The following is a 55,351-nucleotide window of genomic DNA, read 5'->3' on the forward strand; positions in this document are numbered from 1 at the left end:
TTTAATCGTATGATTCTAATTTTATTAAATAAAGTAAGTTTCTGCATTGGTTTATCAAGAATGGTTGATCATATAAAACCACTACTTAGACCAAAAAGTGATCAGTAGTTTTCACACAGCCTGGGCAAGGAGCGGACTGTCAGAGTAAGTCCGGCCCTAGGCCACACCTCTGTCAGGCCAGATCTGAGCTAATCCTCAACGCGCTTCTGGCCACAATTGATGAATCTGAACTTTCTCCGGAGCAAGTCAAAGCATTAAGGAAATGTGTTGACAGAATTAACCTGGCAAGAGAAAAGGGGGTTCAGGCGTGAGCACGTAAGACACTGATCGCATAACGATTTGAAGGTTTTCTTCCTATTTTTATATTATATTTTTCATTATTTAAATTTTCTAAGCTACAGACTTTATGAGAGGTAATGATGGAAAAGGACTTAAAGCCAGAACAAATCGAAATCGTAAACCGTATTGTCATTGAGCAGATAGACAAGATGCAGGCTAGGGTAGCCGAGATTGTTGCTGAGACGGAGAGAACTGCGCATCAGCAGTTGAAGGATCACGGGATTGATATGACGGAGTTTTATCCGGCGAATAAGGATTTTTTGATGGTGACCCTTGTTCAGCACTTGATTGATCAAGTGCATGGCGGCGATATGTGTCTTGCCCAAAAGGTGATCACGATGGAGGCGAGACGGCTGAACATAAGCATACATGTCGACGCTGATTGAATATCTCAAATAAGGAATGAATAAATGGGGTCATGTTTGAGAGCATTCAAATTTTGTGATTATTGCTGAGGCTATCAGCTGCTCACCGCTAAAGTTCGGCTGGCCGCTGATAGTTTCTTTTATAACCAATTAGAAAAATTATCACATTCTTATGATTACGCCATTTGGGCAGAGCATGAGGCTTTCTAACAGTTTGCAATATCTCCTCAGGAATCGAGCATCAGTTCACTTCATGATTTGCGCAGATTTCAGAGCAAAATTCCATAAAGGCTTCGACAGCAGCGGGGGGCAGTCGACGAGATGGCCGCGTGATATATAGCGGATAGGTTTCGCCTGGCCATTCCGGAAAAAGCTCGACCAGCATTCCGTCAGCGATCAATTGCGTAACGCTGAGTGAAAGTACTTGGGCAATACCAACACCACTTACGCAGGATTGAACCATCAGGTCAACATCGGTTGTCGTCAAATGACCACGAGTATCAATTGTCAGTACTTCTCGACCACGACGGAATTCCCACTCAAACGGTTTTCCGCGGCGAGGATCGATATACTGGATGCACTCATGCGTGACAAGTTCTTCAGGGTGCTCAGGTCGACCATGCCGTTTCAGATATGCCGGTGATGCCACAGTGAGTACGCGCGTCTGAAAGAGCAATTTCGAAGAAATAGTTGAGGGAAGTTGCGGACCGAAACGCACCGCAACATCAATTCCCTCTGTCACAAGATCGCCTACGTCAGGCTGCTGGACTACTGTAAGTTCCAGTTCCGGATGACGTTCGCGCAAAAGAGGCAGTTTCGGTGCCAAAATATAACGGGCAAAGATTGGATTAACGCTGACCCTTAATGATCCTCTCACTGCAATGGCTGCGCCGGATACGTAGCTTGCAGCAACTTCAATACCTTCAAGATGTGGAGAGGCGCGTTCATACAAAGCCCGGCCCTCGTTCGTCAGATTCATCGTACGCGTCGTACGGTTTAGCAAGCGCACTCCGAGCCTCTCTTCAAGACGATCTATCGATCTGCTCACGCCAGAAGCGGACAGTCCCAGCACTTCGCCAGCGCGACTGAAACTACCCGCCTCGACAACTGCGGCCAACACGCTCAATCCTGACAGTAGCCTTCCGTCAAAACTCATAGAGACTCACCTTTGAATTTACTCAAATATAATTTGCATAAAACTACCTTTATCAAAAATGGTGCGCAACCTATTGTGTCAGCCAATTCGTTGCCGGGCGCTATTTTCCCTGTCTCCGCCAGGGAGAACCTCGCAACGAACGGCATCACTTAACCCTGAGGAATACGAAATGACAACGACGCGCACTCTTTTTAAAGGCGGCATCATCCTTACTTTGGATGCCGATATACCCAACCTCTCCGTGGGCGATGTTCTGGTCCATGGCGACCGTATCGCAGCTGTGGGTCCGGAACTGCAGGCGGATGATGCCCTGGTGATTGATGCAGCTCGCCATATCGTTATGCCCGGCCTGGTGGATGCTCACCACCATATGTGGCTTGGCGTAATGCGCCGCATGATGCCAAATGTCGACGATCTGTTTGCTTACATTGATGTGGTCGCAGAGAAGCTGGGCAAACATTATCGTCCACTGGACATGTACCTGAGTACCAGGCTCACGGCACTTGCCTCACTGGATGCCGGTATTACTACCATCATTGATGCCTGCCACAACTCGCGCAGCCCCGAGCACACTGATGCAGCACTAGATGCTCTGAAGGAGAGCGGCATCCGTGCGTTACATATGGTCGGTGCAGCAATGGATAAAGAAGCTTCATCGGCGCATTTGCCTGCCGATTTGGAGCGACTCTCGCGAAGCTGGAATACAAATGACAGCCTGGTGCACGTTGGTCTGTTTGGTCAGCTCAATCTTGACTGGTGGAAGGTCGCTCGCAAACTCGATATGCGCATTCTGACCGAATTCATCGGCGATCTCGCCAATCTCGGCCCTGAGTTTGCCACGCCGGGCGTACTGGGCACACATAACATCTTCAACCACTGTTCAAGGGTTCCTCAGGATACCTGGAAGCTCTTGGCCGATTCAGGAGTAAACATCACGGTCAATCCACGGTCGGATGCGCTATTTGGCTTTGACGATGAAAGTTTTGCCTATCAACAGGCTGTTGATCACGGCTTGACCCCGGCATTGGGCATTGACCTTGATACTGCCTTTGGCAGCGATATGTTCGGGGAAATGCACGCTCTGTTCGGGCAACAGCGATCGGCTATGCGCTACCGTCGCTTCCGTGGTGAAGACAATGTGCCGTCACCCATCACGGCCGAGGACGTCCTGAAAGCGGCAACTGTTAATGGCGCGCGTGCGGCCGGTTTGGAGGACCAGATTGGCACCCTCACTCCAGGTAAGCAGGCAGATATTATCATGGTTCGCACCAGCGGAGCCGCTGTTTTCCCGGTATCCAACGTCATTGGTACCGTCGTGCAGGCGATAGAGCGGTCGGATGTGGATACCGTGATGGTGGCCGGTCAGCTTCGTAAACGTGCGGGCAAGTTGGTGGATATTGATCTGGCGGCGCTCAGTACAGAGATAACCGTTTCACGTGATTACCTGCTCAACGCCAGCGGCTATCACATCGATCTTTTTTAAGCATCCTGATGACAGAACGGCCTGATACATCGGGCCGTTCAACCCTCTTAATCATATTTCATAAAGGATATTTACATGGGAGCCCTCGCCATAAAGCGGCTCGCGGAGGATAACTCCCCGCGCGTCCTGCTTCCCCGCCCGGCAACGGGTGTTATTGCCGCACTTTTCTTTGGTTACCTGGCAGTCGGACTGCCATTGCCGGTGATTCCATTGTTCATCCATGGCCATCTCGGCTTCAGCAACCTCGTGGTGGGACTGGTGATCGGCATCCAGTTTCTGGCCACCGTTCTAACCCGCGGCTATGCCGGACGGGTTACAGACCAGCAGGGAGGTAAACGCTCTGCTCTACAGGGAGCAATCCTTTCAGCGATAGCAGGGGCGTTGTATCTGGTGGCTTCGGTAACGGAGCTATCACCTGCGGCTACCCTTTGCATTGTTATCGCAGGTCGTCTGATGGCTGGTTTTGGCGAAAGTCAGTTCGTGACGGGATGTGTGTCCTGGGCAATTGCCTCAGTTGGCCCTCAGCGCGCCGGTATGTCAATGTCCTGGACCGGCATCGCGATGTTCGCGGCGCTGTCGATTGGTGCTCCTGTTGGCATGGCTTTATATCAGCATTACAGCCTCGCAATGGCGATGATTGCCTGTATTGCTGCACCGATGTTGGCCGCTCTGGTTGCATTTTGTACCACATCATATATATCGCCTGGAGGTCCGCGACTGCCATTCCATCTCGTAGTAGGGCGCATCTGGCGCGAAGGACTGGGATTAATGCTGCAGGGCGTTGGGTTGTCAGGACTAACCGCTTTTGCCTCGCTGTATTTTGCGGCACATCACTGGCAGAACGCCGGCCTGGTAATGACTGCGTTTGGTCTGGGTTTTATTTTCGTGCGCCTCGCCCTGGGGCATCTACCAGACCAAATAGGCGGCTATCGCGTTGCAGTTTGGTCACTGGTGGTTGAAGCGCTGGGCCAGGCAATGTTGTGGTTGGGTTTAAACGAATGGATGGCACTTGCAGGTGCTCTGGTTACCGGACTGGGCTGTGCACTTGTTTTCCCCGCACTGGGCGTCGAAGCCTTAAGACGTGTTCCACAAGCCAACCGCGGCAGCGCAATGGGTGCATTCGTTGCATTTCTGGATGTCGCTTATGGAATCGCCGGGCCAGTAGCTGGCCTGATCGCCGGTCAGTTTAGTTATGCCGCTGTATATCTGTCTGGTGCGGTCTGTGCGCTGCTGGGGGCGCTGATTGCGAGCGCGTCTCGCATGCAGCAATCCTGAATCAACATTCGAGCCGGCAGCGCTTGCTGTCGGTTTAATAATCTGGAGAAATTATATGTCACGCATTTTCATCTCCGGTTCGTCCACAGGCCTTGGTCTGATGGCGGCCGAACTGCTGGTTCAACAAGGACATCAGGTTGTGTTGCACGCGCGTAATGCGAACCGTGCAGAAGATGCGCAACGCGCCTTACCCCAGGCTGAAGCCGTCGTTGTCGGTGACCTGGAGACAATTGAAGGTGCCAGGCAAACGGCGTTACGTGTCAACGCCCTGGGACGCTTCGATGCCGTCATCCACAATGCTGCCGTTGGCTACAATGAAGCGTATCGCGTGACCCGCGACGGGCTGCCGCATGTCTTCGCGATCAACACGCTCTCGGCTTACATACTCACCGCGTTGATTGAACGTCCGCATCGCCTCGTCTACCTGAGCTCTGGAATGCATCATCATGCCCGGGCAAACCTGGATGATATTCTATGGCGCAAACGTCGCTGGAATGGGTCTGACGCCTATGCGGAGAGCAAATTGCACGACGCTATGCTGGCTTTTGCTCTGGCGCGTCGCTGGCGTGATGTATGTAGTAACAGCCTCGAGCCTGGTTGGGGGCCGACAAAAATGGGGGGACCGAATGCCCCGGACGATATGGACCAGGCGCACCTGACACAGGCCTGGCTTGCCGCCAGCCGTGATTCTGAGGCTGATGTAACGGGGAAATATTTCTATCACATGAAGCGCATGAGAGCTAATCCGCAGGCGCACGATGTTGCATTGCAGGATCGCCTTATCGATATTTGTACCGAGATTTCAGGGATTGCGCTGCCGGAGCAATAACTAAGAGTCTCAAGACGAAAGCTAATACGGACATAGTAGTCAAAAGGTCTGCATGCGGCTGTACTCAGCCGCATTATTAACTCTCTTACAATTCATGGAATTGATCTGAGTATTTAGAATCCCTCCTCACCAGTAGTGCAATTCACACCATAATAAATTCACTCTGTAGTTTGTCTGGCGATTTCATCATCTTGGTGATTTGAGAACTGTAAAAGCGTTGCAAAATCCGTGAGATACGTTTGTAAATATACTGTGTATATATGCAGTAATTCATTGCGGAGGGAAAAATGAAAATTGAGTTAACCATTGATCGCATGAAGAAACTTCCTGATGGAGCAATACCTGCGCTCGAGTCTGAACTGCTCAAAAGACTCAGCAAGCAGTTTGATGATTGCCAGCTTACGATTAGGCGTGCCAGCCATGATGGGCTGGCTGTTTTCGGAGGTGACAAGAAAGAGGTAGAACATATCGTGCAGGAGACCTGGGAAAGCGCGAACGAGTGTTTTTATTAATCGCGTAAATTTCATTGGAGCAGTTTCAAAGAGTATCGCTGTTTGCGTTCCCCGGGCTGTTCCCGATTACTGTTTATCGCGTCAATAAGTCGCTCTGGGGGAAATAGTGTGTAATGCGGATGCCTTTAATGCAGATAATCATTGGTACGACGTGGTCAGAAGGGCCGATAAAGCAGCTATCTATAGCTTCCCGGCGGAAGGGAGATATATCGAGTAAATGGAATAGTTTCATTACGACCGTTGCTTGAGGATGAAGAAATATTCACTCTTAACGGGTTTATGCAATTTGCAAAACGACTGGGGTACCGAGTTACACCACCGTCTGATATTATTCTTTCATAGGCCTGAACAACCTATACCTGATGCGCCACGGAGATAACCATGGCGCTAGAATTACAACTTATCAAACACCACTCAGGAATACTGATCCCGGCTACGCCCGAGACTAGGGATATCCTGTAATCCAAAACCCGGCTCGGCGATGTTCTTGTTGCCGAGTTCAGGCGGGTACGAAACCCGGCATTCCATCGGCGCTTTTTCGCGCTTCTTAATCTCGGTTTTGAATACTGGGAACCAACCGGCGGGGCCATCTCAAGTAACGAGCGGAAGCTGATCACCGGCTACGCCAAGTTTCTGGCTTCTTATGGCGGGAATGAGGGGGCTCTGATCGATGCTGCTGAACAGTACCTGGAACAGGTTGCTTACCGGCGCGTCACGAATGGCATTAGCCTGTGCAAATCCTTCGATGCTTATCGCTCTGGATGCCGGGGTTTAGCCACTGGTGATGCATCAGCTAGCCACCTTCGCGTTCGAGGACTATTCCCGAAGCGCCGCAAGCGTGAAGCAGTGCGATGACTGCAATGGGAATGGGTTCATTGACGCTGAGGTATTCAGCATGAAGTCTCACACTCCGGCAAGAGAGAAGAAGTTCGTGAAGATGTCTTTGAAAATGGGCGTCGAGCATATTCGTCCTTCTGAGTATGAGTTGCGCAGACATGTCAGGGAGGTTGCACGGGTTCTCTGCCCTCAGTGTAAGGGGAAGAAGGTTGTCAGTTGCGCCTGTAATGACTGTCATGGACGCGGAAAAGCCGTTAATCAGGCTCTTACAGAACAGCAGGGAGTTCCGGTATTGGCTGATTGCAAGCGCTGCAGCGGGCGGGCGAATTCCTTCCACTGAGGCTTACGCCGCGGTGTGTCAGATAACGGATGCAATCAGCCTCGATACCTGGAAAAAGTCTGTTAAGTCATTTTACGATCAGCTAATCACCAAGTTTGATATCGAAGAAGCTTGGGCTGATGCGCAACTCAAGCAGATAACAAAATAGAGCATGAATTAATCGTTAGCTATTTACTTTTTCCGAAACTGTGGTAATTTTGCTCTAACGATGGGTTATTGCCTTCGTTTAAAGCCCTGCGGTTAACCCCGTGGGGCTTTTTGCTTTATAGCGATTTAAGAATTTCTAAAACCATCAATATTCTTTGCCTCTTTTACTTTCTGTATCGAAGAGGAGGGGGGAATGATGAGAGAAGGCTATTACTGGATTCAGTACAATGGCAGCAGGAAGATCGCTTACTACGTGCACGAAAAAATCGACGATTTAGAGTCGGGTGAAACTATCTACGGTGCATGGTATGTGACTAGAGGAGATGATCTCGCTAACAATGGAGAGGTCGAAGTGATAAGTGGACGTATTGAAGAGCCAAAGCTGTCACGAACGTAAATGCCTATCAAACCTCGCTATCTTGTTATTTTCTCTGGACATAAATGACGATTATCAATCTATAGTGTATAATCGTCCTCTTTTCAATAGGTAACCCCATGAGAAAAGTTGTTTTTGCATCACTATTTTTGGTTTGTTCCGCACATGCTACTAGCCAGCCTACGATGTTAGTTTTCAAATGTACTCCCAATCATTCTAAAACAAGCACCATCGTCACTTGGCAGGACGTTAAAAAAGAAGACGGATGGCATCGATATGCCAGTTGGAAAGACAAGGTGGGGCAGCACTATGGTATCGAACTTTATTTCAATGGTTCCGTACCTAATGCCGATGGTCAGATTGAAAATATTAATGTTTTCGGCAATATGGATAGCCAGAAAAAATTATCTGGCCCTGCTATTTCCATGATATTCAATAAAAAAGCAAAGCTTATAACCTACAAAATCACAAATGATTCAGTCGGATCGGATGTACGCAATCCTCTGGAACATGGTGAATGCGTCCTGAGCGATAAAAGTTAATACTTTCAGCTAACAACAGTGCTGGTAGTTACTTCCATAATGCCGCCATTTGGCGGTTTTTTTCGATTCGCTTAGCGAAACTATAATCGCTATTCCCCCTGCTAAACCCCCTTATGATCATAGCCTTTCAAACACTGCACCCGCCTGAAGCGAGGTGAGAGTATGTATCGCATGGACAAATTAACCACAGGTGTTGCTTACGGCGCCTCAGCTGGCAGCATCCTCAACGGCATTCTAAACGCCTTCAGTCCCGAGCAGTGGAATGCTATCGGTGTGCTGGCGGGTATCGTTATCGCTGTACTGACTTATCTGACGAATCTCTATTTCAAAATCCGCGAAGACAACCGCCGCAGCAGGAGCCGTGATGAACCCTACACTGAGAAATAAGCTGGTGGGCGCCATTGTTGGTGGATCAGGTGCAATCTCTATTGCAGCTGTCATGCTGGGTAATGCGGATGGGCTGGAAGGGCAGCGTTATTACGCCTATCAGGATGTCGTCGGCGTCTGGACTGTTTGCGATGGGCACACCGGTGCCGACGTTCGCCGCGGTCACAGATACACCGATAAGGAATGTGACGCCTTGCTGGAATCAGATCTGCGTAAGGTGGCAAATGCTATCGACCCGCTAATCAAGGTTAGTATTCCTAAGCCTACCCGGGCTGCGCTTTACTCCTTCACTTACAACGTGGGAACTGGCGTATTTAACAGATCAACGCTGCTGAAGAAACTGAACGCCGGAGACGTTCTGGGAGCATGCAAAGAGCTGCAGCGCTGGACGTATGCAGGTGGCAAGCAGTGGAAGGGATTGATTACCCGACGCGAGATTGAGCGCGAAGACTGCGAGTGGGGCCAGAAATGAGCCGATTAACAGCAATCATCTGCGCTGTCATTATCTGCCTGCTGGTTTCTATGGCATGGGCGATTAACCACTACCGTGACAACGCCATTACCTACAAAGACCAGCGCGATAAGGCGACGGTCCGTGCAGAAACATCGGAGGCGATCACCAGCAACGTGATCACCACGATGAACATCATCCGTGACATCTCACTGGCTACCCAGAATGCAAAGAACGAACTGGCCCAAAAAGGCGAAACGCGCATTGTTTACATCAGGCAGGCGCTTGAAAGAGATCCGTGCGCTAACCAGCTTGTTCCTTCCACCGCTGCTGACAGCCTGCGGGAATACGCAGACAGTTTACGCTCCGGCCCCGGTGGTACCGATAAGCGCTGACCTGACAGCAGACACGCCGATCCCCGGAATGGGGGTTCCGTTCACGTGGCAGGCAAGTCTGGAGTTAAACGCTCAGCTCTATACGGCGCTGGGTCAGTGCAATCTTGATAAGGCGGGGATAAGGAAAATAGAAGCTTCACGCGGCTCACAATAGCCAGTTTAAAGCGGATCTGATGGCCGCGCTAGAGGTTGATAATTATTGCTAAACACCTATTTTATCCAGGGCAATAGCCACGCCAACACTTAGGACCTGATTAGTTATGTTTTTAAGGACTTCAATGCTCCCGCTTCTAACAGCATCATTCAGTTGCTTACCAGCTGAAGGCGACAAGCTATCAGGAGTATTCTTTAAGCACTCCAACCCCTTTGCTGTAAGCACGGCGTTATAAAAGGCGTATGGGGTACTGGAGCTTACTGATATAAATCCAGACTCAATGAGCCAGCTTGACAGTACTTGCAACAAAGCGCCTTTGATAATCGCGTGCTATAACTTCCGCAACTGCATCTTCTGAGTTAACAAGTGGTTCCTCATAGTTTTCTGTCTGAATTTCAAAGGGCTCAGGAAAGGAACAGTATAAATCCGCAAATATTCTTCCCGTGACCTCGTCAAATTTATCAATGTTTGTATGTGACATGAAAAACTCTCTGTTGGAAAAAAGTAGGATGGCAGGCTACCCATAAATACCGCGCCTCGTTAGGCAGAAATTGCCAATTTCAGCATTTAGCAAAGACTTCTTGAAGGCCATTGAGAATGGTAGCCAGCAGCCTTATCCCTGCGGGAAGTATTATAGCCATCACCATGGGTAGGCTCATCGTAACGGCAATAACCCCATAAGCGGATAAAGAGGCCCTCAATGTCCGACATCTACCAAATCACGCTAACTACCCAAACAGGCGAAACCTTCACGGGCAAGATGTAACGACGTCAGCCTGAGCGGGTTAACGGTTTTGTGCCGCTGGTGACCGAAACGGGATAGTGGCTGTATTTCGCGCCTGCCGATGTGAAGCGCGTGGAGTTCACGCCAGTACATGCAGAGCAGGCTGAACAGCCGGAAGAACAAGCAACGGAGTAACCCACGTCTAATCTTTAATGGGAGCCCATAGAGACACGATGTGCAAAACCTCCGAGGAAAAATCTGAGTCAATTAGACGATCAAAAATTGTCAGTAAGGTAAATAGAGAATGACACTTTAGTATTCAAAGTGTCACTGTTCTTAATCAACGCTAGTCAAACGCCGAGAAGGGCTATTGCTGCTGGTAGTAGTGTTAACACTGCGCCAATAATTATTTTGGGGCGGGTAGTTATTTTAAGGTTGGACGCTCCAGCCTGCAAAGATGTAATTCCCAGTGTTAAAAGAACAACAGATAACTGAGGTTTACTGTCTGCAGCTATACATGAAAACACTATTGCTACGACATAAATAATGGCGGACACAGCGAACACAAACACCCGAAGCCCATAGTGCTCAGGTAGAAAATCATCTCTAAAATTCATTTTTTCACCATTTTGGATATGAATATGGCACTCACCGACAGGCAAGAAATGTTCTGTCGCGAGTACCTCATCGATTTGATCGCCACGCAGGCGGCTATTCGGGCGGTTACAGCGTAAATACCGCCCGTAAAATTGGCAGTGAAATCCTCACAAAACCAGACGTTCATGATTACATTACTGAACTAAAGTCACAACGCTGTGATTTGGTAGGTCTCGACGCTGCGTATGTATTTCGGCGTCTTACCGAAATTGATCAGATGGATGTTCTAGACATACTCACCTCTACCGGTGAACTCAAGCCAGTGTCGAAGTGACCGAAGGTTTGGACGGAGGACTATGCTTTCCGGGTTGATTGTGATTGAGGTGTTCGTCGAGGGAAACACCTCGGCGCAGCTCAACAAAATTAAGAGTACTTATAAGATGAGGAACCTTGTTCTTCTCTGAAAGCGGCATACAGGGACACTCAGAGAAACAAATGAGGCCTGGAATGTGCATTAGAATGTTAACCATATGCCTGGCGACGATGTTTAGCGCGAGTTGCGGGACAACTTGACCCGTAAAGGTTGAGGTAGTGGACACGGCTTGCGACTGGGTTAAACCCATCTACGGCACAGAGCATGATTGGGATGTGCTGGATAAGCAGACGAAGAAAGACATCCTGGCGCATAACAAAGCTTGGGAAAGGAACTATCAACAGTTTCAGTAACCCTTTATTTAATCTCAATTATTTTATACCTTTATTCTCCACAGATATTCAGGAGAAAAAACATGCCACAAGGTAGTAGATATTCAAAGATCATTCCGGCCGTTGGTAACTGGTATCTTTTCGTTCAAGGTAAGGAAGAGCTGAAAACATCAGACGCAATCTATCCGATAGCTGCGTGGGCTGAAAGTGATGATGGTAAAATCGTCGGCCTATCTACTGTTGGCAAGTACCAACCAGCAGAACTATATAGCCCCCCTCCTGGTTTTACCTGCTACTACTTGCGGGAAGAAGAGTTGACGAAAGAGCAAAGAGATCTCATCGGGCGTTAGGCCAGTACAGTTAGGCATTACAGCAGGCATTCACTGAGTGCCTGTGATAATGCACAATAACTCCTCGTCATTTGGAGGGGTTATGGAAGAGAAAGAGCAGTGGTTTTTTTCATGGAATGCTTACGATGCAACCACATGGGAGCACTTACCGGCGTATTCGTATGGTGAAGTCTACAGTTGCGATGGTGGACAATCCTCAGGTGAAATATTCGAGTCCTTAATGGCTGAAAAACAGAGGCTGCGAGAAAACCTCTGGATACAGTGCGTAGCATTCAACAAAGTTTAACCGCCTCCGGGCGGTTTTTTTATTCCCATATGAATCGTGTCGTTTGGGGGGTGAAAGTTATAGTGGCTTGGTTCCAGTTTTTTCCGGCAAGAATTTTCTCTATGCATTGTGTAGCGTAAAGGGCATCTGGTGGAGTGAAAGATATATAGTCGCTTTCGCTGGTTAACTTGAAGTCATGTATAGCTGCGATTGCTGTACGTCCGTCATAGTCAATGCTCCGAAAACAGGTAATCCTCGCTTCGTAAAACGTGTCGGGTAAACCCTCTAGCATGCATCCAGTGGCCCATTGCAAAAGCTGTTCATCTGAATACTCCGGCTGAATGGTGGGAGCTTCCTGCTGCTTACTTATGAGCCGCTTAAATGTATTGAGAAAGGAAAACATGTCACCTCCGTGGTGTTTATAACAAGCATACTATTGCAATCCACCCGGAGAGGTCCATCGTTAGGGTAAAATCCCTGAAACGGGATGACGACATGGATATCCTAATCGGAGGAGAAGTCCATAAAGCACTGAAGCGGATAGTCCGCCGCCGAAAGGCAGTGCAGCAGTCATGATGCTGCCCCGAGTCGCGTAATAGCGAGCAGGTATAGCATACCGATGTGAGGGTAAATAAGGGAACATGCTCCGGTAAAGCAGCACGAACGCCATACGCGCACCGGTTATAAGCGGCGATGAAGCGACAACAACTCAAGGGCATGAGCGTGGCCACTGCGAGAGTGTGGCTGGCATTACAGCAGGCATTCAATGAGTGCCTGTGATAATGCTCAACATAGGAGGGATTATGGCAAAGCTAACTGTTACGTTGACGCGTCTCGAAGAGTGGAAAGACGGGGTGGTTTACGGGAAGGATGTAACTTTTAAGGCTATTCAATCAGGGGTTGTGCTGATTGAAGACAACGTATCGGGTAAGTGTACTGCTCCTTACTGCCGCAGCTATGATGTTGAAGCTGGGGTGGGTGATATTGTTATTGAGCACAACCGACCAGACCTTCACCATCTGAGTATTACTGCAAGTCTTGAAGGCTAACATTTATTTCATCGCCTGCTTTTAACAGTATGCCTCGGGGTACCCAAAGGAGACATATATGTTTGTTGCAGAAGGATTGAAAGCTGATATTGATAATGACGGCTGGGTTAAAGGCTAGGGGGGAATTCGTAATGCTCCATGGCACCTTGCTGGTGTTTATGCGACGAAAGATGTTGCAGAGACAAAAGCAGGGATGTTGGGTGATGGTTATGAGGCTCGCTACGGCTCCCACAGGCTTGGGAGCGTCTTAGCCCGCATCAGTAAGCATAATACTTTGAGCCACTGGCATCCGCTGGTGGCTTTTTTATTGGAGTAAGCAATGGCAAAACCGGACTGGGGCGAGCTTCAGCAATGGTTCCTGTCCGAACATGCCGCAACGCGATATCCGCTGCAGGGCATTACAGCCGACATGGTGTATGCCGTAGCAATGGCACAACCCTTTCAGGGACAACTGCTGAGTGAGTGGGCGGATAATCTGGAATCGGACAGGCTGGCGCGGATCGTGAATGCCGTACGTCGGTGGTATCTTGCCGGCGACACGGTAGAGACCATCGCACGCAGTGTTCGCGGCCACGCCAATAAAGATTATCGGGACGGCGCGCTGCAGATGAGCAGGGCAAACGCCGCCAGCATCGCAAAAACAGCTGTGAATCATCTGGCTGCCACAGCACGCGACAGCTTCACCAGCGCCAACAGCGATATCGTGAAAGGTAAACAGTGGCTATCGGTGCGTTATTTGGTTTTTCTGGTGGTGGTTTGGTCCCCGGTTTTGATGGAGGCGGCTACACGGGAGATGGGGGTAAGTACCAACCGAAAGGCGTGGTTCACGGTGGTGAGTTTGTGTTTACGAAGGAAGCGACCAGTGCATTGGGTATCGGCAACCTCTATGCACTTATGCGTGGAGCTAAGGGGTATGCAAACGGAGGTTATGTTGGCACTGCTCCGCTGTATGGGATGCAAGGAGATAGTTCCGCTATACATGTAAATGTTGGCGGTGTTGTGATTCAGGGACGTGAGCAACCAACGAAAAGAGCGGCTCCAGCAAATAATGTGGATATCATCAAACAGCTCAAGCCGGCAATAGTTAACGTAGTATCTGAGCAGGCGCAGCGGCCGGGGACGCCTTTATGGAATGCAATAAAAGGAACGCGATGAGCTTAATCAATCCTTCGAAACACCGTTCCCGGGCTCTAACGATTAGCACTACTAACAGCCCACTCAGGTGGGCTATTTGTCGGTGACCAGTTGTAATAACTTACAGTGCTCGTCAATTGCATCCCATATCAAATCCTGTTCATCTCCGTCCCACTCTTCAACCATCGCAAGTTCGGAGCGGAACTGTTTGAGCCTGATGTGAATGGCGGCTCTCTCATTGCGGCCACATTTCTTAGCCATTTTAATCAATGATGCTTCAGGTGTCTTTTCATAGGGAGACAGCCCGGCCCTAGCTTTAATATATAGTGTCGTCAGTCTGTTCATAGGAACTTCAATCGCGAATGATGGGTTGCTCTAACCTAAATCTATGGTGGGGTGTTTTTAACTGCCTGAGATAGGTTTCTTTTCTTAACCCGCATTTAGCTTGATATGTGAAGGTGTAACCGCTTCGACTATTTTTGATTTCCATTATCAAATCACAAAAACACACGGTTCGTCGACAACATTTCAAAAGATTAATGTTAAACGAATCCCACTGTTGTTCTTTGTGATAACTAGCCCTTCAATTGGAGGTATTTAGCATTCTTTCTATGCGATAATAGTGTTTATGCAATTAATGGATGAATGGCGATGGGATTTTCATATTGGTTTACCGTATGTGCTTGTTTTTTGTTTGGTCCTATAACATTGGCTCAATCTTTCGGCTACCTGCGCAAGGGAATCTATACCAAAACATTCAAGGGAACGAGTCGAAAGGAGTACATTCACAAGGATGCCAGGCCTATTGAATACTGGTTCAGCATTATCTTTGAGTTTGGAGCGGGCTTCATGCTAATTGGCGTAGGGTTGTGGCTCTTAAGGGATATCCCCGCTGTCAACGAATGGTACGCTGAAATCCGCGCGATGTTACCTTATTGATTTTATGGCCAGACAGCACTTCAACATTGCTCTAATTAAGACCACATCATTTTTGATAAGCAATTGACCCGCTTCGGCGGGTTTTTTATACCCGGAGGAAAGTTGGCGATCGAAACATTTTCCTGGCGAACCCAGATTCAGGCGGGAATGGAAGGGGAGCTCACTTACGCAACACGCTCTGCATCCTTCGGAGACGGATTTGAACAGATCGCCGGTGAAGGCATCAACCCTGAAAAACAGTCATGGCCGATGACCTTAACGGGAAAAAAAAGCTGAGATGCTTGCAGCTCTCGGTTTCTGCCGCAAACACATCACAAAATCCTTTATCTGGACGTCTCCTGTCGGCGAAACCGGTTTATACCGGATTGAAGCTGATTCTATTAAAGTCCAGCCGCTATCCAGCAAAGTGATGACCATAAAAGCAACCTTCAATCAGGCATACACACCATGATTACTGAAGATTATCAACGTCTCCAACCGGGTCAAAAAATACGTCTTCTTGAGGTAGACGGTTCTGCGTTTGGTCTGGACGACGTTCTGTGCTTTCACGCTTATAATGACGACGCTTGAGGAAATGAGCCCCCGCGTCGAAATTTACAGTATCGATGAAGCTTTTTGCGACCTGACTGGCGTTCGCAACTGCCGGGACCTGACGGAATTTGGCAAAGAGATCCGCGCTACGGTTCTGAAGCGTACGCACCTGACTGTCGGGGTTGGCATCGCGCAGACAAAGACACTGGCCAAGCTCGCAAACCACGCCGCCAAGAAATGGCAGAGGCAGACGGGCGGAGTGGTTGATTTGTCCAATATCGATCGCCAGCGTCGGTTGTTGTCTATTATGCCGGTTGAGGACGTATGGGGCGTTGGCCGCCGCATCAGTAAGAAGTTTAACGCCATGGGTATTAAAACGGCTCTGGACTTATCAGAACAAAGTACCTGGATTATTCGTAAACACTTTAACGTGGTACTCGAGCGAACGGTCCGGGAGCTGCGTGGCGAACCATGCCTCGCTCTGGAAGAGTTTGCACCGGCAAAGCAGGAAATCGTCTGCAGCCGGTCATTCGGCGAACGCGTTACTGAGTATGAACAGATGCGCCATGCTATCTGCAGCTATGCAGCCCGTGGTGCTGAAAAACTGCGGGGTGAACATCAGTACTGCCGCTTTATCTCTGCGTTCGTGAAAACCTCTCCCTTTGCGCTTAACGAGCCGTATTACGGTAACAGTTCGTCCATGAAGCTTCTTACCCTCACTCAGGATTTACGCGACATCATTAACGTCGCGGTAAAGTGCCTGGACAAAATCTGGAAGGATGGCCACAGGTACCAGAAAGCCGGCATTATGCTGGGTGATTTCTTCAGTCAGGGGGGGCCCAGCTTAACTTGTTCGATGAAAACGCGCCGCGTGCCGGTAGCGATAAACTGATGGAGGTTCTTGATCAACTCAATGCCAGAGACGGCAGAGGAACGCTCTATTTCGCCGGCCAGGGCATTCAGCAACAGTGGCAAATGAAGCGTGAAATGCTTTCGCCGCGGTACACTACCAGGTATTCCGATCTTCTTAGGGTAAGATAAACCTTATTTGTCATTCCTGCCTCAGGCATATAGATGCCAGAGGAAGGAATGATGAACAAGCTAATCTATACTTCCGCCCATACCTTTAAACAGCACCTGATGCTCTACATCAGGCACTATTTATGCTGGCCGCTATCAGCCTTGCCAGCGAGACTGTCGGATAATGCTACAGAAGTTCATAGGCTTGAAGAGTGCATCCTTGTCTGCCAGTACATCCGCTTTTACGTTACCAAATGTCGTTTGCGGCTTGTGTTTGATTCCGTCATAAAAGGCCTGAATTATGTCTTCCTTAAAATTTGGTGTGCGTGGGAACTGCTCAGTAACTGCGCTGATTTCTTCCTGTGAGAAGGTATCATAGTCAATTCCCAGGACGTCCATTTCTACACCTGCTGTTAGCAGTGCTATTTCAGGAGCCATGAATTCCGGGATACCAGGCGTGGTGTGGAGGGCAATGGCTGTCCAGACCTTATCAATATCCTGAGTTCCGATGCCATAACTTTCCAGAAACTTCCGTGCTTCGTTAGCACCATCTACTTCAAAACGTTTATCGCAACTGCAATATTCGCGAGTCAGGCCAATGTCATGGAACATACATCCAATGTACAGAAGTTCAGCATCGGCTTTAACCCCTCTCTTCTGACCGGCCAGCGCCGCCCAGTGGTAAACGCGGCTTGAATGGTTAAAAAGCAGATCGGATTCCGTGTCACGAATGAACTCGGTGGCTTCACGGGCCATTTTGCTGTCCGGAATACTGATATCTTCGATTGTGCGAATCATAAAAAACTCCTCTTCTCTGTTGTAGGGATACAGCATAAGATTTACCTTTAATGTCCTAAAGTGTATTTTAAAGACTTTGTAGGACATAGAGATGATTCTGGACTCCGGAGAATTAAAATGAGTCATGACGTTTTTATTCTGGCGGTGCCAGGCGTTCAGATGCTTGATGTCTGTGGCCCCATAGATGTGTTTGCTGAGGCGAACAGGGTGCTTAAACGCAGCTTTTACTCGCTGCGCGTAGTTTCGGTTACCGACCCTGTAATTCGATCTTCGTCAGGCGTAAAGATGACGTCAGATTTAACCCTGTCAGACTGCGGTGGACTTACGGCAGATACATTCCTTGTTGCCGGCGCACCGGATATTGCTGATTACCAGCCGGATAGCCGTGTGCTGGATGAAATTAACGCACTATGTGAGTCAAGCAAGCGGTTTGGTTCAGTATGTACGGGGGCATTACTCCTGGCGCTAACCGGAAAGCTCAATGGAAAAAGGGTGACCACGCACTGGGCATGTGCGAAAACCCTTTCTCTCAGGCATCCTGAAATAATCGTAGAGGCAGATGCGTTGTATGTTGACGATGGCCGAGTGAGAACGGCGGCGGGCGTTACTTCAGGCCTAGATCTGGCACTGCGACTTGTTGAAGAAGATCTCGGTAGGGGGGTTGCGGCAGAAGTAGCCGATCAGATGGTCATGTTTTTCCGACGTCCAGTTAACCAGTCTCATTTTATGAGGAGCAATACTCTTTCGCTTGATGGTCGTACAGCTCTTCAGGATCTCCAGAGATGGGCAATCGCGAACATTAAAGACGTAACAACGGTTGCTGCGATGGCAGAGCATATTAACTTCAGCCAGAGGCACCTTACGCGGATATTTCGGCAGGAAATTGGCCTTACCCCGGCGCAGTGGCTCGAACGCGAGCGCGTATCTAAAGCAAAAATGCTGATTGAAAAGGGAAAAATGCCAGCTAAGAAACTTGCCGTTGAATGTGGCTTTTCTGGGCCGGATGTTATGAGGCGGGTATTTTATCGCCTGACAGGGATGACACCTAATGATTACCAGAAAATAACGAGCCGTGAATAGCTTTGCGAACAGGAGAGAATGTGACTTAAACTTTGCGAGTCAGTTAGCCACCTCGATTAACTCCGGCCCCTGATTTTTAACATTACCCACAGAGCGCGTCACGGCGTGCCATATAAACTTGTCTGCTGGAACGGCACCGTCGGCTGCTATCTCTTCAACTTCTTTCCTGCCAATATCTTGCCGCATCCACTCACGTGCCGCTTCTGGTGACAAAACAAGTGGCCGACGGTCGTGAATGTCGACCAGACCTTTATCCGCTCCGATGTCACTATAAGAAAACCCTCAGCTTTATCACCGCGCTCAAATGGTGTACTACCGATCGCCGCCATGAATATCGGCTGGCCATCTGCACGATGGATAAAGTAGGGCTGTTTTTTGTCGCCTTCTTTTTTCCATTCGAACCATCCATCGGCGAAGCATATCGCCCGGCCATGCTGCCAGAGTGGTTTAAACATTCTGCTAGTGGCCGCCGTCTCGACGCGCGCGTTAATCAGTGGCGGCTTACCCCACCACACGGGCGCGTAACCCCAGAAAACAGGATCAAGGTGCAGTTTCTCGTCGCGTTCGCTCAGCAGCAAAACCTTAGTGCCTGGTGCCACGTTCTACCGCCCAATAGGTTCCGGGTCATAGGCAATGTCGCGATCGGCTTCATCGGCAAGGTAAGCCAGATATTCTTCACGGGTTTGGGCTTGTGCAAAACGTCCACACATAGAAACCTCCAGTCAGTCAGACTGAAAGTATAGGGCAGGGAGAAAAAGAGGTGCGCACCGAAACATTAAGATTATGAAACAGGGACATTATGGAAGTCAGGCAGACGGTAAAGCGTGTCGTTGAGAAACTGGAAGGAGCTACGCAATGTTAAAGTGTTAGGCTATTTACGTTCCGAAGCGTTTGTCGTTCATTAATTGAGCGAAATGCGAATTTTTAGAGTGGGTGAAGGGGCATTTTTGAGGGAGATTCTTCCTCAAAACGATACGCAACCTACTGAATAGCATGAGGTTCTATTAGGAGCGAAAATGGTGCAAATCAATGCCTTGATTACAAGTTAATTTATTGTTTATAAAGAATAAAAAAGATATATGGATAGTATGCTTTGCCCATATTTTTGGCGGCGGCTATGCGGCGGGGTATTACGCCTATCTGTGGACGCGAATGCTGGCCGACGACGGCTATCAGTGGTTTGTCGAGCAGGGCGGGTTGACGCGTGAAAACGGGCAAAAATTCCGCGAGGCCATTTTGTCGCGCGGGAACAGCACAGATTTAGCCGAACTGTATCGCAACTGGCGTGGGCACGATCCGAAGATTGAGCCGATGCTGGATAACCGCGGATTGAGCGAATAGAGTCAATGCCGTATGAAAAAAGAACCGGGCTTTACGCCCGGTTTTTTATACGCCTGTAACCGTTACAGCATAAAAACTAAGATTATGTTCTTTATAAATAAAACCGGCGAGGTTAAAGGTCACTCCCTCCGGGAGATGTATTTAACCGAATTCAGGCTGTAAGAGAGCTAATAATTTGATCTGGATTGTAAAAATCAAATGTTCTTTAAGCTTAAGGGTTTTAACTATAAATTTTTATTATTCTTTGCCGATAAATAAAGGTGGCATAAAAATTGACGTATTAGCAGTATAAGAAGGCGAATGATGACCCTACCTCTGAACAATCCCGGTTTTACGGATGCCGAGCCTTCTAAGGGGCTGATAAATAAAACCTTTACCTATATAGTGACATTGTTGATAAGTATTTTCATTGCGGCAATAATTTCCCTGCTATTAATAAAAAATAATGTTAATAAAATCAGCGATAAGCACGATGAATTTTTGTTAAGGAAAGCCCTGGATTCCCGCCAGGAAAGCATGCGAAGTCACTTGAAAGATAATGCTGAATGGGGAGATGCCTACAAACATCTTCATTTGAACACTGACGTTCACTGGGCATGGGATAAGCAGAACCTGGGTAAGTCCCTGTATGACAACTTTGGCTACGAAGGGGTGTTTATTCTCTCCCCGGAAGGAACCACGCGATACAGCGTGCTTGACGGGAAACTGAAGCTTCAGGATCTCGGGCGCTGGTTAGATAAATCAACCAAGGAGCGATTACTCCGTGAGGTGAGCGTTAACAATGGATTGCCGGTTTCTATGCTCACGCTTATCGATTCCGTTCCAGCCATTGTTTCTGCTGAATGGATAACAACGGGCGATGACGCGAGCGTGCAACCCTTGCCGGGGAAACCGTCAGTAATGGTGTTTGTAGACAAGTTAACGGCTAAAAAACTCCTCGCGATTGGGCAGGATGCCGGTATTAAAAATGTTCGTACGTCACCTGTTGCAGTCACTTCTCAAATAAACAATCAAACAGAATTTACCTTAAGCACCCAGAATGGTGATGTGCAAATTATCTGGGACGGTGAAAATCCCGGCCAGGCGTTGATTATTTATTTTTTACCATTACTCATTCTTTCAGTTATTCTGACGGTATCGATGACGGTTATTCTCATGCGCCATATTATGCAGAAGGCGAGAATGCTTGACGAAAATACCTTTCTCCTCGAGCAGGCGCGGTTGAATCTTATCACCAGTGAAAAACGATTCCGGGACGTCAGTGAAACAACCAGCGACTGGTTCTGGGAAACAGATTTATCGTTAAAGATAACCTGGCTTTCAGGTCGTTTTTCTACAGTAACGGGATATGAAAATAGCAAATGGATAGGCCGCAGGCTGGATGAGCTCTTTCCTTCTACAACCGGATTATTACAAGACTGTGTGAGGTTCAGGGAATTAACTGAACGCTTTGAATTTAAGAGCTGTCCTTATATTCATGCGCAACAATCTACGGCCTATTGCACGCTTCTGGCAAAGCTTTCTGCTCAGCCTGATGGAACGGTGGTCTTGCGAGGCGCGGCAACCGACGTTTCTCTGGAAGTTGAAGCAACTAAACGGGTGGAGTTCCTGTCACGTCATGATGAATTAACCGGTCTGCCGAACCGCTATCATATTAAGGAATTTCTGGCAGGCCAGTTGGCTAAAGAAGACCTTAACCATTATCCCTTTGCCATGATTTGCCTCGATTTAGACAAGTTTAAACCCGTCAATGATATTTTTGGGCACTCCACGGGGGATGCGCTGCTTGGCGAGGTCGCTCTACGTCTTAAAAATTGCGTTCGTCGAGGTGATTTTGTCGCACGGCAGGGAGGGGATGAGTTTATGCTTCTTCTCGGCAATACCAGCCAAAAAGACCAGATTGATGAGGTGTGTCACCGCATCGTACAGGAACTCAACCGTCCTTTCTCCATTGAGGGTAATGATGTCGCAATAGGCGTAAGCATGGGGATTGCGCTGGCTCCCCTGGATAGCAGCAGCGCAAACGATCTTTTACGCTATGCCGATATTGCGCTTTACCAGGCTAAGCAATCCGGCAGAAACCGATGGGTCTATTATCGCCCGGATATGTCGGAAAAGTTAACTGAACGGAGAAAACTGGAACTCGAACTGAAAACCGCGATTCGCGAAGAACAACTCTATCTGGTGTACCAGCCCCGTTATAACCTCCGATATTCTAAGATAGAGGCCGTCGAAGCGCTGGTACGTTGGCAGCACCCGCACCGGGGGACGATGATGCCCGATCAGTTCATCCCGCTGGCTGAAGAAACAGGTCTGATTATTAACCTCAGCAACTGGGTCATACGCAAAGCGTGTGCGGAGACGAAAGATAAATTGCCGGGGCTATCGGTATCCGTAAATATTTCCGCTATCGAATTCCAGGCAAGCGATCTTGTTGAAAGGATAAAAGAGATCCTGCACGAAACAGGGCTAGAACCTGACCGACTGGAAATAGAAGTGACGGAAAATGTCACGCTTTCCGATCCTGAAAAGACCTTGCAGACCATGAAGGCTCTCAAAAAAATGGGCGTCCGTATTTTGATTGACGATTTCGGTACCGGCTATGCCTCTCTGAGCTATCTCCGGAAGTTTCAGTTTGATGGACTCAAGCTCGACAAGAGTTTTATTTTTACCCTGGCCGATTCTCCACAGAACCAATCAGTCGTAGAAAAAATTATCGATCTGGGTAAGGCCTATTCGATGGCGGTCACTGCAGAAGGGGTGGAGACCACCGAACAGCTCTCTTTTCTTAAAAAAAATAGATGTGATGAAGTTCAGGGCTACTTGCTTGGAAAACCGGCCGCCATTACGGAATTAAATTTAAACGCAAACAGAATAGATCTTTAAAGTGTGCTTCCATCAGCTTCACACGCTTTACGCCGGGAAGCGAAAATGAAAAACCGGGCTTCTCGCCCGGTTTTTGTCATCTGCTATCTGACCGTATACAGAGACGCAAGCGCGATCTATCTAACGACCAGCACAGGACATTTCGCATGCCGCACCACTGCCGCAGCGTTCGAACCCAACAGATAGGTCGAGATGTCCGGCTTATGAGAGGCAATGATGATCAGGTCGGCGCCGATTGTGTCAGCGAGCTTAAGGATTTGATCCTTAGGCGATCCCGTCACGGCGTGAGTCTGTATCTTATCTGCAGGAATTTTGAATTGCTTAACAATCTCATCCAGTTTCGCTAAAGCAGCGTGCTGGAATTCTTTCATCTTCGGCATTTCCACGGAGTAGGCCAAACCTAACGATGAATAATAGGGAAGCGATGGAATGACAGTAAGAAAGTGGACCTTGGCCGTGTTAAGTGCGGTGTGTGCCTGAACGAACGGGATAACCATGTGCGTCAGGCTATCCTCGGAAATGTCAATGGGAACCAAAATTGAGTTGTACATGTGTCCCTCCTGAGTGTTTTTCACACAACTCAAGGTAGATCGTTAATTTCAGCAAAACAGAGAGCAGGGTGTCATAACGGGGACAAATTTCGGTTATGTGATAGGCGTACAGTCGAACCTGTCCGTGATCTTGCCAACGTGGCGTGACAACGAACAGGGACATCCGGGGATGAATCTCTTCGCGTCACGGTCCGTTTTCTGCAAAACGGCAAAGCCTCAACCGGGCGCAATGCCCGGTATCGTGTTCATATTGCGTGGCAGCTTACGGAAGCCATAATTTTATTCCCGCCGATATTACCCATAATTAGCTCGAGTAATTTCCGGTATTCCTCACGGGTCATTACCTCGGCCCGTATTTCAGTTTTTCCTTCTGCTTGCGCCGTATCGCAATAAATGGCTTTCAGACTCAACGTCAACTCTTTCGCCATGTTGACCACACTCTGCCGCACCGCATCTTCATGCTCGTCATCACAGGTGATTTTTAGGACATAGCATTTTTCGCCTTCATGGAGCGCGGGCAGTTGATTAATCCGCTGCGCAGCTTCGCGAAGCAGGATGTTGGCGCACAGAATAATCACGCTGGCCATACCAGCATTCCAGAATTGACCTAATCCACATAGCACGCCAATTCCGGCCGAACACCACAGCGTCGCTGCGGTATTAAGACCGCGAATATTCATTCCCTCACGCATAATAACGCCAGCGCCAAGAAAGCCTATTCCGGAGACAATCTGCGCTGCAATACGTCCCGGGCTATCGGGTGACGTCGAGAGGGAACTTAAAATAAACACGGCCGCACCCGTTGCAACCAGAGCATTGGTGCGAAGCCCGGCCATACGCTGGCGCCACTGTCTTTCCGCGCCAATAATTGCGCCCAGCAGCATCGCTGCGAGCAGATGAGAGATATAAGGGAACATCAGCCTGTCGCCTGTTAACATGGTTACACGATAAGCGTCAGCGCTTCACAAAGCAGAGTATGACGCCGTTAAAACGCAAAGCATGTCAGCGCGAGGGCGGCGGAAAGAGTGAATGATTAAACATGAACATCGCGATGCCCCACAAATTTGGTCGTTCTTAATGTATTGGGATGCAATCACGTCAAGAGGATTGCTGCCCACCGTTAAGGTAAGCAGCGAGAAAATCGCGTCAGCTTACCTTCGTATCGACGATAAAATGGCTTTCCAACGAAGGACTCCTGTGAAATTTTTTGCCAGTATAAGCATGCGCAATAATGAGTAAAGTAAAAAAACAGCGCCCTTGATGTATTGTTTAAGTTTGCAGGGAATATTTTTCAGACGTCATCTGATTTTCAAAAATACCCGGTATACTGCATTTTGCTTATTTCAGGCAATAACAGGCAAGGCAGGAAGTATGTCTCTTCGTTCGCTGCGGGCGTTATGCCTGACAAGTTTTTTCATTGCTGATGTTCGTGATGGTCTGGGGCCTTTCCTCGGTATTTTCCTGACCGAACGCCACTGGACCCCTGATGATATCGGCATCCTGATGACGGCCGGCGGGCTGGCGGGGTTACTGGCCACGCTGCCGGCGGGGTTCATCACCGACACCTCCCGCAACAAGCGCGCTGTGCTCGCGCTACTGTGCATTCTGATCACGCTCAGCACGCTTCTGCTCTGGTTTAGCCAGCAGAGCAGCGTTGTCGCCGTGTCGCAAGTCGTCACCGGTATCTGTGCGGCATTTGTCGGGCCGTTAATCGCCGGGATTACGCTGGGGTTGACCGGGCAGGGCGGGTTCAGCGCGCAGATGGGTAGAAACGAAGCGTTCAATCACGGCGGCAATTTTGTTACAGCACTGATCGCGGGCGGCATTGCGTGGTACTGGGGCGTGGGCGGGATTTTCCTGCTGATGACCAGCACCACGCTGCTAACGCTGTGTGCGCTGCTTGCCATTCGCAACAGCGATATCGATAACGACGCGGCGCGCGGGCTGTCCTCTTCAGCGAGCCTGCCGGTCCCCGGTTTTGCCGTGCTGATGAAAAACCGGGCGCTGTTTGTGACCGGGCTGACGCTGTTGCTGTTCCACCTGGCGAACGCCGCGCTGCTGCCGATGCTGAGCATGAGGGTTGCCGCGGCACCTGCCGCGATCAACCCGGGTTTGTATGCGGCCGGTACCGTCATCATTTCTCAGGCCGTGATGATCCCCGTCGCCATCTGGGCCTCGCGCCGGATCGAACACTATGGCTACTGGCGCTTGATTATGCTGGCGCTGCTGGTTATGCCGGTGCGTGCGGCGCTGGCGGCATCCACGGATGCGCCGTTAATGATGATCCCGGTACAAATTCTCGACGGCCTGGCCGCCGGGATCCTGGGTGTCGTCGTACCGTCGTTTATTGTGGTGCTGCTGCGCGGAAGCGGGCACGTCAATGCCGGGCAGAGCGTGGTGATGTTGATGCAGGGAGTAGGGGCATCCATGAGTCCGGCATTAACCGGGACGATCGCCGGTCATTACTCGTTTGCGACGGCATTTAGTGTCCTGAGCGCGATTGCGCTGGCTGCCGTCCTGCTCTGGTGGCGCGTTGCGCACCGGAGCTGGGAAACAAACGCGCCGGGTGAGGCTTAGCCGCCCACCCGGCGTAGCACTTAAGCCAGCTCGTTAGGGCACGCTTCGCCCTTTTCCAGCTGCTGCAGGTTCCCCAGCGTGGTTTCAGAAATGCTGATCAGCGCTTCGGCCGTCAGAAACGCCTGGTGACCGGTAAACAGCACGTTATGGCAGGCAGAGAGGCGACGGAACACGTCGTCCTGGATGACGTCATTAGACTTGTCTTCAAAGAACAGATCGCGTTCGTTCTCATACACGTCCATCCCCAGCGCGCCAATCTTCTGGGTCTTCAGGGCTTCGATAGCAGCCTGAGAATCAACCAGCCCGCCGCGGCTGGTGTTGATGATCATCACGCCATCCTTCATCTGGTCAAACGCCGCCTGGTTAAGCAGGTGATAGTTTTCCGGGGTCAGCGGACAGTGCAGAGAAATCACGTCGGACTGCGAGAACAGGGTCGGCAGGTCGACGTACTCCACGCCCAGATCCAGCGCTGCGGCGCTTGGGTACGGATCGAATGCCAGCAGACGCATGCCAAAGCCTTTCAGAATGCGCAGGGCAGCCACGCCAATTTTACCGGTGCCGATTACGCCAGCGGTTTTGCCGTACATGGTAAAGCCGGTCAGCCCTTCCAGCGAGAAGTTGGCGTCACGGGTGCGCTGATAAGCGCGGTGAATACGACGGTTGAGGGACATCATCATGCCAATCGCATGTTCAGCCACCGCTTCCGGGGAGTACGCCGGAACGCGCACCACCTTCAGACCCAGCTCTTTTGCCGCGTCGAGGTCCACATTGTTGAAGCCCGCACAGCGCAGGGCGATGTACTTCACCCCCTGTTTTTTCAACTCTTCCAGCACCGGGCGACTGCCGTCATCGTTTACGAAAATGCAGACGCCTTCACAGCCGTGCGCCGTTTTGGCGGTTTTTTCGGACAGCAGAAAGTCGAAAAATTCAAGCTCAAACCCGTAAGCCTCGTTAACATGTTGCAGATACTTTTTGTCGTACTGCTTTGTGCTGTATACCGCGAGTTTCATAAGACTTTCTCCAGTGATTTTGCATTCACGTTAGCATGATTAAAATTATCTTACAATTTCTAAAATATTATTGAATTCAATAAGTTCTATCAATTATTCTAGAGCATATGTGCACCCTAACTCCATGATATTCATATCCACCGATTTCTTAAGCGGGACTGACACCAGCGACATGTCTGCTTGTTTTACTCTAAGGGGGCTATGGGGGAGACTAAAGTCACAACAAGTGCGTATGTTTGGGTAAGTGGTTTCCCAATGCTTGAAAATGTGACTACCTTTAGCTGTTAAAATGACGTAGCTCTTTGAATGTCCTAACATCGAAGGTAGTATTATTACTATCATTTTAAAATGACAGGGAGACCGAATGTACAACCATAATCGGGATAAAAGTCATTTCGAAGAGAAAGTCTTAGAGATTGAAAATCTTGCGCAGCGAATTGCCACAAAGCATTTGCTTTATGGTACCGCTGGTATGTTTTTTGAAACTCAACAACTTGTTGCTCACCTGAGAAGGGAGATCGAGTCGCATTGCTTGACCTGGTCAGGCGGGATTCAATTACTTGATGAACAGATACATCATCTTAAGGAACAGGATGATTTACTCACCTTCAATAAAGCTAAGTTATTTATTGTTGTTGAAAAAAACCGAACAACAACGACGACTTTAGCGCTTAAACAGATCGGTTTCGTTGCCGGTGGGGCGCAAGTGTATGGGGGCGCTAGTTTATGCGTCGGTTCGCTGGGTCTGGCCTGTGCTGCGTATGGTGCACCTATGATTACTCATGGGCTAAACAACATGTATGAAAATGGATACTATCTTCTTTATCGTGAAGATCGGTCTGGCACGCTAAGAGATGCTTATCGTTACGTAGCAGCGAAACTCGGCTATGGGAATAATGAAGCTGATATTGTCTATGGAGTAGTTGATATCTCTTTATCAGCCTATGGCGCGGGCAGGAGAGTACTGGCTCCCCGAGAAAAATCCTGGAGTCTGTTTCGCAACATTGAATCTGATTATATCAGAGGATGGCAAGAGGCTTCTAAAACAGCGATGGCTCTGGATTTAACCAGTGGAAGCGTCACAGGTTGGCAGATGTACCAGATAGCTAAAGAGAATTAATTATGTCGGAACAATTCGAGTTGTCATTAACCCCACCGATTCTACCTGCCGTATGCTATTTTATTGTATCTATTGTCGTTTTTTTCTTGTTGTACCTCGGGAAACTCAAGGTCAACAGGCTTCATAAATATCCTCTGTTCATTGCCTATACGCTATTTGTGATAGCCATCGCAGCCATTCAAATTAACGTTTTTGCCAACGGCTATGAGTTTGTTAGCGGTTTTTTACATATTGATTTTGATCCCTGGCGGTACGACTCGGTGTATTGGGGGTCATTGATATTCGCCATGCTTTACCTGCTGGCAATGCCACGGAATAGGTATTAATGTCGCAAATCTGCTCTGCGATTATTCTTGAACTTATGCGTAACCAATTGAACCGAAACTATATTCTTTAGGTTACGCATAGCAAAAAAATTACCGCTTACTATTACAGCATCTATTCTTAACTTGGCGTCAACTTCAACTCAACCGCTAAACATGCGACAATGATCGGCACTGCCGGCTTAATTCTTTCGCTAAATCAGGATATTAACTGCCCATGAAGGGTAAATACAAAGCCGCTCTTGCGCTTTTACTGCTGTTCATATTGTTGCCGCTGACGCTGCTGATGACGCTCGCTCAGTGGGTACCGACGCTCGCCGGGATCTGGCTTCCCGTCGGGACGCGCATCGCGTTCGAAGAGAGTCCGAAACTGACTCGCCGCGCGCTGGTGATCCCCGATCTTCGCTATCTGGTGGAAGACTGCGAAATTGCCCGCATCGATAACGTGACGCTGTCACACCCCAGCCGCTGGAAGCTGGATATCGGCGCGCTGGATCTTAACACCGTCTGCCTGAGCAAAATTCCCCAGTCGGCGCCCTCAACGGTCGCCCCGAAAACGCTGGCACAATGGCAGGCTGTGTTACCCAATACCTGGCTCACGATTCACCGCCTGACGCTGTCGCCCTGGCAGCAGTGGCAGGGCGAGCTGCAGGCGTCGCTAACCCCCTCCAGCCAGGAGATCGCCTATAAAGGCGAGCAGGTCAGCATTAAAGGCACGCTTCGCGGTCAGACGCTCTCGGTCAGCCAGTTCGATGTTCAGCTCCCGGATCAGCCGCAGCCGATTAAGCTGGTGGGCGAGTTTACCCTGCCGCTGGTGCCGGACGGCGTGCCGGTGAAAGGCCACGCGGTGGCGACCTTTAACGTGCCACAGTTAACGTCTCTGGTCGATGCCGATCTCGACTGGGAAGACAATCAGGGACAGCTGGTGGTGATGGCGAGAGACAACCCCGATCCGCTTCTCGACCTGCCGTGGCAGATCACGGCGGAACAGCTCTACATCAGCGACGGGCGCTGGAACTGGGATCTCGCGGGTATGCCGCTGAGCGGGCGGGTGTCCCTTCGCGCCGACAACTGGCAGCAGGGGCTGGAGAAAGCCACCCTGACCGGACGACTGAACGTGTTGACGCAAGGCGATGCGGGTAAAGGCAACGCGGTACTGAATATTGGGCCCGGCAGGCTCAGCATGGAAAACAGCGACATGCCCCTGCACCTGAGCGGCGAGGCGAAGCAAAACGATCTCATTCTTTACGCCAAATTACCGGCAAAACTGACCGGCAGCCTGTATGAACCGCAGCTCGCCTTTGAGCCGGGCGCGCTGCTTCGCTCGCGCGGGCGCATCATTGACTCGCTCGATATCGATGAAATCCGCTGGCCGCTGGCGGGCGTGAAGCTCACCCGGAAGGGGGTGGACGGTCGTTTACAGGCGATTCTGCGCGCCCATGAAAACGAGATGGGCGATTTTGAACTCCACCTGGACGGTCAGGCCAACGACTTTTTACCCGATAACGGCCTGTGGCAGTGGCGCTACTGGGGCAAAGGTGGCTTTACGCCGATGCATGCCCGCTGGGATGTCGCCGGGAAAGGCGAGTGGCGCGACAACCTTATTGAGCTGACGGCGCTCTCCACCGGCTTTGACAAGCTTCAGTACGGCACGATGGAGGTCAGCACGCCGCGTCTGGTGCTGGATCGGCCTGTACGCTGGCTGCGCGATGCCGAAAAACCAACCTTCAGTGGGGCGCTGTCGCTCAACGCAGGGCAAACCCGTTTCTCCGGCGGCAGCGTGTTGCCGCCCTCGGTCCTGACCTTCAGCGTCGACGGCACCGACCCGACGATTTTTCAGTTTAAGGGTGACCTCCATGCGGACAACATCGGCCCGGTACAGGTTAACGGACGCTGGGATGGCGTGCGCCTTCGCGGGCAGGCCTGGTGGCCGAAACAGTCTCTCACCGTATTCCAGCCGCTTATTCCGCCGGACTGGAAAATGACGCTGCGCGGTGGGGCGCTTTATGCGCAGGTCGCCTTCTCGGCGGCGGCCGATCAGGGCTTTGAAGCGGGCGGGCACGGGGTGCTGAAATCCGGCAGCGCCTGGATGCCCGATAACCAGATTAACGGCGTCGATTTTGTGCTGCCGTTCCGCTTCAGCGAGGGCACCTGGTCTCTGGGCACGCGCGGTCCGGTCACGTTGCGCATCGGTGAAGTGGTTAACCTGGTGACCGCGCGCAACATTACCGCGGATTTACAGGGCGATTATCCCTGGACGGAGGACAATCCGCTGCTGCTCACCAACGTGAAGGTGGAAACCCTCGGCGGGAAGATCACCATGCAGCAGCTGCGAATGCCGCAGCACGATCCGGCCCTGCTGCGGGTGGACAATATCTCCTCGAGCGAGCTGATTAGCGCCGTCAATCCGAAACAGTTCGCCATGTCGGGGCCGGTCAGCGGGGCGCTGCCGTTCTGGCTGGACAACGAAAAATGGATCATTAAGGATGGCTGGCTGACCAACCCGGGGCCAATGACGCTGCGCATCGACAAAGATACGGCCGACGCCATCGTGAAAGACAATATGGTCGCGGGCGCCGCGATTAACTGGCTCCGCTACATGGAAATTTCGCGTTCGTGGACGAGAATCAATTTAGATAATCTGGGTGAATTAACCATGCAGGCGACCATCAAGGGGACCAGCCGGGTCGATGGCAAAAGCAGCTCCGTCAACCTGAACTATACCCATGACGAGAATGTCTTTACCCTCTGGCGCAGCCTGCGTTTTGGAGACAACCTGCAAACCTGGTTTGAGCAACACGCGGCGATACCCGGTCTCCGCAGTTCGACTGGCAAGGAAAGTGAGGAATAACAATGAAAAAGATGGCTGGTGCGCTCACCGTTGCCGTTGCCGCGCTACTGTCCGGCTGTACGCCGCGCATTGAAGTCGCTGCGCCAAAGGAGCCGATTACCATCAACATGAATGTCAAAATCGAACATGAGATCCACATTAAAGTCGATAAAGACGTTGAAACCCTGCTGAAATCGCGCAGCGATCTGTTCTGAGGATGCCATGAAACGAGTAGCTCTGATTTTGCTGGCGCTGGGAATGAACGTGCAGGCGGCTACGCTCACCCTCAACGATGCCCGGGCCCAGGGGCGCGTGGGGGAAACCCTCAGCGGTTATCTGGCCCCGATTCAACAGGATGCCGAAACGCTGGCGCTGGTCAATCGCATCAACGCGGCGCGCACGGAAAGCTACCAGAAGCTGGCTGACAGCAATAATTTGCCGGTCGATGAAGTGGCCAAAATGGCAGGGCAAAAACTGGTTGCCCGCGCCCAGCCGGGCGAGTATGTGAAGGGCATTAACGGAAAATGGCTGAAAAAATAGCTAGCGGTAGCGCCTGCGGTATTCACCCGGCGAAACGCCAAAGCGCTGCTTAAACGCCGTTGAAAAATGGCTATGGTCGGTGAACCCCCAGCTGTAGCCAATGCCCGCCAGCTTTTCGTCATCACCGGCTGCGCGCAGCACCTCCGCGCAGCGATCCAGGCGGCGGTTTTTAATGTACTGCGCAACCACCAGCCCCTTCTCGGCAAACATACGGTAAAGGCTGCGCACGGACATTCCGCTCTCGGCGGCAATCCATTCCGGGCGCAGCGATTCAGACTGAATGTGGTCGTCAATCAGCGCCACCACATGCTGGAACTGGCGCTCCTTACGCGGCTGAATGATTTCGCGCTGCTGGAAAGCGGGGCGCAGCAGGCAAATCATCGCTTCGAGCGCCGCTTCACTCTCCCGGTCACTCAGGCTGGCATTGCTCATGCTCTCCATCAACAGGCGATGGCTTAGCTGTACCGTGGGCAGCGTGCGGGAAAGGGCGGTGGCGCAGCTTATCTCCTGAAAACGGCACTGCTGCTCAATAATCTGACGGGGAACCAGGAGCGAAATCTGGCGGGATTTTTCCTGCCAGTTGATCGAGCAGGGGCGTGAGGCGTCAATCAGCGTGATATCCCCGGTTCTGAGTACCGCGCGACGGTCATCCTGCTCAATCTCCGCGCTGCCTTCGAGCTGAAACACGGTATAGAACCAGGCATCGTTACTCTGTTTGATCTCCTCACGGGAGCGGAACAGGTTGACACCACCGGCGGTGACGGTGCTGAGCTTCAGGCTGCGCGCATAGCTGGTCTCCAGCTCGCCGTAGAATCTGCCCCCGGTGGGCTGCGCGTTAAAACGCCCGCAAACCTGGTTAATTTGCGCCAGCCACTGCTGATACTGTTCCTGCTCGCTTGCACACGCCATCGTTTCTCTCACTGCACCGTCAACGTTTTCGCATTGTTGCATTTGTGTTGCATTTTGTCAGAGCTATGAGGCTGACTATAGGAAAGAACACTCACCGGTAACAGCGATATAAGCGGCAATTATCGCGATTTGCGGCGCCTGTCACAGGTGGCAAAGCGAATGTCACAGAGACAAAAGCGAGAATGCAAAACCCCTCTTAGACTGGATGAACACCCTGCGAAGAATAACGAAGGAGTATCCTATGTCTGAATCACTGGTGGCTATTCAGCCTGCCGTGCAACAATTTTTAGACCGACAGCATGGCCTGTGGATTGAAGGGCGTCAGGCCGCGTCGGACAGTGAAAAGCGGCTTAATGTCTACAACCCGGCCACGGGCGAGGTGATTGCTTCAACTGCCGATGCCAGCGTCGACGACGTTGATCGTGCCGTCATGTCCGGCTGGCGCGCCTTTGTGGCCCGTACCTGGGCCGGAAAGCTCCCGGCGGAGCGCGAGCGGATCCTGCTCCATTTCGCCGATCTCGTCGAACAGCACGGCGAGGAGCTGGCTCAGCTTGAAACGCTGGAGCAGGGCAAGTCCATCAACATCTCCCGTGCCTTTGAAGTCGGCTGCACCCTGAACTGGATGCGCTATACCGCCGGGCTGACCACCAAAATTGCGGGCAAAACCCTCGATCTCTCCATCCCGCTACCGCAGGGGGCACGCTATCAGGCGTGGACGCGTAAAGAGCCGATTGGCGTGGTGGCCGGGATCGTGCCCTGGAACTTCCCGCTGATGATCGGGATGTGGAAAGTGATGCCAGCGCTGGCCGCGGGCTGCTCTATCGTCATTAAGCCGTCGGAAACCACGCCGCTGACCCTGCTGCGCGTGGCGGAACTCGCCAGTGAAGCGGGCATCCCGGACGGGGTGTTCAACGTAGTAACCGGCAGCGGCGCGGTGTGTGGCGCAGCGCTGACCTCGCACCCGCATATCGCGAAGGTGAGCTTTACCGGCTCAACGGCGACGGGTAAGCAAATTGCCCGCGCGGCGGCGGATACGCTCACCGGCGTGACCCTGGAGCTCGGCGGGAAAAACCCGGCAATTGTACTCAAGGATGCGGACCCGGCGTGGGTGATCGAAGGCCTGATGACCGGCAGCTTCCTGAACCAGGGGCAGGTGTGCGCGGCCAGCTCGCGTATCTACATAGAGGCGCCGCTGTTTGACACGCTGGTGAGCGGGTTCGAACAGGCGGTGAAATCCCTGAGCGTCGGGCCGGGCATGTCGCCGGAGGCGTTTATCAACCCACTGGTGTCACGTGCGCACTGCGACAAGGTGCAGTCCTTCCTTGATGAGGCGACGTCGCGCAACGCGGAGCTGATCGTCGGTAACCGTGGTCCGGAGGGCAAAGGCTATTACGTGTCGCCGACGCTGGTGGTGAACCCGGATGCCTCGCTGCGGCTCACCCGTGAAGAAGTATTCGGTCCGGTGGTCAACCTGGTACGCGTCGCCGACGGGGAAGAGGCGCTCCAACTGGCAAATGACACCGAATATGGCCTGACGGCCAGCGTCTGGACGCAGAATATCAGCAAGGCGCTGGAGTACACCGACAGGCTGCAGGCGGGCACCGTGTGGGTGAACAGCCATACGCTGATCGACGCCAACCTGCCGTTCGGCGGGATGAAGCAGTCCGGGACAGGGCGTGACTTCGGTCCGGACTGGCTGGACGGCTGGTGTGAAACCAAGTCGGTGTGCGTGCGGTATTAAAAAGCAAGCCGGGTGGCGGCTACGCCTTACCCGGCCTACAACGACTCGAACCGTAGCTTTTATCTACAGCGACCACCGATCCCGCCCGGCCTTTTTCGCCCGATACAGCGCCGCATCGGCGCGGGCGATAATCTCGGTGCCCGCGAGTCCCCCCGCCATCCCCGCAATCCCCATGCTCACGGTGACATGGTCGCTGACCGTCGAGGCGCCGTGCGGTATGGCCTCTGCGCGAAGGCCGTCCTGGATACGCAGGGCGACCTTTTCAGCGATGTTCTCCGGGCAATTAAACAGAATCACCAGAAACTCTTCGCCGCCGTAGCGTGACACCACATCCTCAGGTGTGCGCACCGACTGCTTAAGCACGCGCGCCACGCGCGTCAGACAGTCATCACCCGCCTGGTGCCCGTAGGTGTCGTTGTAGCGCTTGAAGTAGTCGATATCCAGCATAATCAGCGAGAAGGGCTTCTTCTGCTCAACCGCGTTCTCCAGCACCACCTCCATTTTCCGTCGATTGGCGGTTTTGGTTAACGGGTCCTGATGCGCCAGCGCATCCAGCCGCGAAATCAGCAGCTGATTCTGCTGGTTACGTCGCCAGGCTTCGTCAAACCAGCTCAACAGAATAAAACGCCCGCAGATCAGAATCAGCGTAAAGACGCTCCAGATAACAACGAAGTGAAGGTTGAGACCATCGTTTCGTATCCAGCTTGCTATCGGCAGGGTGATCCAGAGCGGGAGCACAAAGGCGAGCAGCCCTTCAGGGTAGAAATAGAGCGCCGTCAAACCGGCGAGTAACAGAATAACGCACAGCGGCCAGACGTGCGGGAGCAGCAGTTGGGTGATAAACCAGAAGCAGGAGACCGACCAGATGGCGCTGCAGATAAACAACACCACGCTGATGCCGGCGATGCGCCGCCAGGCCATAAGGATCAGCGCAGCCGAGAGGATGATAATACCGAGCATGGAGGCATCGACGATTCTCGTCAGCTGCGGCGAGTGGGGATAAAGAGGATCGCTGGCCTTAAGCAGAACGTGTCGCAGCAGAATCATCACCGCGAAGCTGATATTGACGAAGGCCAGCCACGGCAGGTTCATCGCCAGTCCATGCATGACCATGGCCTGGCGCGTTGGCCAGGTTGCCCGTTCCAGCGTCGGTTTCTTTCTTTTTTCCATAAAGCCCTTTCCCGTCCGGGGGATAAATCATGCAGGTGAGATATCAGTAACTATAAGCAAGCCAGGACGATCCTCAAACGCCAGGGCAAAAAAAACCGGGCAATTGCCCGGCGGATGGTTATTTTTCGTCTTTTTTCTTCCCGAGCGTTGGCGTCTCGTCGAAGAAGTTCCACGGTTTAAGCAGGGTATGCACCCATTCCGTCGGCATGATCGGCCACTCCTCCGCGCGCGCCACGTGGGTGGTGCCGGTGGTCATCCAGACCACGTCATCCTGATCGTTCAGCGACTCGTTATCCTTGCTGTACTGCCCAAGGCCCGTGTCGTGGATGGAGCGGTTCGGGAATTTCCCTTCCGGGTAGAGCTCATCCGGATGATAACGGGTCACCCACAGCTGTTTGTCCATAAAGCTCAGGCGATGGTAGATCCACTCGTCCGGCGCGAATTTCGCGCCGGTCGCCACCGGGTGCGTGCCCCCCGCGTAAGGGATAATCTGGTATGAGACCGGGTTGCCCATGCGGTTCTCTTTACTGGTGTTGCTCAGCAGTCGAATCGTGCCCGGGTCGAATTTCTGCGCCGCCTGCTGCTCGGTATCAATATCGTACTGATTAATCTGCATGGTGCTGGTGCGCGGGCCCCCGGCGGTATTCGGCTTCACTTCCGGATCCATCGCCACCAGCTTGTTGTTGATGCCGTCCACGTCCATATCAAGACGGAAGTTGTAGATGTGCTGGTGCGTGGTGCCCACGATGTTGTGGTCGATCAGCGTACCGTATTTAGTGTCATCTTTGGCGGTGGCGTCGTGCATGGTTTTCGCCTGAACGCCTTTCACCGCCTCGATACCCGTCGCGCCGGCATCAATGCCGATGGTGCCATTTTCATGAAACACCCAGTCGAAGATGTAATCGTAGTTGCCCACGGTACTCACCCAGCGCACCACCAGTTCGCGGCGCTCGGTGCTGACGTTAGGCTGGCCCATCTCCTGATGCTTATATTCCGGCCCCGCGTAGCGTTCGAAAATCGCAATCGCGCGCGGGATCTGCATCGGCGCGCCGGTATAGTCCGGGATGGTTTCATTGAGCATCACCGCGTTGGACGGCACGTCTTTACCGCGCACCAGCGGCGAGGTCAGGGTGCCCATGCCGTAGTCGCCGGAATCAAGATAGGCCTTGAAGTACCAGCCCACGTCCGGATCGCCGTAAGGAACGATCATGCCGCCGAGCGACCCCTGATACATAATCTGGCGTTTTTTGCCGTTGTCGTTATACGTGACGGTTGAAATCATCGGGCCGACGCGGGAGTCCAGGCTCAGGTGGAAATCCCAGTTCTGCCAGTGCACCATATCGCCGGTAATAGTGTAGTTCTTGCCTTCCGGCTCAATGATGTCGAGCGGTTTTTTCGGCGTCTCTATACGGTCGCGGCCATCGTAGGGGCGCGGCGTCATCGGAACCGGAACAACGGCACCTTCCTCAATCTTCTGGATCTTTTTCTGCTCAAGATCGACCACGGCCACCAGGTTTTCAATCGGGTGCGCCCAGTAGTTGCCGTCGCCGACGTCGAGATAGCTCACCACCTTCAGCAGTCGATCTTCCTGCTTCAGACCGTCTTTACCGTCGAAATAGCCCACGGTCAGCGGCGTGGTAATCACTTTTTTCGGGTCGGTGATGCCGTGTTTTTTAAGCACCTCGGCAAACTCCGTGCTCTCGTTAACGATCTGCTGCACCGCAGTGAAATCATCCAGCAGCACCATGCCGTGCGCGTCTTTCACCGGCTCCCAGCGCAGGATTTTTTTATCCTTCAGATCCACCACGCTTTCGATAACATGCTTCCCATCGAGCATCACAATCTTCGCCTGACGCGGGGCATCCACAGCCGTACCGTTAAGCACAAAATCCCACACTTTGGCTTTCTCTGGCTCAGCAAGGGCAATCTGGGTAAAGCGGGTATTCGGTTTAAAATCCGCCGAGGCTTTGACAATCTCAACGGCTTGCTTAATTTCGTCCGCCGTCAGCGCGTTCAGCGGGTGAGGGCGTTTTTCAACCTGGAAAGTCTGGTCAAGACCGGACTGGAAAACATCATTGATGAAGCTGTCAGAGATAAAGGCTTTCTTGCCTTTCATCACCACCGGCACCTCGAGCTTGAGGGTTTTCCCGTTGACGATGGCGGTTTTAGCGCCCGGTTTGACCTTCACAAAGGCGCCGTCTTTCGCAATGGTGAACATCTGTGCGTAATCATCCCACTGCACGTCCGCACCAAAGTCCTTCAGTGTTTTGTCCATCGGGACCATATGCGCCTCGCTGCCGTGGGCGAAAACAGGGGATTGCCAGGCGCAACACAGCGCAACGGCCATAGCCAGTGCCGTTCTACGGGCAGAAAAAGAAGAATTGCTTCCCATCGTAGACCTCATCTTGTTGTGTTTATAGTGTTGTGACAGTCCTATCCTGACAGGCGCCTGAGAAAAGCGTTTGCCTGCATCTGCCAGATTATTTGCCAGTCTTGCCAGGTTAAAAAAAGAGCGGGGCGATGTCACACCCCGGCTGGTCGTCGTAGGCCGGGTAAGCATCGCGCCACCCGGCAGGAAAGGCGGTGAAGGGAAGGTGTCAGAAATCCCCCTGCTGGCGCGCCACCAGCGTCAGGATGGAGTAGAGCGCCACGGCCTGCTGGTGCTGGTTGAAGATCTCAACCGCCCATTCCACCACGCCGGTTGGTTTTTCATCGGCACTGCGTTGTTTCTTCAGCGTTTTACGCTTGCAGGTCAGACGCACCTGAATGGTATCGCCCGGTTTAACCGGCTCGATAAAGCGCAGGTTTTCCATGCCGTAGTTGGCAATGACAGGCCCAACGCCCGCATCAACGAACAGCCCTGCCGCGGCGGAAATCAGGAAGTAGCCGTGCACCACGCGCTCGCCAAAGATCGACTCTGCCGCGCCGATCTTGTCCATATGGGCGTAAAAGTGGTCGCCGCTCAGGCAGGCAAAATTCACGATGTCCGCTTCCGTCAGGGTGCGGCGCGGCGTCAGCAGGCTGTCGCCCGGCTGCAGCTCCTCAAAGTATTTGCGGAACGGATGCACGCGATCTTCCTGCACCGCTGCGCCACGCACCCACTGCTTGCCGATGGCGGCCAGCATGGTTGGACTGCCCTGAATCGCGGTGCGCTGCAGGTAGTGCTTCACCGCGCGCAGGCCGCCCAGCTCCTCGCCGCCACCCGCACGTCCGGGACCGCCGTGCACTAGCTGTGGCAGCGGGGAACCGTGGCCGGTGGATTCTTTCGAGGCTTCCTCGTTGAGGATCTGAATACGCCCGTGGGCGCGCGCCGCGCCGAGAATAAACTGGCGGGCAATGTCCAGGTCTGCGGTGACCAGCGTGCCCGCCAGGCTGCCGCCGCCCGCGCGGGCAAGCTGCATTGCGTGCTGTGCGTTGCGATACGGCATCAGGGTCGAGACCGGCCCGAAAGCCTCCGTTGCGTGGACGGCAGGGGTTTCATCCGGCTGCGGGCAGAACAGCAGGGTCGGCGGGAAGAACGCGCCCGCGGCCTGCAAATCCGCTTTGCCGCCCAGGCGGACCTGGCAGCCTGCGGCGATCAGCCGATCCACTTTCTCCTGTACGTCCGCACGCTGTTCGGCGTTGACCAGCGCGCCCATCTTTACCCCTTCCTGCGCCGGGTCGCCCACCGCCACCTTTTCCAGGCGGGCAATCAGCGCCTGGCTCACGGCGTCAATCTGGCTCTGCGGGACGATAATGCGGCGGATGGCCGTACATTTCTGCCCGGCTTTGGCGGTCATCTCGCGCACCACTTCCCGAATGAACAGGGCAAATTCCGGCTGCTCCGGCGTGACGTCTTCTCCCAGCACGCAGCAGTTCAGGGAGTCGGCTTCCATCGTGAACGGAATGGCATTCGCCACAATATTCGGGTGCACGCGCAGGCTTTGCCCGGTGCTGGCGGAGCCGGTAAAGGTGACCACGTCCTGGCTGTCGAGCTGGTCGAGCAGATCGCCCGCGCCGCCGCAGATCAGGCTGATAGCGCCGTCCGGCACCAGCCCGCTGTCGACGATGGACTTCACCATCGCCTGCGTCACCTGCGCGGTAGCGGTGGCAGGTTTGATGATGGCGGGCATGCCCGCAAGCCAGGTCGGGGCCAGTTTTTCCAGCATTCCCCAGCAGGGGAAGTTAAAGGCGTTGATGTGCACCGCCACGCCGGACTTCGAGGTCAGGACGTGGCGCGCGGCAAAGCCGCCTTCTTTTGACAGCGGGATCGGCTCGTCTTCCGGCCACACGGTGTCATCCGGCAGCTCGCGGCTGCCCAGGCTGGCGTAAGTGAAGAGGGTGCCGATGCCGCCTTCGATATCGACCCAGCTGTCTGCTTTCGTCGCCCCGGTCTGGGCGGACAGGGCATAAAACGTCTCTTTCTCGTTAAGCAGATGCTTTGCCACCGCCTTCAGCATGGCCGCGCGTTCGATAAAGGTCATCGCGTGAAGCGCTTCGCCGCCGCGCTCAATCGCATAGCGACGGGCGGCCGCCATGTCCAGCCCTTCGCTGGTCACGCTCCACAGCGCTTCGCCACTGATGGCGTGATGAATAGTGCGTTCGCGGCCCCGGCCAGACTGCCAGGTGCCGGACAAGAAGCTGGCTAACTGCTGCATCGCTTATCTCCAAATGTTACGTGAATTACCTATTAATAGTTTGATCGTGAATCATAAAAATCAAGCTGAGTTTTTAATGAATTGTTAACGATGTGATCTGGAAGGATGAATCACAGAATACCAAGGCCCGCTTATCAAGGCTTTCAGCAAAAGCCTTGCGAGCAGCATCACAAAACAAGGAAACAATTCTTGGGGTTATATTTAACCTTTGTGTAACTTTTAAAAAACAAAGTGATTCAACATTACGCTTTAATTTGCAAACTAACGAATCATAAAGGTGATGACGTGACGCAAGAACAACGGTTTGAGCAGCGCATAGCGCAGGAGACGGCGATTGAGCCTCAGGACTGGATGCCTGACGCCTACCGTAAGACGTTGATCCGCCAGATTGGCCAGCATGCGCACTCCGAAATTGTCGGCATGCTGCCGGAAGGGAACTGGATCGCCCGCGCCCCGACGCTGCGCCGCAAGGCGATCCTGCTGGCGAAGGTGCAGGACGAAGCCGGACACGGGCTTTACCTCTACAGCGCGGCGGAAACGCTGGGCTGCGCGCGGGAAGACATCTACCAGAAGATGCTCGACGGCAAGATGAAATACTCCTCCATCTTCAACTATCCGACCCTGAGCTGGGCCGATATCGGCGTGATCGGCTGGCTGGTGGACGGCGCCGCCATCGTCAACCAGGTGGCACTGTGCCGCACCTCTTACGGACCGTATGCCCGCGCGATGGTGAAAATCTGTAAAGAAGAGAGCTTCCACCAGCGTCAGGGCTTTGAAGCCTGCATGGCGCTGGCGCAGGGCAGCGAGGCTCAGCGCCAGATGCTGCAGGACGCCATCAACCGCTTCTGGTGGCCGGCGCTGATGATGTTCGGGCCGAACGACGACAATTCGCCGAACAGCGCCCGCAGCCTGGCCTGGAAAATCAAACGCTTTGGCAACGATGAGCTGCGCCAGCGCTTTGTCGACAACACGGTGCCGCAGGTGGAGATGCTGGGCATGACGGTGCCCGATCCCGACCTGCATTTTGATGAAGAGCGCGGTCATTATCGCTTCGGCGAGATCGACTGGCAGGAGTTTGACGAGGTCATTAACGGGCGCGGCATCTGCAACCACGAACGCCTGGCCGCGAAACGTAAAGCCTGGGAAGAGGGCGCGTGGGTGCGGGAAGCCGCGCTGGCGCACGCCGAAAAACAACGCGCCCGTCAGGCCGCTTAAGAGGAAATAACCATGAGCAATGTCTACTGGCCGCTGTACGAAGTGTTCGTACGCAGCAAACAGGGGTTGTCCCACCGTCACGTGGGCAGTCTGCATGCCGCCGACGATCGCATGGCGCTGGAAAATGCGCGTGATGCCTATACCCGCCGCAGCGAAGGGTGTTCTATCTGGGTGGTGAAGGCGAGCGAGATTGTCGCCTCCCAGCCGGAAGAGAGCGGCGAGTTCTTCGACCCGGCGGAAAGCAAGGTTTACCGCCACCCGACGTTCTACACGATCCCTGACGGCATCGAGCACATGTGAGGCAAAGAATGAACTCAGTGACTGCCTATGCCCTGCGTCTGGGCGACAACGGTCTGGTGCTTTCTCAGCGTCTCGGCGCCTGGTGCGGCCACGCGCCGGAGCTGGAGATCGACCTCGCGCTCGCCAATATCGGCCTCGATCTGTTGGGACAGGCGCGCAATTTCCTGACCTATGCCGCGCAGCGGGAAGGCCAGGGCGATGAAGACACGCTGGCGTTTGGCCGCGACGAGCGCCAGTTCAGCAATGTCCTGCTGGTGGAGCAGCCGAACGGCAGCTTCGCCGACACGATTGCCCGCCAGTACCTGATGGATGCCTGGAACGTGGCGCTGTATGAACGCCTGACCCAAAGCCGCGACGGCCAGCTTGCCGCCATTGCCGCCAAAGCGATTAAAGAGGCGCGCTACCACCTGCGCTTCAGCCGCGGCTGGCTGGTGCGGCTGGGCGACGGGACCGAAACCTCCGCGCAGAAAATGCAGCAGGCCATCGACAGCCTGTGGCGTTTTACGGCCGAGCTGTTTGAAGCCGATGACGTCGAGCGGGAGCTGATTGAGTCCGGCGTGGCGGTTGACCCGCGCCTCCTGCGTCAGCCGTGGGAAAGCGAAGTGTATGCCGGTCTGAATGAAGCCTGCCTGCAGGTGCCCGCCGAGGTGGCGTACCGCACCGGGGGCAAGCAGGGGCTGCATACCGAACATCTGGGCCCGATGCTGGCGGAAATGCAGTATCTCCAGCGCGCGTATCCCGGTCAGCAGTGGTAAAGGAGAACGCTATGCAACGCCTCGTCGACATCTCGCCCGCGCAAATCCCGCAGATCTGGGCGCTGTTAAGCCAGATCCCCGATCCGGAAGTGCCGGTGTTAACCATCACCGATTTAGGCATGGTGCGCAGCGTGAAGGCGCAGGGTGAAGGCTGGGTGATTGGCTTCACGCCCACCTACTCGGGCTGCCCGGCAACGGAACACCTGCTGGGGGCGATCCGCGAGGCGATGACCGCGCACGGCTTTACCCCGGTGCACATTGTGCTCCAGCTTGAACCCGCCTGGACCACCGACTGGATGACCCCCGACGCGCGCGAGCGCCTGCGGGCGTACGGCATCAGTCCACCGGCGGGGCATAGCTGTCACGCGCACGCCCCGGTGGAGGTGAGCTGCCCGCGCTGCGCCAGCACCGACACCGCGCTTATCAGTGAATTTGGCTCGACGGCCTGCAAAGCGCTCTACCGCTGCAATTCCTGCCGTGAGCCCTTCGACTATTTCAAATGTATTTGAGGCTGCCATGACAACGTTTAATTCATTAACAGTGGCAAAAGTGGAACCCGAAACCCGCGACGCGGTGACCATCACCTTTGCGGTGCCGCAGGCCCTGCAGGAGGCCTACCGCTTCCGTCCCGGCCAGCACCTGACGTTAAAAACGACGCTTGGCGGGGACGAGCTGCGCCGCTGCTACTCCATCTGCCGGAGTACCGCCCCGGGCGAAATCAGCGTGGCGGTCAAAGCGATTGAAGGCGGGCGCTTCTCCCGCTATGCCCGGGATGAGATCAAAGCGGGCATGGCGCTGGAGGTGATGGTTCCTCAGGGTCAGTTTGGCTACCAGCCCCGGGCCGAACGCGAAGGCCACTACCTGGCGATTGCGGCAGGCTCCGGGATCACCCCGATGCTGGCGATTATCTCCGCGACGCTTGTGACCGAACCCAACAGCCATTTCACCCTGATCTACGGCAACCGCAGCAGCCAGAGCATGATGTTCCGCCAGGCGCTGGCGGACCTGAAGGACAAATACCCGCAGCGGCTGCAGCTGCTCTCCATCTTCAGCCAGGAGCGGCTGGACAGCGACCTGCTCTATGGCCGCATCGACGGGGAAAAGCTGCAGGCGCTGGCGAAAACCCTAATCAACTTCCGCCAGTATGACGAGGCCTTTATCTGCGGCCCGTCTGCCATGATGGATGACGCGGAAGCCACGCTGAAGGCGCTGGGGATGCCGGAGAAATCCATTCACCTTGAGCGCTTTAACACCTCCGGAATCACCGTTAAGCGCACGGCGCACGTGCAGGCAGAAGGACAGAAAGTGACCGTTCGCCAGGACGGGCGCGACCGTGAAATCACCCTGACGGCGGACGACGAAAGCATTCTGGATGCCGCCCTGCGTCAGGGGGCGGATCTGCCGTATGCCTGCAAGGGCGGCGTCTGCGCCACCTGTAAATGCAAAGTGCTGCGCGGCAAGGTGGACATGGCAACCAACTACAGCCTGGAGCCGGACGAGCTGGCCGCCGGGTACGTACTGAGCTGTCAGTCGCTGCCGTTAACCGCCGACGTGATCGTCGACTTCGACGCGAAGGGGATGGCATGAGCGAACTGATTATTACCCGACATGGCCGCGTGCTGCAGCTGACGCTGAACCGTCCAGCGGCGCGCAACGCCCTCAACAACGCGCTGTTGACCCAGCTTGCGGAACAGCTTGAGGCCGCCGCTGTGGATGCCGACATCGCCGTCTGCGTGATTTACGGCAGCGAGCGCTGCTTTGCCGCCGGGGCCGATCTCAATGAGATGGCGGAGAAAGACCTTTCTGCCACCCTGAACGATATTCGCCCGCAGCTGTGGGCGCGGATCAACGCATTTCCTAAACCGCTGATCGCCGCCGTAAATGGCTTCGCGCTGGGCGCGGGCTGCGAGCTGGCGCTGCTGTGCGACGTGGTGATTGCCGGTGACAACGCCCGTTTCGGCCTGCCGGAAATCACGCTCGGCATCATGCCCGGCGCGGGCGGCACCCAGCGTCTTATCCGCAGCGTCGGGAAATCCCTGGCCAGCAAAATGGTGCTGACCGGCGAGAGCATTTCCGCCGGGCAGGCGCTGAGCGCCGGGCTGGTGAGCGACGTTTTCCCGGCGGCGCTGACGCTGGAATATGCCCTGAAGCAGGCGGCCCTGATGGCGCACCACTCGCCGCTGGCGCTGCAGGCGGCCAAACAGGCGCTGCGGCAGTCCCAGGAGGTGCCGCTCCAGGCCGGTCTGGCACAGGAGCGCCAGCTGTTTACGCTGCTTTCTGCCACCGAAGACCGCCGGGAAGGTATCGACGCCTTCTTACAAAAACGCACTCCCGACTTTAAAGGACGCTAATTGTGGAATTTATTCTCAGTCATGTAGAACAGGGCGTGATGACCCTTACGCTGAACCGTCCGGAGCGTCTGAACAGCTTTAACGACGTGATGCACCAGCAGCTGGCCGAGTGCCTGAAACAGGCCGAGCGCGATGACACTATCCGCTGCCTGCTGATCACCGGGGCTGGACGCGGCTTCTGTGCCGGTCAGGACCTGAACGACCGCAACGTCGACCCCAACGGCCCTGCGCCGGATCTGGGCATGTCCGTGGAAACCTTCTACAACCCGCTGGTGCGCCGCCTGGCAAAGCTGCCGAAGCCGGTCATCTGTGCCGTTAACGGCGTAGCGGCGGGCGCGGGCGCCACGCTGGCGCTCGGGTGCGACATGGTGATTGCGGCGCGCTCCGCCAGCTTTGTGATGGCCTTCAGCAAGCTCGGTCTGGTGCCGGACTGCGGCGGCACCTGGCTGCTGCCGCGCGTGGCCGGACGCGCCCGCGCCATGGGGTTGGCGCTGCTCGGTGACAAGCTCAGCGCTGAACAGGCGCAGGCGTGGGGGATGATCTGGCAGGTGGTGGATGACGAGCAGCTTTCCACCACGGCACAGCAGATGGCCCTGCATTTTGCGTCGCAGCCGACCTTCGGGCTGGGGCTGATCAAGCAGGCTATCAATGCCGCGGAAACCAACACCCTGGACGCCCAGCTCGATCTCGAGCGCGACTATCAGCGCCTGGCCGGGCGCAGCGACGACTACCGCGAGGGTGTCAGCGCCTTCCTGGCGAAGCGCGCGCCGAACTTTACGGGGAAATAAGATGCTGAATATACGGACTGTCGCCGTGATCGGCAGCGGCACGATGGGCGCAGGGATTGCCGAAGTGGCGGCCAGCCACGGTCATCCGGTGCTGATCTACGACATCTCCAGCGACGCGATATCGCGCGCCATCGACGGGATCCGCCAGCGTCTGGCCTCCCGGGTAACGCGCGGAAAACTCTCTGCCGATGCCGGGAGCCATATCCTTGCCCGGCTGGTTCCCGTCACGGATATCGAGGCGCTCTCCGCGGCCGATCTGGTGATTGAAGCGGCCTCAGAGCGGCTGGAGGTGAAAAAGGCGCTGTTTGCGCAGCTGGCTGAGATCTGCCCGCCGCAGACGGTACTGAGCAGCAATACCTCGTCCATCTCCGTCACGGCGATTGCGGCGGACGTCCACCACCCGGAGCGGGTCGCAGGGCTGCACTTCTTTAACCCGGCGCCGGTGATGAAGCTGGTGGAGGTGGTCAGCGGGCTGGCGACCTCTCCGGAAGTGGCCGACGCGCTGTGCGAGCTGGCGCTGAACTGGGGCAAACAGCCCGTTCGCTGCCAGTCCACGCCGGGGTTCATCGTCAACCGCGTTGCGCGTCCGTTCTATTCCGAGGCCTGGCGCGCGCTGGAAGAGCAGGTCGCGCCGCCGGAGGTGATTGACGCCGCCCTGCGCGAAGGCGGCGGCTTCCCGATGGGGCCGCTGGAGCTGACCGACATGATTGGTCAGGACGTGAACTTTGCGGTGACCTGCTCGGTCTTTAACGCCTTCTGGCAGGAGCGTCGTTTTCTGCCTTCGCTGGTGCAGCAGGAGCTGGTGCTGGCAGGCAGGCTGGGCAAAAAGAGCGGGAAGGGCGTTTACGACTGGCAGGGTGACAAACCCGACGTGCAGTGGGTCAAGGCGGTGAACGACAGCTATAGCCCGATGCGCGTGGAAAAAAGACGTGACGGTGTCACGGAAATTGATGATGTGTGCCTGATTGAAACGCAGGGGGAGACCGCGCAGGCGCTGGCGCTGCGGCTCAACGGCCCGGTGGTGGTGGTCGACCGCATTGAGCGCGACGTGGCGGTCATTGCCGCCGCGGCCAGCAACCCGCATACCGCGACGCAAAAAGCCATCCGCTACCTGCAGCAGCAGGGGCTCCGGGTGGTGCAAATTGCCGATTATCCCGGCCTGCTGATCTGGCGAACGCTGGCGATGATTGCCAACGAGGCGCTGGATGCCCTGCAAAAAGGGGTCGCCTGCGAGAAGGACATCGACACGGCCATGCGCCTGGGCGTGAACTACCCGAGCGGGCCGATCGCCTGGGGCGAGCGCCTGGGCTGGCAGCGCCTGCTGACGCTGCTGGAGAACCTGCAGCGCCATTACGGCGAAGAGCGCTATCGCCCCTGTTCACTGCTGCGCCAGCGCGCGCTTCTGGAGAGTAGCTATGAGTCATAACGCCTGGCATAACGCCCGCACCATGTACGAACGGGACGCCTGCGCGCAGGCGATGGGGATGGACATTGTCGAGATGGACGAGGGTTACGCGGTGGTGACCATGACCATCACCCCGCAGATGCTGAATGGCCATAAAACCTGCCACGGCGGACAGCTGTTTTCGCTGGCAGACACCGCTTTTGCCTACGCCTGCAACAGCCAGGGGCTGGCGGCGGTAGCCTCCGGCTGCTCGATTGACTTTCTGCGTCCGGGCTTCGCCGGGGACACGCTCACCGCCACCGCGCGGGTTAAGCATCAGGGCAAACTGACCGGCGTGTATGACATTGAAATTCAGAACCAACAACAGAAAACCGTCGCCCTTTTTCGCGGAAAATCTCACCGCATTGGCGGCAGCGTGACAGGAGAGGCCTGATGCGTGACGCATTTATTTGTGATGGCGTTCGAACCCCGGTGGGCCGCTACGGTGGCGCGCTTTCCGCCGTTCGAACTGACGATCTCGGCGCCGTGCCGCTGCGCGCGCTGCTGGCCCGCTACCCGCAGCTCGATCTGGAGCGGATTGACGACGTGATATTCGGCTGCGCCAACCAGGCGGGGGAAGATAACCGCAACGTGGCGCGCATGTCGTTGCTGCTGGCCGGTCTGCCGCTGACGGTCTCCGGCACGACGATCAACCGCCTGTGCGGATCCGGGCTGGACGCGATTGGTTTTGCCGCGCGCGCCATTAAGGCGGGCGACGGCGACCTGCTGATTGCGGGCGGGGTGGAGTCGATGTCCCGCGCGCCGTTTGTGATGGGTAAAGCCACCGCCGCGTTTCAGCGTCAGGCGGAGATCTTCGATACCACCATCGGCTGGAGATTTGTGAATCCGCTCATGCATCAGCAATTCGGAACTGACAGTATGCCGGAAACGGCAGAGAATGTAGCTGAATTGTTAAATATCAGCCGTGCCGATCAGGACGCGTTTGCCTTGCGCAGCCAGCAGCGTACCGCGCAGGCGCAGCAGAACGGCATTCTGGCGCAGGAGATCGTGCCGGTGCCGGTGTCGGGCAAAAAAGGGGCGGTCAACGAGTTCAGCGTGGATGAACATCCGCGCGCCGACACCACGCTCGAACAGCTTGCCGGTCTGAAAACGCCGTTCCGTAAGAACGGGGTGGTCACGGCGGGCAATGCCTCCGGCGTCAACGACGGCGCGGCGGCGCTGATCGTCGCCAGCGAGAAGATGGCGCTGGCGCAGGGGGTAGTCCCGCGCACGCGGATCGTGGCGATGGCGACGGCGGGCGTGGAGCCCCGTCTGATGGGGCTCGGCCCGGTACCGGCCACCCGCAGGGTGCTGGAGCGCGCCGGACTCAGTATTCACGATATGGACGTCATTGAGCTTAACGAAGCTTTCGCCGCGCAGGCGCTGGGCGTGCTGCGTCAGCTGGGCCTGCCGGATGATGCCGCGCACGTTAACCCGAACGGTGGCGCGATTGCGCTGGGCCACCCGCTGGGCATGAGCGGCGCCAGGCTGGCGCTGGCCGCGAGTAACGAACTGCACCGACGCGGCGGGCGCTACGCGCTGTGTACGATGTGCATCGGTGTGGGTCAGGGCATTGCCATGATCCTTGAGCGTGTTTGAGCATAAAAACAATGTGAGTACCCTACAATGACAAATACAACAAAGCTTGATCCGATTGAAACGGCCTCCCTTGACGAGTTACAGGCGCTGCAGACCGCGCGTCTGAAATGGACGCTGCATCACGCCTATAACAACGTGCCGATGTACAAACGCAAGTTTGATGCCGCGGGCGTTCATCCTGACGATTTCAACGAGCTGGCGGATATCCGTAAGTTCCCGTGCACCACCAAGCAGGACCTGCGGGATAACTACCCGTTCGATACCTTCGCCGTGCCGATGGAGCAGGTGGTGCGCATTCACGCGTCATCCGGCACCACCGGCAAGCCGACCGTTGTCGGCTACACGCAAGGCGACATTGATAACTGGGCCAACCTGGTGGCGCGTTCCCTGCGCGCGGCGGGCGGCAGCGCGAAGGACAAAATTCACGTGGCGTATGGCTACGGCCTGTTTACCGGCGGGCTGGGGGCGCACTACGGGGCCGAGCGCTTAGGCGCGACGGTGATCCCGATGTCCGGCGGCCAGACGGAGAAACAGGCGCAGCTGATCCGCGATTTCCAGCCGGACATGATCATGGTGACGCCATCCTACTGTCTCAACCTGATAGAGGAGCTGGAGCGCCAGATGGGCGGCGATGCCAGCGGCTGTTCCCTGCGCGTGGGCGTCTTCGGCGCCGAGCCGTGGACGCAGGCCATGCGCCGCGAAATTGAAAAACGCTTAGGCATTACGGCCCTGGACATCTATGGCCTCTCCGAAGTGATGGGGCCGGGCGTGGCGATGGAGTGTATCGAAACCGTCGACGGCCCGACCATCTGGGAAGATCATTTCTACCCGGAGATCGTTAACCCGAACGACGGCACGCCGCTGGATGACGGCCAGCAGGGCGAACTGCTGTTCACCACGCTGACCAAAGAGGCGCTGCCGGTGATCCGCTACCGCACCCGCGACCTGACGCGTCTGCTCCCGGCCACCGCGCGCAGCATGCGCCGTATGGACCGCATCAGCGGCCGCAGTGACGATATGCTGATCATTCGCGGCGTTAACGTCTTCCCGTCGCAGCTGGAGGAGGAGATTGTGAAGTTCGAGCACCTTTCTCCGCACTACCAGCTGGAGGTGAACCGTCGCGGACATCTTGATTCACTTTCCGTGAAGGTGGAGCTGAAAGAGAGCAGCCTGACGCTGACGCACGAGCAGCGTTGCCAGGTATGCCACCAGCTGCGCCACCGCATTAAATCGATGGTGGGGATTTCCACCGACGTGACGATCGTGAACTGCGGCAGCATCCCGCGCTCGGAGGGGAAAGCCTGCCGGGTGTTTGACCTGCGTAAAGTTGCGGCCAACGGCTAAGTTTCCTCTCACCCCGGCCCTCTCCCAAAGGGAGGGGGTTAGGGTGACGGGCTATCCCAGAATCCTATGCTATGATTCATCCAGGACAAAAATAACAACAGAATGAATCACATGAATAAACTCGACGCCTTTATCCAGCACGCGGTCAGCTCCGTTCCCGTCAGCGGGACCTCGCTTATCTCCTCGCTATACGGTGACGCGCTTTCCCATCGCGGCGGTGAGATTTGGCTCGGCAGCCTGGCTGCCTTACTGGAAGGCATGGGGTTTGGCGAACGTTTCGTGCGTACCGCGCTGTTTCGCCTCAACAAAGAGGGCTGGCTGGACGTCTCGCGCATCGGGCGACGCAGCTTTTACCGCCTGAGCGATAAGGGGCTGCGCCTGACGCGACGCGCGGAGAATAAGATCTACCGCGCGGAACTGCCCGCCTGGGACGGTAAATGGTTATTGCTGCTCTCCGAGGGGCTGGATAAAATCACCCTGGCCGACGTTAAAAAGCAGCTGATCTGGCAGGGGTTTGGCACGCTGGCGCCGAGCCTGATGGCCTCGCCGTCGCAGCATCTGGCGGACGTGCAGTCCCTGCTTCACGATGCCGGCGTGGCCGAAAACGTGATTTTTTTTGAAGCCCACTCGCCGCTGGCGCTCTCGCGCGCCGCGCTGCGTTCACGCGTAGAAGAGTGCTGGCAGTTAACCGAGCAAAACGCGATGTACGAGTCGTTTATCAACTCGTTCCGGCCGCTGCTGCCGCTGCTGAAAGAGGCCGCGCCGGAGGAGCTGACGCCGGAACGCTGCTTCCAGATCCAGCTGCTGCTGATTCACTTTTATCGTCGCGTGGTGCTGAAGGACCCGCTGCTGCCGGAAGAGTTACTGCCTGCGCACTGGGCGGGGCAAAGCGCCCGACAGCTCTGCATAAATATCTATCAGCGTGTCGCGCCGGGAGCGCTGGCGTTTGTCAGCGAGAAGGGCGAAACCTCCGTCGGCGAACTGCCCGTGCCCGGCACGCTCTACTTTCAACGCTTCGGTGGTCTTACAAGCGCATAAGGAGGGAAGATGCCTGTTTATCAAATTGACGGCCTGACGCCGGTCGTGCCTGACGAGAGCTATGTTCACCCAACGGCGGTGCTCATTGGCGACGTGATTCTGGGCAAAGGCGTGTATGTCGGTCCCAATGCCAGCCTGCGCGGTGATTTTGGCCGTATCGTGGTGAAAGACGGGGCGAACATTCAGGATAACTGCGTGATGCACGGCTTCCCGGAGCAGGACACGGTGGTGGAAGAGGACGGACACATCGGCCACAGCGCCATTCTTCACGGCTGCGTGATCCGCCGCAATGCGCTGGTGGGCATGAATGCGGTGGTGATGGACGGGGCGGTCATTGGTGAAAACAGCATCGTCGGCGCGGCGGCGTTCGTGAAGGCCAAAGCGGAGATGCCTGCCAGCCATTTGATCATCGGCAGCCCGGCCAAGGCGATCCGTGAGCTGAGCGAGCAGGAGCTGGCATGGAAGCAGCAGGGCACGCGGGAGTATCAGGTGCTGGTGGAGCGCTGCAAGCTCACTATGCACCAGGTCGAGCCGCTGCGTGAGGTTGAGCCTGAACGGAAACGGCTGACGTTTGACGAGAATTTGAGGCCGAAGTCGGCGGTGTAAGGGGAGATCCGCTTCGTGCTGGAGCGGACGTTGCCTTAGAGCGATTATCGTTTTAAAAAAACTGACAAAATGTAAAAGGACAATCACTATGCTCCTGGAGAAGCTTATTGGACTTGAATGTTCTCTACATGGCGAGATGCGAAAAGACAGGGAATGGCTCGAACAGATACTTCATAAAGAATTCAGAGAAATAACGCGTACAGGTGTGTTAGTCACTCGTACTGAGACAATAGAATGCCTTTCTGATGAAGTAAACGCGCCGACTATTCTCAGCAGCGATTTTCAACTCATTAGCGTAAGCGATAATATCGCAATATTATATTACAGGACGTTTAATCAGGATGGCAGTCGTGCTTCTCTTCGTTCTTCATGTTGGGAGCGTTTTGATAATGACCAGTGGAAGCTGGTGTTTCATCAGGGAACACCCGAATCGCAATAGAGTTAGATGTAAATAAGCTCATCGTTCATTCTTTTGCATTGCATAGCGCAATATACCTATCGACTTAGTTTTTTTGGTGAAATGTAAGCCTTAAAAAACTCGTATTATATATTTTTAATGGTGAAGTACAATGCAGTCGCTGTTTTAGCCAGCTGTAAATGGCACTAACGGGAAGATGTTCCCCCGCCTCACCATGCTATAAATCCTCCGACACAGACTCATCACGATAAAGGACGCAGAGTTATGCTGAGAGGAAAACGCGCTGTTATCACGGGTGGCGGTGGGGGATTTGGTCAGGCGCTTTGCGTCTGGCTGGCGCGAGAGGGCGTTGACGTGGATTTTAGCGCCCGTCGGGTCGAGGATATTGAAAAAACCTGCGCCCTCATCGCGGCTGAAGGGGGTGTGGCAAGAGGGTATCTCTGCGATTTAGCCCAGCCGGAATCCATTTCTCAGTTCTCTTCACAGGTCTTACGTTCAGAAAAGCCAATCGATATTTTAATACTGAATGCTGCTCAGTGGCTGTCAGGGACGATAGACGAACAATCGAGCACAGAAATCGTCAGTACCGTCAGTTCAGGCCTGACTGGTTCAATCCTGCTCACCCAAGCGCTGCTTCCAAGATTGCGATGCTCAGAGAGCGCTGACATCATTGCGATTATTTCCGCATGCGGTATTCCGAATTTTACAGATTCCATTGCCCATCCCGCTTTTTTTGCCAGCAAACACGGGCTCAGCGGCTTTACAACGAAACTGTCAGAACACTTATCCAAAGAAAATATTCGGGTAACCGGGTTATATCCGCCTGATTTTGAACTGACCGGTTTAGATGCGCATGTCGATAATCAAACAAGAATGGGGCAGCGTCTGATGAATGGATGGTCAATCTGGGAAACGATGCGTTTTGTACTGACTCAGCCTCGAAGTTGCCATATTAGTACCATCTACTTTCAGGGGCCGACTCGTGAAGATCTGGCACATCAGGCCTGAATCTGACGGCGGGCGTTCACCGTTATTGCTGATAAACGCGCTCAGGCATCCTATTATTCGCAAAACGGTTGCCAGAGGTAATAAGGCCGTCTTTTTTCGCCATATCCATCAAAAGCGCGATGCCAATGTAATTACTCCAGTTAAAGGTATTTTGCAGCACCACCACCGCATTGCCTCTTTCTTTGTCATAACCGATAAAGCTGGAGTAGCCGCCGATATAGCCGACCTGATAGGTGATTTTTTCCAGACCGATAAAGTCGGTGGTCCAGGCAATACCCTGTACTCCGTCAGGTCGTTGAATGTCGGTATCCCTGACTTCGGCAAAAACGCTGTCCAGTAAGCGATTGTGAGTCGTCGATACGTGATAGCGTGCATAGGCCGCCAGATCTTCAGCGTTGCTGTATAAGCTCGCTGCCGCCACCATATTATTGGAAAAATGCCAGTCCGGTGTGAGCTGCCCGCGTGGGATAAATTTCGGCTGATCGCCCGCGTGGCCAAGCGCACGCTGGGGGTACCCTTTTAGCTGCCGGGGCGTAAAGCTGCTGTTAGCCATTTGCAGCGGATGGAAAATATAGCGCGAGGCTAAACTCTGGATATCTTCGCCGGTCTTGTGCTTCAGGATATAGCCGATCAGGGCGTAGCCGGTATTGGAGTATTGCGGCACTTTATTCTTTGGCGCTCGCCAGTCGGCGAGGTAGAGCAGCACGTTATCGCTATCCAGCTCACCGTAGAAATTATCGCCGGTGCTTAAGTAGCTGATGAATTTCCCAAGCATCGGAACATCCATATTCTGACGCGGCAGGCCGGAGGTGTGGGTTACCAGTTCAAGTAGGGTGATTTTTTGTGCATCCGCGCTAAGCGCCGTCTCCGGCGGAAGCAATGTCGCCAGGCTATCGTTCCAGTTCAGTTGCCTTTCATTCACCAGACAAGCCACTACTTCTGCCGTTATCCCTTTGCTGATCGAGCCGAGCGCAAACAGGGTGTCGGGCCTGACAGGATAGCGATTGACCGCATCGGTTACGCCCCAGGTGTAAAACTGCGGTGAGCCGTGATTATGGATCACCGCGACCGTCATCCCGGGAACGGATTTTTGCGCCATGTAGTGACGCACCACGCTGTCAACGTCGCCATCCAGCGAATCATGAGTGAGAAGTTCCTGAGTGCCTTCCGGGGAGGACATTTGCGAGAGCGTGCCACAACCGCTGAGGAGTGGCAGAGTAAGCAGAAGCCAGCGAAATTTTTTTGTTATGTTCTGCATACCTGATAGCGAGTGTGGTGGTCATGGCGCGCCAGGAATGTATCACAAATAGCCTGCTTGAATGTAAACTTTCTACACGGTGACGGCCCTGCGGGTGGTCACCATGACTTTTCGGCCAGCTTTGAGGGATATTAGTATGACTCGCTTTTATCAACTTACCGCCACCCGTCTGGATGGGCAACTTATCTCTATTGCCGACTATGCGGGTAAGGTGGTTCTGGTTGTTAATACGGCCAGCCAGTGCGGCTTTACGCCACAGTATGCGGGGCTTGAAGCACTGTACAAAAAATACGCCGATCAAGGGCTGGTGGTGCTTGGCTTCCCCTGCAACCAGTTCGGTAAGCAGGAACCCGGCGGTGCCGACGACATCTCAAAGACCTGTTACATTAACTACGGCGTCAGCTTTCCCATGTTCGAGAAAGTCGAGGTCAACGGTGCCGCAGCACATCCGATTTTTCGTTATCTGAAAGACGAATTGCCCGGCGTGCTGGGTGGGCGGATCAAGTGGAACTTTACCAAGTTCCTTGTCGGGCGTGACGGTAAACCCCTCAAGCGCTTTGCACCGATGACTACGCCCGAGAAAATGGAGGGGGCAATTGTTGCGGCACTGGGAAGGTGAGTGTTTTTGTCGCCAGAGCCATCCGTTTGTTGGGGATAGCCGATATTCTGATGTCCGCTCTGTGCCCAGGCTGTGTAAAAACTCGGTTTTTTCAGTATCTGAGGACTAACACCAGCAGGGATGCAAGATATTCCTGATATGGGCTGTATTCGCAGTGATTTGTATGTTGAGGCAAAACGAGACTTTGTGGCTT

Annotated in this window: 52 protein-coding genes and 10 pseudogenes; 48 read left to right on the forward strand and 14 right to left on the reverse strand. The window is 54.0% G+C overall.

Annotation, left to right across the window (positions count from 1 at the left end; translation table 11 throughout):
• Nucleotides 1–419: 419 nt before the first annotated feature.
• Nucleotides 420–725: a nitroreductase gene (locus tag LLF79_RS23915; protein ID WP_095442567.1), complete on the forward strand. Its 306-nt coding sequence runs from the start codon at nucleotides 420–422 to the stop codon at nucleotides 723–725.
• A 220-nt stretch (nucleotides 726–945) separates the two neighbouring features.
• Here the strand turns inward: LLF79_RS23915 and LLF79_RS23920 are convergent, their stop codons facing one another.
• Nucleotides 946–1,860, reverse strand: a complete 915-nt coding sequence (locus tag LLF79_RS23920) for a LysR family transcriptional regulator (RefSeq protein ID WP_227880501.1) — start codon at nucleotides 1,858–1,860, stop codon at nucleotides 946–948.
• A 169-nt stretch (nucleotides 1,861–2,029) separates the two neighbouring features.
• Between LLF79_RS23920 and LLF79_RS23925 the strand changes: the two genes are divergently transcribed.
• The 11 genes and pseudogenes from LLF79_RS23925 to LLF79_RS23980 all read left to right on the forward strand — a co-directional run bounded on the left by LLF79_RS23925 (nucleotide 2,030) and on the right by LLF79_RS23980 (nucleotide 9,434).
• The gene (locus tag LLF79_RS23925; RefSeq protein WP_227880503.1) at nucleotides 2,030–3,343 is read left to right on the forward strand and encodes an amidohydrolase family protein; all 1,314 of its coding nucleotides are present in this window, start codon (nucleotides 2,030–2,032) and stop codon (nucleotides 3,341–3,343) included.
• 75 nt (nucleotides 3,344–3,418) lie between these two features.
• A complete protein-coding gene (locus LLF79_RS23930; RefSeq protein WP_227880506.1) occupies nucleotides 3,419–4,618 on the forward strand; it encodes an arabinose transporter in 1,200 nt (399 codons plus the stop codon).
• 55 nt (nucleotides 4,619–4,673) lie between these two features.
• On the forward strand, nucleotides 4,674–5,447 hold the full coding sequence (locus tag LLF79_RS23935; RefSeq protein WP_227880507.1) for an SDR family NAD(P)-dependent oxidoreductase: 774 nt from the start codon (nucleotides 4,674–4,676) through the stop codon (nucleotides 5,445–5,447).
• A 287-nt stretch (nucleotides 5,448–5,734) separates the two neighbouring features.
• A complete protein-coding gene (locus LLF79_RS23940; RefSeq protein ID WP_095442525.1) occupies nucleotides 5,735–5,959 on the forward strand; it encodes a DinI-like family protein in 225 nt (74 codons plus the stop codon).
• Between the two features lie 381 nt (nucleotides 5,960–6,340).
• Nucleotides 6,341–6,718: pseudogene (locus LLF79_RS23950) on the forward strand (DUF1367 family protein); the annotation flags it as partial.
• Nucleotides 6,719–6,734: 16 nt separating this feature from the next.
• Nucleotides 6,735–7,284, forward strand: a pseudogene (locus LLF79_RS23955) (antitermination protein); the annotation flags it as partial.
• A 195-nt stretch (nucleotides 7,285–7,479) separates the two neighbouring features.
• On the forward strand, nucleotides 7,480–7,680 hold the full coding sequence (locus tag LLF79_RS23960; RefSeq protein WP_227880533.1) for a hypothetical protein: 201 nt from the start codon (nucleotides 7,480–7,482) through the stop codon (nucleotides 7,678–7,680).
• Between the two features lie 98 nt (nucleotides 7,681–7,778).
• Entirely contained in the window at nucleotides 7,779–8,201 is a 423-nt protein-coding gene (locus LLF79_RS23965) for a hypothetical protein (protein ID WP_227880508.1), read from the forward strand.
• A gap of 162 nt (nucleotides 8,202–8,363) precedes the next feature.
• Complete coding sequence (locus LLF79_RS23970) at nucleotides 8,364–8,588, forward strand: class II holin family protein (RefSeq protein ID WP_023344290.1); 225 nt, start codon at nucleotides 8,364–8,366, stop codon at nucleotides 8,586–8,588.
• Nucleotides 8,566–9,060, forward strand: a complete 495-nt coding sequence (locus LLF79_RS23975) for a lysozyme (protein ID WP_227880509.1) — start codon at nucleotides 8,566–8,568, stop codon at nucleotides 9,058–9,060. The genes LLF79_RS23970 and LLF79_RS23975 overlap by 23 nt, the downstream gene beginning before the upstream one ends.
• Nucleotides 9,057–9,434: a DUF2570 domain-containing protein gene (locus LLF79_RS23980; RefSeq protein ID WP_095442528.1), complete on the forward strand. Its 378-nt coding sequence runs from the start codon at nucleotides 9,057–9,059 to the stop codon at nucleotides 9,432–9,434. Before LLF79_RS23975 ends, LLF79_RS23980 begins: the two co-directional genes overlap by 4 nt.
• A gap of 431 nt (nucleotides 9,435–9,865) precedes the next feature.
• On the opposite strand, the gene LLF79_RS23990 is transcribed toward LLF79_RS23980, so the two are convergent.
• Entirely contained in the window at nucleotides 9,866–10,069 is a 204-nt protein-coding gene (locus tag LLF79_RS23990; RefSeq protein ID WP_227880510.1) for a hypothetical protein, read from the reverse strand.
• Between the two features lie 219 nt (nucleotides 10,070–10,288).
• On the opposite strand from LLF79_RS23990, the pseudogene LLF79_RS23995 reads away from it, so the two are divergent.
• Nucleotides 10,289–10,507, forward strand: a pseudogene (locus LLF79_RS23995) (hypothetical protein).
• A 155-nt stretch (nucleotides 10,508–10,662) separates the two neighbouring features.
• Here the strand turns inward: LLF79_RS23995 and LLF79_RS24000 are convergent.
• Nucleotides 10,663–10,929, reverse strand: a complete 267-nt coding sequence (locus LLF79_RS24000; RefSeq protein WP_126801038.1) for a hypothetical protein — start codon at nucleotides 10,927–10,929, stop codon at nucleotides 10,663–10,665.
• Between the two features lie 24 nt (nucleotides 10,930–10,953).
• Between LLF79_RS24000 and LLF79_RS24005 the strand changes: the two are divergent.
• The 5 genes and pseudogenes from LLF79_RS24005 to LLF79_RS26990 all read left to right on the forward strand — a co-directional run.
• Nucleotides 10,954–11,370 (forward strand): annotated as a pseudogene (locus LLF79_RS24005) (terminase small subunit); the annotation flags it as partial.
• A gap of 327 nt (nucleotides 11,371–11,697) precedes the next feature.
• Nucleotides 11,698–11,964 (forward strand): hypothetical protein, encoded by a 267-nt coding sequence (locus tag LLF79_RS24010; RefSeq protein ID WP_227880511.1) that lies wholly within the window; start codon nucleotides 11,698–11,700, stop codon nucleotides 11,962–11,964.
• A 1,068-nt stretch (nucleotides 11,965–13,032) separates the two neighbouring features.
• Nucleotides 13,033–13,278, forward strand: a complete 246-nt coding sequence (locus tag LLF79_RS24015; RefSeq protein ID WP_227880513.1) for a hypothetical protein — start codon at nucleotides 13,033–13,035, stop codon at nucleotides 13,276–13,278.
• 385 nt (nucleotides 13,279–13,663) lie between these two features.
• Nucleotides 13,664–14,005, forward strand: a pseudogene (locus tag LLF79_RS24025) (hypothetical protein); the annotation flags it as partial.
• Nucleotides 14,006–14,040: 35 nt separating this feature from the next.
• A pseudogene (locus LLF79_RS26990) lies at nucleotides 14,041–14,433 on the forward strand (phage tail tape measure protein); the annotation flags it as partial.
• A gap of 72 nt (nucleotides 14,434–14,505) precedes the next feature.
• Here the strand turns inward: LLF79_RS26990 and LLF79_RS24030 are convergent.
• Nucleotides 14,506–14,757: a hypothetical protein gene (locus tag LLF79_RS24030; RefSeq protein ID WP_065102109.1), complete on the reverse strand. Its 252-nt coding sequence runs from the start codon at nucleotides 14,755–14,757 to the stop codon at nucleotides 14,506–14,508.
• A 306-nt stretch (nucleotides 14,758–15,063) separates the two neighbouring features.
• On the opposite strand from LLF79_RS24030, the gene LLF79_RS24035 reads away from it, so the two are divergent.
• The 4 genes and pseudogenes from LLF79_RS24035 to umuC all read left to right on the forward strand — a co-directional run.
• A complete protein-coding gene (locus LLF79_RS24035) occupies nucleotides 15,064–15,351 on the forward strand; it encodes a hypothetical protein (RefSeq protein WP_227880518.1) in 288 nt (95 codons plus the stop codon).
• 102 nt (nucleotides 15,352–15,453) lie between these two features.
• Nucleotides 15,454–15,802 (forward strand): annotated as a pseudogene (locus LLF79_RS24040) (phage tail protein).
• A pseudogene (locus LLF79_RS24045) lies at nucleotides 15,799–15,909 on the forward strand (phage minor tail protein L); the annotation flags it as partial. The pseudogenes LLF79_RS24040 and LLF79_RS24045, both read left to right, overlap by 4 nt.
• A pseudogene (gene umuC / locus LLF79_RS24050) lies at nucleotides 15,905–16,923 on the forward strand (translesion error-prone DNA polymerase V subunit UmuC); the annotation flags it as partial. The pseudogenes LLF79_RS24045 and umuC, both read left to right, overlap by 5 nt.
• Before the next feature lie 135 nt (nucleotides 16,924–17,058).
• Here umuC and LLF79_RS24055 read toward each other — a convergent pair.
• The gene (locus LLF79_RS24055) at nucleotides 17,059–17,700 is read right to left on the reverse strand and encodes an HD domain-containing protein (RefSeq protein WP_095442568.1); all 642 of its coding nucleotides are present in this window, start codon (nucleotides 17,698–17,700) and stop codon (nucleotides 17,059–17,061) included.
• A gap of 117 nt (nucleotides 17,701–17,817) precedes the next feature.
• Here LLF79_RS24055 and LLF79_RS24060 point away from each other — a divergent pair, with 117 nt between their 5' ends.
• Nucleotides 17,818–18,780 (forward strand): GlxA family transcriptional regulator, encoded by a 963-nt coding sequence (locus LLF79_RS24060; protein WP_095442533.1) that lies wholly within the window; start codon nucleotides 17,818–17,820, stop codon nucleotides 18,778–18,780.
• Between the two features lie 39 nt (nucleotides 18,781–18,819).
• Here LLF79_RS24060 and LLF79_RS24065 read toward each other — a convergent pair.
• A pseudogene (locus tag LLF79_RS24065) lies at nucleotides 18,820–19,490 on the reverse strand (SOS response-associated peptidase).
• Between the two features lie 343 nt (nucleotides 19,491–19,833).
• On the opposite strand from LLF79_RS24065, the gene LLF79_RS24070 reads away from it, so the two are divergent.
• Together LLF79_RS24070 and LLF79_RS24075 are read left to right on the forward strand one after the other, a co-directional pair.
• A complete protein-coding gene (locus LLF79_RS24070) occupies nucleotides 19,834–20,121 on the forward strand; it encodes a M3 family metallopeptidase (protein ID WP_255642828.1) in 288 nt (95 codons plus the stop codon).
• Between the two features lie 303 nt (nucleotides 20,122–20,424).
• Entirely contained in the window at nucleotides 20,425–23,007 is a 2,583-nt protein-coding gene (locus LLF79_RS24075; RefSeq protein ID WP_375542348.1) for an EAL domain-containing protein, read from the forward strand.
• A gap of 116 nt (nucleotides 23,008–23,123) precedes the next feature.
• Here the strand turns inward: LLF79_RS24075 and uspF are convergent, their stop codons facing one another.
• Both uspF and LLF79_RS24085 read right to left on the reverse strand, forming a co-directional pair.
• Nucleotides 23,124–23,558, reverse strand: coding sequence for a universal stress protein UspF (gene uspF / locus LLF79_RS24080; RefSeq protein WP_023335555.1), 435 nt, complete (start codon nucleotides 23,556–23,558; stop codon nucleotides 23,124–23,126).
• A 245-nt stretch (nucleotides 23,559–23,803) separates the two neighbouring features.
• Nucleotides 23,804–24,475, reverse strand: a complete 672-nt coding sequence (locus tag LLF79_RS24085; protein ID WP_025911395.1) for an MgtC family protein — start codon at nucleotides 24,473–24,475, stop codon at nucleotides 23,804–23,806.
• A gap of 454 nt (nucleotides 24,476–24,929) precedes the next feature.
• Between LLF79_RS24085 and LLF79_RS24090 the strand changes: the two genes are divergently transcribed.
• A complete protein-coding gene (locus LLF79_RS24090; protein WP_021241320.1) occupies nucleotides 24,930–26,135 on the forward strand; it encodes an MFS transporter in 1,206 nt (401 codons plus the stop codon).
• A gap of 20 nt (nucleotides 26,136–26,155) precedes the next feature.
• Here LLF79_RS24090 and LLF79_RS24095 read toward each other — a convergent pair whose 3' ends face one another.
• Nucleotides 26,156–27,145: a 2-hydroxyacid dehydrogenase gene (locus LLF79_RS24095; protein WP_008502392.1), complete on the reverse strand. Its 990-nt coding sequence runs from the start codon at nucleotides 27,143–27,145 to the stop codon at nucleotides 26,156–26,158.
• Between the two features lie 364 nt (nucleotides 27,146–27,509).
• Here LLF79_RS24095 and LLF79_RS24100 point away from each other — a divergent pair, with 364 nt between their 5' ends.
• The 5 genes from LLF79_RS24100 (at nucleotide 27,510) to LLF79_RS24120 (ending at nucleotide 31,958) form a co-directional block, all read left to right on the forward strand.
• A complete protein-coding gene (locus LLF79_RS24100; RefSeq protein ID WP_023327356.1) occupies nucleotides 27,510–28,265 on the forward strand; it encodes a DUF4225 domain-containing protein in 756 nt (251 codons plus the stop codon).
• 2 nt (nucleotides 28,266–28,267) lie between these two features.
• Nucleotides 28,268–28,591 carry a hypothetical protein gene (locus LLF79_RS24105; RefSeq protein ID WP_008502390.1) on the forward strand — a complete coding sequence of 108 codons (324 nt, stop codon included), beginning with the start codon at nucleotides 28,268–28,270 and terminating at the stop codon, nucleotides 28,589–28,591.
• Between the two features lie 214 nt (nucleotides 28,592–28,805).
• Nucleotides 28,806–31,439 (forward strand): YdbH family protein, encoded by a 2,634-nt coding sequence (locus tag LLF79_RS24110; RefSeq protein WP_227880521.1) that lies wholly within the window; start codon nucleotides 28,806–28,808, stop codon nucleotides 31,437–31,439.
• A 2-nt stretch (nucleotides 31,440–31,441) separates the two neighbouring features.
• Nucleotides 31,442–31,633, forward strand: a complete 192-nt coding sequence (locus tag LLF79_RS24115) for a YnbE family lipoprotein (RefSeq protein WP_008502388.1) — start codon at nucleotides 31,442–31,444, stop codon at nucleotides 31,631–31,633.
• Between the two features lie 7 nt (nucleotides 31,634–31,640).
• A complete protein-coding gene (locus LLF79_RS24120; protein WP_008502387.1) occupies nucleotides 31,641–31,958 on the forward strand; it encodes a YdbL family protein in 318 nt (105 codons plus the stop codon).
• On the opposite strand, the gene feaR is transcribed toward LLF79_RS24120, so the two are convergent.
• Nucleotides 31,959–32,867 (reverse strand): transcriptional regulator FeaR, encoded by a 909-nt coding sequence (feaR, locus tag LLF79_RS24125; protein WP_008502386.1) that lies wholly within the window; start codon nucleotides 32,865–32,867, stop codon nucleotides 31,959–31,961.
• 241 nt (nucleotides 32,868–33,108) lie between these two features.
• Between feaR and LLF79_RS24130 the strand changes: the two genes are divergently transcribed.
• Nucleotides 33,109–34,608 (forward strand): aldehyde dehydrogenase family protein, encoded by a 1,500-nt coding sequence (locus LLF79_RS24130; protein ID WP_032674691.1) that lies wholly within the window; start codon nucleotides 33,109–33,111, stop codon nucleotides 34,606–34,608.
• Nucleotides 34,609–34,671: 63 nt separating this feature from the next.
• Here LLF79_RS24130 and LLF79_RS24135 read toward each other — a convergent pair whose 3' ends face one another.
• From LLF79_RS24135 to paaZ, 3 genes are all read right to left on the reverse strand, one after another.
• Nucleotides 34,672–35,778, reverse strand: coding sequence for a GGDEF domain-containing protein (locus LLF79_RS24135; RefSeq protein WP_008502384.1), 1,107 nt, complete (start codon nucleotides 35,776–35,778; stop codon nucleotides 34,672–34,674).
• A 118-nt stretch (nucleotides 35,779–35,896) separates the two neighbouring features.
• Nucleotides 35,897–38,170, reverse strand: a complete 2,274-nt coding sequence (gene tynA / locus LLF79_RS24140) for a primary-amine oxidase (protein ID WP_227880523.1) — start codon at nucleotides 38,168–38,170, stop codon at nucleotides 35,897–35,899.
• A gap of 205 nt (nucleotides 38,171–38,375) precedes the next feature.
• Nucleotides 38,376–40,415 carry a phenylacetic acid degradation bifunctional protein PaaZ gene (gene paaZ, locus LLF79_RS24145; protein WP_227880524.1) on the reverse strand — a complete coding sequence of 680 codons (2,040 nt, stop codon included), beginning with the start codon at nucleotides 40,413–40,415 and terminating at the stop codon, nucleotides 38,376–38,378.
• Between the two features lie 285 nt (nucleotides 40,416–40,700).
• Here paaZ and paaA point away from each other — a divergent pair, with 285 nt between their 5' ends.
• From paaA to LLF79_RS24220, 15 genes are all read left to right on the forward strand, one after another.
• Complete coding sequence (paaA, locus tag LLF79_RS24150; RefSeq protein ID WP_008502381.1) at nucleotides 40,701–41,630, forward strand: 1,2-phenylacetyl-CoA epoxidase subunit PaaA; 930 nt, start codon at nucleotides 40,701–40,703, stop codon at nucleotides 41,628–41,630.
• A 12-nt stretch (nucleotides 41,631–41,642) separates the two neighbouring features.
• Nucleotides 41,643–41,930 (forward strand): 1,2-phenylacetyl-CoA epoxidase subunit PaaB, encoded by a 288-nt coding sequence (gene paaB / locus LLF79_RS24155; protein WP_003857353.1) that lies wholly within the window; start codon nucleotides 41,643–41,645, stop codon nucleotides 41,928–41,930.
• 8 nt (nucleotides 41,931–41,938) lie between these two features.
• On the forward strand, nucleotides 41,939–42,685 hold the full coding sequence (gene paaC, locus LLF79_RS24160; protein WP_087449862.1) for a 1,2-phenylacetyl-CoA epoxidase subunit PaaC: 747 nt from the start codon (nucleotides 41,939–41,941) through the stop codon (nucleotides 42,683–42,685).
• Between the two features lie 11 nt (nucleotides 42,686–42,696).
• Complete coding sequence (gene paaD / locus LLF79_RS24165) at nucleotides 42,697–43,194, forward strand: 1,2-phenylacetyl-CoA epoxidase subunit PaaD (RefSeq protein WP_227880527.1); 498 nt, start codon at nucleotides 42,697–42,699, stop codon at nucleotides 43,192–43,194.
• Nucleotides 43,195–43,201: 7 nt separating this feature from the next.
• A complete protein-coding gene (gene paaE, locus LLF79_RS24170; protein WP_227880528.1) occupies nucleotides 43,202–44,272 on the forward strand; it encodes a 1,2-phenylacetyl-CoA epoxidase subunit PaaE in 1,071 nt (356 codons plus the stop codon).
• On the forward strand, nucleotides 44,269–45,036 hold the full coding sequence (paaF, locus tag LLF79_RS24175) for a 2,3-dehydroadipyl-CoA hydratase PaaF (protein WP_219983848.1): 768 nt from the start codon (nucleotides 44,269–44,271) through the stop codon (nucleotides 45,034–45,036). The genes paaE and paaF overlap by 4 nt, the downstream gene beginning before the upstream one ends.
• The gene (gene paaG, locus LLF79_RS24180; protein ID WP_110973552.1) at nucleotides 45,036–45,824 is read left to right on the forward strand and encodes a 2-(1,2-epoxy-1,2-dihydrophenyl)acetyl-CoA isomerase PaaG; all 789 of its coding nucleotides are present in this window, start codon (nucleotides 45,036–45,038) and stop codon (nucleotides 45,822–45,824) included. The genes paaF and paaG overlap by 1 nt, the downstream gene beginning before the upstream one ends.
• Nucleotide 45,825: 1 nt before the next feature.
• Nucleotides 45,826–47,250 carry a 3-hydroxyacyl-CoA dehydrogenase PaaH gene (gene paaH / locus LLF79_RS24185; RefSeq protein WP_222664589.1) on the forward strand — a complete coding sequence of 475 codons (1,425 nt, stop codon included), beginning with the start codon at nucleotides 45,826–45,828 and terminating at the stop codon, nucleotides 47,248–47,250.
• Nucleotides 47,240–47,662 (forward strand): hydroxyphenylacetyl-CoA thioesterase PaaI, encoded by a 423-nt coding sequence (gene paaI, locus LLF79_RS24190; protein ID WP_008502373.1) that lies wholly within the window; start codon nucleotides 47,240–47,242, stop codon nucleotides 47,660–47,662. The genes paaH and paaI overlap by 11 nt, the downstream gene beginning before the upstream one ends.
• The gene (gene pcaF, locus LLF79_RS24195; protein ID WP_222664587.1) at nucleotides 47,662–48,867 is read left to right on the forward strand and encodes a 3-oxoadipyl-CoA thiolase; all 1,206 of its coding nucleotides are present in this window, start codon (nucleotides 47,662–47,664) and stop codon (nucleotides 48,865–48,867) included. The genes paaI and pcaF overlap by 1 nt, the downstream gene beginning before the upstream one ends.
• A gap of 27 nt (nucleotides 48,868–48,894) precedes the next feature.
• The gene (gene paaK, locus LLF79_RS24200; RefSeq protein ID WP_023327374.1) at nucleotides 48,895–50,211 is read left to right on the forward strand and encodes a phenylacetate--CoA ligase PaaK; all 1,317 of its coding nucleotides are present in this window, start codon (nucleotides 48,895–48,897) and stop codon (nucleotides 50,209–50,211) included.
• A gap of 102 nt (nucleotides 50,212–50,313) precedes the next feature.
• Entirely contained in the window at nucleotides 50,314–51,249 is a 936-nt protein-coding gene (gene paaX, locus LLF79_RS24205) for a phenylacetic acid degradation operon negative regulatory protein PaaX (RefSeq protein ID WP_227880529.1), read from the forward strand.
• Between the two features lie 9 nt (nucleotides 51,250–51,258).
• Nucleotides 51,259–51,855, forward strand: coding sequence for a phenylacetic acid degradation protein PaaY (paaY, locus tag LLF79_RS24210; protein WP_227880530.1), 597 nt, complete (start codon nucleotides 51,259–51,261; stop codon nucleotides 51,853–51,855).
• Nucleotides 51,856–51,943: 88 nt separating this feature from the next.
• Nucleotides 51,944–52,294: a DUF4440 domain-containing protein gene (locus LLF79_RS24215; RefSeq protein WP_025911343.1), complete on the forward strand. Its 351-nt coding sequence runs from the start codon at nucleotides 51,944–51,946 to the stop codon at nucleotides 52,292–52,294.
• 243 nt (nucleotides 52,295–52,537) lie between these two features.
• Nucleotides 52,538–53,281, forward strand: coding sequence for an SDR family oxidoreductase (locus LLF79_RS24220; protein ID WP_227880531.1), 744 nt, complete (start codon nucleotides 52,538–52,540; stop codon nucleotides 53,279–53,281).
• Between the two features lie 22 nt (nucleotides 53,282–53,303).
• On the opposite strand, the gene LLF79_RS24225 is transcribed toward LLF79_RS24220, so the two are convergent.
• The gene (locus LLF79_RS24225; protein ID WP_227880532.1) at nucleotides 53,304–54,539 is read right to left on the reverse strand and encodes a serine hydrolase; all 1,236 of its coding nucleotides are present in this window, start codon (nucleotides 54,537–54,539) and stop codon (nucleotides 53,304–53,306) included.
• Between the two features lie 136 nt (nucleotides 54,540–54,675).
• Here LLF79_RS24225 and LLF79_RS24230 point away from each other — a divergent pair, with 136 nt between their 5' ends.
• On the forward strand, nucleotides 54,676–55,158 hold the full coding sequence (locus LLF79_RS24230; RefSeq protein ID WP_021241340.1) for a glutathione peroxidase: 483 nt from the start codon (nucleotides 54,676–54,678) through the stop codon (nucleotides 55,156–55,158).
• The last annotated feature ends 193 nt before the right edge of the window (nucleotides 55,159–55,351 follow it).

This window comes from Enterobacter cloacae complex sp. 2021EL-01169 (assembly GCF_020733125.1).
Taxonomy (GTDB): Bacteria; Pseudomonadota; Gammaproteobacteria; order Enterobacterales; family Enterobacteriaceae; genus Enterobacter; species Enterobacter roggenkampii.

Bases quoted from the DNA above. Each gene is read 5' to 3' on its own strand.
- tynA (WP_227880523.1), bottom strand. From the start codon at position 38,170: ATGGGAAGCAATTCTTCTTTTTCTGCCCGTAGAACGGCACTGGCTATG.
- LLF79_RS24230 (WP_021241340.1), top strand. From the start codon at position 54,676: ATGACTCGCTTTTATCAACTTACCGCCACCCGTCTGGATGGGCAACTT.
- paaX (WP_227880529.1), top strand. From the start codon at position 50,314: ATGAATCACATGAATAAACTCGACGCCTTTATCCAGCACGCGGTCAGC.
- LLF79_RS24060 (WP_095442533.1), top strand. From the start codon at position 17,818: ATGAGTCATGACGTTTTTATTCTGGCGGTGCCAGGCGTTCAGATGCTT.
- paaH (WP_222664589.1), top strand. From the start codon at position 45,826: ATGCTGAATATACGGACTGTCGCCGTGATCGGCAGCGGCACGATGGGC.
- paaY (WP_227880530.1), top strand. From the start codon at position 51,259: ATGCCTGTTTATCAAATTGACGGCCTGACGCCGGTCGTGCCTGACGAG.
- LLF79_RS23975 (WP_227880509.1), top strand. From the start codon at position 8,566: ATGAACCCTACACTGAGAAATAAGCTGGTGGGCGCCATTGTTGGTGGA.
- LLF79_RS24225 (WP_227880532.1), bottom strand. From the start codon at position 54,539: ATGCAGAACATAACAAAAAAATTTCGCTGGCTTCTGCTTACTCTGCCA.
- LLF79_RS23920 (WP_227880501.1), bottom strand. From the start codon at position 1,860: ATGAGTTTTGACGGAAGGCTACTGTCAGGATTGAGCGTGTTGGCCGCA.
- LLF79_RS23930 (WP_227880506.1), top strand. From the start codon at position 3,419: ATGGGAGCCCTCGCCATAAAGCGGCTCGCGGAGGATAACTCCCCGCGC.
- LLF79_RS24055 (WP_095442568.1), bottom strand. From the start codon at position 17,700: ATGATTCGCACAATCGAAGATATCAGTATTCCGGACAGCAAAATGGCC.
- LLF79_RS24090 (WP_021241320.1), top strand. From the start codon at position 24,930: ATGTCTCTTCGTTCGCTGCGGGCGTTATGCCTGACAAGTTTTTTCATT.
- feaR (WP_008502386.1), bottom strand. From the start codon at position 32,867: ATGGCGTGTGCAAGCGAGCAGGAACAGTATCAGCAGTGGCTGGCGCAA.
- LLF79_RS23990 (WP_227880510.1), bottom strand. From the start codon at position 10,069: ATGTCACATACAAACATTGATAAATTTGACGAGGTCACGGGAAGAATA.
- LLF79_RS23965 (WP_227880508.1), top strand. From the start codon at position 7,779: ATGAGAAAAGTTGTTTTTGCATCACTATTTTTGGTTTGTTCCGCACAT.
- paaB (WP_003857353.1), top strand. From the start codon at position 41,643: ATGAGCAATGTCTACTGGCCGCTGTACGAAGTGTTCGTACGCAGCAAA.
- LLF79_RS24075 (WP_375542348.1), top strand. From the start codon at position 20,425: ATGACCCTACCTCTGAACAATCCCGGTTTTACGGATGCCGAGCCTTCT.
- LLF79_RS24135 (WP_008502384.1), bottom strand. From the start codon at position 35,778: ATGGAAAAAAGAAAGAAACCGACGCTGGAACGGGCAACCTGGCCAACG.
- LLF79_RS24000 (WP_126801038.1), bottom strand. From the start codon at position 10,929: ATGAATTTTAGAGATGATTTTCTACCTGAGCACTATGGGCTTCGGGTG.
- LLF79_RS24085 (WP_025911395.1), bottom strand. From the start codon at position 24,475: ATGTTCCCTTATATCTCTCATCTGCTCGCAGCGATGCTGCTGGGCGCA.
- LLF79_RS23925 (WP_227880503.1), top strand. From the start codon at position 2,030: ATGACAACGACGCGCACTCTTTTTAAAGGCGGCATCATCCTTACTTTG.
- LLF79_RS24220 (WP_227880531.1), top strand. From the start codon at position 52,538: ATGCTGAGAGGAAAACGCGCTGTTATCACGGGTGGCGGTGGGGGATTT.
- LLF79_RS23940 (WP_095442525.1), top strand. From the start codon at position 5,735: ATGAAAATTGAGTTAACCATTGATCGCATGAAGAAACTTCCTGATGGA.
- uspF (WP_023335555.1), bottom strand. From the start codon at position 23,558: ATGTACAACTCAATTTTGGTTCCCATTGACATTTCCGAGGATAGCCTG.
- LLF79_RS24215 (WP_025911343.1), top strand. From the start codon at position 51,944: ATGCTCCTGGAGAAGCTTATTGGACTTGAATGTTCTCTACATGGCGAG.
- LLF79_RS24010 (WP_227880511.1), top strand. From the start codon at position 11,698: ATGCCACAAGGTAGTAGATATTCAAAGATCATTCCGGCCGTTGGTAAC.
- LLF79_RS24105 (WP_008502390.1), top strand. From the start codon at position 28,268: ATGTCGGAACAATTCGAGTTGTCATTAACCCCACCGATTCTACCTGCC.
- LLF79_RS24015 (WP_227880513.1), top strand. From the start codon at position 13,033: ATGGCAAAGCTAACTGTTACGTTGACGCGTCTCGAAGAGTGGAAAGAC.
- paaF (WP_219983848.1), top strand. From the start codon at position 44,269: ATGAGCGAACTGATTATTACCCGACATGGCCGCGTGCTGCAGCTGACG.
- LLF79_RS24095 (WP_008502392.1), bottom strand. From the start codon at position 27,145: ATGAAACTCGCGGTATACAGCACAAAGCAGTACGACAAAAAGTATCTG.
- LLF79_RS24120 (WP_008502387.1), top strand. From the start codon at position 31,641: ATGAAACGAGTAGCTCTGATTTTGCTGGCGCTGGGAATGAACGTGCAG.
- paaI (WP_008502373.1), top strand. From the start codon at position 47,240: ATGAGTCATAACGCCTGGCATAACGCCCGCACCATGTACGAACGGGAC.
- LLF79_RS23915 (WP_095442567.1), top strand. From the start codon at position 420: ATGGAAAAGGACTTAAAGCCAGAACAAATCGAAATCGTAAACCGTATT.
- paaC (WP_087449862.1), top strand. From the start codon at position 41,939: ATGAACTCAGTGACTGCCTATGCCCTGCGTCTGGGCGACAACGGTCTG.
- LLF79_RS23935 (WP_227880507.1), top strand. From the start codon at position 4,674: ATGTCACGCATTTTCATCTCCGGTTCGTCCACAGGCCTTGGTCTGATG.
- LLF79_RS23970 (WP_023344290.1), top strand. From the start codon at position 8,364: ATGTATCGCATGGACAAATTAACCACAGGTGTTGCTTACGGCGCCTCA.
- paaE (WP_227880528.1), top strand. From the start codon at position 43,202: ATGACAACGTTTAATTCATTAACAGTGGCAAAAGTGGAACCCGAAACC.
- LLF79_RS24130 (WP_032674691.1), top strand. From the start codon at position 33,109: ATGTCTGAATCACTGGTGGCTATTCAGCCTGCCGTGCAACAATTTTTA.
- LLF79_RS24030 (WP_065102109.1), bottom strand. From the start codon at position 14,757: ATGAACAGACTGACGACACTATATATTAAAGCTAGGGCCGGGCTGTCT.
- paaD (WP_227880527.1), top strand. From the start codon at position 42,697: ATGCAACGCCTCGTCGACATCTCGCCCGCGCAAATCCCGCAGATCTGG.
- LLF79_RS24035 (WP_227880518.1), top strand. From the start codon at position 15,064: ATGGGATTTTCATATTGGTTTACCGTATGTGCTTGTTTTTTGTTTGGT.
- LLF79_RS24100 (WP_023327356.1), top strand. From the start codon at position 27,510: ATGTACAACCATAATCGGGATAAAAGTCATTTCGAAGAGAAAGTCTTA.
- LLF79_RS23960 (WP_227880533.1), top strand. From the start codon at position 7,480: ATGAGAGAAGGCTATTACTGGATTCAGTACAATGGCAGCAGGAAGATC.
- LLF79_RS24110 (WP_227880521.1), top strand. From the start codon at position 28,806: ATGAAGGGTAAATACAAAGCCGCTCTTGCGCTTTTACTGCTGTTCATA.
- LLF79_RS23980 (WP_095442528.1), top strand. From the start codon at position 9,057: ATGAGCCGATTAACAGCAATCATCTGCGCTGTCATTATCTGCCTGCTG.
- paaK (WP_023327374.1), top strand. From the start codon at position 48,895: ATGACAAATACAACAAAGCTTGATCCGATTGAAACGGCCTCCCTTGAC.
- LLF79_RS24115 (WP_008502388.1), top strand. From the start codon at position 31,442: ATGAAAAAGATGGCTGGTGCGCTCACCGTTGCCGTTGCCGCGCTACTG.
- paaZ (WP_227880524.1), bottom strand. From the start codon at position 40,415: ATGCAGCAGTTAGCCAGCTTCTTGTCCGGCACCTGGCAGTCTGGCCGG.
- pcaF (WP_222664587.1), top strand. From the start codon at position 47,662: ATGCGTGACGCATTTATTTGTGATGGCGTTCGAACCCCGGTGGGCCGC.